This window comes from Glycomyces sambucus (assembly GCF_900102815.1).
Taxonomy (GTDB): Bacteria; Actinomycetota; Actinomycetes; order Mycobacteriales; family Micromonosporaceae; genus Glycomyces; species Glycomyces sambucus.
Window position 1 is genome coordinate 455375 of record NZ_FNGF01000002.1, and the last position, 57105, is coordinate 512479.

Below are 57105 nucleotides of genomic sequence, written 5' to 3' on the forward strand. Positions count from 1 at the left end.
TGTCGCGGCACGAGCGGGTCAGGGCCGCGGGCGTGCCGGAGGCGCTGGCCGCGCGGATCGCGGACCTCCCCGGGGTCGAGCGTGTACGCGCGACCGGGCCGGGCGCGGTCCTGGTCGAGACCGACCGCGGCGGGGCGGCGCTGCCGGTGCTGCGGACCCTCGTGGAAGCGGGCGTCACCGACGTCTCGACCGCACCGCCGACGCTCGAAGAGGTCTACCTGCACCTCATCGGCGAGCGCGGGATGGCGGTGCGGCCGTGAGCGCCGCGCTCCCCGCGTTCCTGGCGGCGGCCCGCACCCAGCTCGGGGAGTTCCGCCGCGAGCCCGGGACGCTGCTCATGCTCGTCACCGCGCCGTTCTTCGCGGTGATCCTCCTGTCGGTCACCGAGCACGGCGGCCGCGCGGACCTGGCGGCCTACGCGCTGCTCGCGCCCGCGGTGATGACCTCGGTCGGCATGGCGGTCATGGAGGCCGGCGAGTCGATCTTCCGCGACCGCGCCTCCGGGGTCCTGGAGGCGATCATGACGACGCCGGCGCCGCTGGCGGCGGTCCTGTCGGGCCGCGTCGCGGCGATCACCGCCGTGAGCCTCCTTGGAATCGGCGAGTGCTGGCTGGTGGGCGCCCTCGGGTTCGGGGTCGTCGTCGCGGTCGCGCATCCGCTGGTGTTCGCGCTGACGCTCGCGGCGGCCGCGGCGGGGATCGCGGCGACCGGGGTGCTCCTGGCGGCGGTGTTCGTCGTCGGCAGGAACGTGCGGAGCTTCCAGAACTCGCTCACGTTCCCGCTGTACCTGCTCGGCGGGGCGATGGTCCCAGTGGCGTTCCTGCCGTGGGGCTTCGAGGCGCTGTCGCGGCTGTTCTTCCTGTCGTGGGCCACCGACCTGCTCCGCGACAGCCTCTCCCCCGGCCCGGTCGCGGCGTTCTGGCCGCGCCTGGGCGCGGTGCTGGGACTGTCGGCCGTGCTGTTCGCGGCCGGGTTCTGGCTGGCGCACCGCCTCGTGCGGCGCGTCCGGCGCACCGGAACGGCGGGGTTCGCGTGATCGCGGTGCTGCGGCAGACGATGTGGTCGGGCTGGACCGACCTGCGCCTCGTGTACACGCCGACGACCTGGGCGTTCGGGTGGATGGTCCGCGTGCTGTGCCAGGTCGTCTTCTACTCGACCCTCGGGACCCTCCTGGGCGACCCGGACCGGACCCGGTTCCTGCTGGTCGGCGCGGCGGTCTTCATCGCCGCCAACGAGACCATGATGGCCTCGGCGTCGACCACGTGGGAGCGCATGAGCGGCACCCTCTCGCTCCTCGCGGCGGCCCCGGCCGGCATGGTCGCGGTGCTGGCGGCCCGCTCGTGGTTCTGGATCGCCACCGGCACGCTCTCGTCCTCGATCGCGCTGCTGGCCCTCGCGCCGTTCTTCGGGCTGCGGCTCGGGTTCGGGGAGTCGGCGGCGGCCGTGGCCCTGGTGTTCGTGACCGCGTTGACGAACTACGCGGTGGGGCTGTGCTGCGGGAGCCTGGCGCTGCGCTTCCACGGGCTGCGCAACGTGTTCGCGAACATCGCGCTGCTGACGATGACCGCGTTCGGCGGCGTCATGGTCCCGGTGGCGTTCTGGCCCGCGGGCCTCCAGTGGTTCGCGGCGGCCTTCCCGGCGGTGCACGGCCTGGCCGCGGTGCGCCTGGCGATCGGCGGCGGCTCCGCGCCCGCGGTGCTCGCCGAGGCCGGGTTCGCGTTCGCGACCGCCGCGGGATGGCTCGCGGTGGCGGCGGCCTCGCTGTGGTGGTTCCAGGCGAACGCGCGCCGGACGGGCTCGATCGACTTCGGCGACTAGCGCGACCAGGCTAATGCTTGGGCGGGGCTGTTACCGTTGGAACATGCCCGCGACGCTGCTGCCCGACGAGCCCGCCCCGGTCCGGCTGATGAACACGGTCTGGGCGGGGCGGTCGGTGCTGACCGACGACTTCGACACGGTCGAGGGGTTCCGGGAGTGGGTCGCGGCGTTCGACCCCGCGGCCGCCGACGCGAGCGAGGGCGAACGGGACCGGTTCCGGGCCCTGCGCGACGCCCTGCGGCGGCTGGCGGCGTTCACCACCGGCGACACGCGGCCCGCCGCCGCGTCGGCGGTCGAGGAGGTCGAGGCGGCGGTGGCGGAGGTCAACCGGGCGGCGGCGCTGGCGCCGTCGTGGCCGGTGCTGGAACTGCGCGGGGACGGGCTCACCGGGACGTCGGCGGGTGCGGGCGATCCGGCGCGGCGGCTGCTCGCCTCGCTGGCCGCGCAGGGGGTCGAGCTGCTCGCCGGGGCGGGCCGGGGCACGCTGCGGGCCTGCTACGGGCCGAGCTGCGTCCTCTACTTCACCAAGGACCACCCGCGCCGGGAGTGGTGCTCGGCCGGCTGCGGCAACCGCGCCCGCGCCGCCCGCCACTACGCGAGGCACCGGGACGCACAGGACTGATCGGGAACCGAAGCGCCGCATGCCGAGAGGTATGCGGCGCTTCGGCGTGCGCGGCCGGGGCGCGAGGGACCGAGACGGCCGCCACTCTAATGGTTGCATCGCTTGCAAGCGTTAGATCGATGTGCGAGGCTTCAATCTCACGGAACAACCGTGAGATCGCTTGCTTGATCCTGGAGGCCCCATGGCGCTCAAGACCGGACACATCGGACTCAACGTCACCGAACTGACCCGCTCGATCGCGTTCTACCGCACCGTCTTCGAACTGGAACTGCTCGGCGAGCGGGCCGAGGGCGAGCACCGGTACGCGTTCCTCGGGCACGACGGCGACCTGGTGCTGACCCTGTGGCAGCAGAGCGAGGGCGGCTTCGACGCGTCCCGCGCAGGGCTGCACCACCTCTCGTTCGAGGCGCCCGACATCGACGCCGTGCACCGGGCCGAGGCCGTGCTCAAGGACGCCGGCGCCGAACTCGTCTACGACGGCGTGGTCCCCCACGGCGAGGGCGCGTCCTCCGGCGGGCTGTTCTTCACCGACCCCGACGGCACCCGCCTGGAGATCTACGCGCCCGCGGGCGCCGACACCGCGCCCGCACCGACCGCGGGCAAGCCGACCTGCGGGTTCTTCTAGACCGGGAGCGGATCATGCGACACGCAGGCGAACTCGCGGTGCAGCGCCGGACCGGACTCGACGCCGAGGGCTGGGGGTCGGCGGGCGCCAAGGCGGCGATCCCGGCGGTCGCCGCCGACTTCCTCGCCCGCCAGCGCATGGTCGTCATCGGCGCCGCGGACGACGACGGCGCGGTCTGGGCCGGGGCGCTCGCGGGCCCGGAGGGCTTCGTCAGGGCCGAGGGCGACAGGGAGGTCCGCATCGACGCGGTGCCCGAGACCGGTCCGCTCGCGGGCCTGTTCGAAGGAGGCGGCGGCCGCGATCTCGGGATGCTCGCGATCGAGCCGGCCACGCGGCGGCGGATGCGCGTCAACGGCACCGCCCGCCGCACCGGGAGCGGGCTCGCGGTCCGGACCGAGCAGGTCTACGCCAACTGCCCCAAGTACATCCAGACGCGGACGGTGGACGCGGGCGAGGCGCCGGGCGGGCCGGTCTCCTCGCGCGCCTCGGACCGGTTGAGCGCCGAGCAGGTCGCGTGGGTCGCGGCGGCGGACACGTTCTTCGTCGCGACCCGCGCCGACGGGCTCGGGGCCGACGCCTCGCACCGGGGCGGCAACCCGGGGTTCATCGCGGTCGCCGACGACCGCACGCTCGTGTGGCCCGACTACGCGGGCAACTCGATGTACATGACGCTCGGGAACCTCGAACTCGATCCGCACTGCGGCCTGCTGTTCCTCGACTGGGAGCGGGGCAGGGCGCTGCACCTGACCGGGACCGCGCGCACCGACTGGGACCCCGGCCGCGCCGCCGCCGTCCCGGGCGCGCAGCGCCTGGTCGCCTTCGCGCTCGAACGGGCCGTCGAGGTCGACGGCGCGCTGCCGCTGCGGTGGACGTTCGAGCGCTACTCCAAGTTCAACCCCGCCTGAAAGGGGGCCGCGATGCAGGTCCGTGTCGACCGTGCCGTGTGCCAGGTGCTGGCCCAGTGCGTGTTCACCGCGCCCGACGTGTTCGAGCTCGACGGCGACGACGCCCTCGTGTACCTCGCCGAGCCGCCCGAGGAGTTCCGCGACGACGTGGAGCAGGCCGCGCGCGCGTGCCCGCTCCAGGCGATCATCCTCGAATAGCGCCTTCGACGAACGCCGTCGGACGGCGGTTCAGGCGCGGGGCTTGGGGGCCGCGGTGCTCGCGCGCAGGACCAGGCGCGGGCGCTCGCTGGAGTAGCGGCGGTCGTCGGTGCCGTCGACGGCGTTGAGGAGGAGCTGGAAGCCGCGGCCGCCGAGGCCCGCGAAGTCCTGCTCCACCGTGGTGAGCGGCGGGCTCCACAGCTCCGCGAGCGGGTTGTCGTCGAAGCCCGCGACGGAGACGTCGTCGGGGATGCGCAGGCCCGCTTCGGTGATGCCGCGCATGACGCCCATGGCGATCTCGTCGTTGCCGCAGAACACCGCGGTGACGGCGGGGTCGGCGGCGAGGGCGCGGCCGATCGCGACGCCGCTGCGCGGGTCCCAGGTGGCGTCGACGGCGGCCGGGACGGGCGCGCCCGCGCGGCGCAGGGCCCGGCGCCAGCCGGTGGTGCGGCCGTCCACTTTGCGCGAGGGCGGCACGCGGACGTGGTGGACCGTGGTGTGGCCCAGGTCGAGCAGGTGCCGCGTGAGCTCGTCGGCCGCGGCGGCCTCGTCGAGGACCGCCTGCGGGGTCGCCGGGTCGCGCACGCCCGAGAGGGCGACCACGGGCAGGTGCGGCGGGATCTTCGCCAGGGCCGCCACTCCGGGCGGGTCGAACTTGAGGACCGCGACCCCGGCGAGCGGCTGGGTCAGGGTCGCCGCGATGGCGCGGTCCACTTCGTCCTCGTCCGCGGACTCGACCACGGTGATCATGACGGTGTAGCCCTCGGCGCGCGCGGCGATCTCGATGCCGCGGATGGTCTCCGCGTAGCCGTAGCGGGAGGTGTTCCCGGCGATGATCGCGATCGTCTGCGGCTTGCGGGAGACGAGTGCGCGGGCGGCGGCGCTGGGCCGGTACCCGAGGTCGGCGATCGCGGCCTCGACCAGTTCGCGCTTGGCCGGGCTCACCCGCGCCGCGCCGGTGAGGACGCGCGAAACGGTCGGGACGGAGACGCCCGCGCGGGCGGCCACATCGGAGATCGTCGGGTTGCCGGCCCTGTTCATGTCACCGCCCTGCTCGTGTCGCGTCGCATCTCATTTCACCGCTCCGCTGGTGATGCCCGAGATGATCCTGCGCTGGGCGACCACGAACGTGACGAGCAGCGGCAGGCTCATCAGGATGATATAGGCGAAGATCAGGTGCCAGTTCTGGAGATACAGTCCCGCGCTCGCGACCTGGTACAGGTTGAGCGGCAGGGTGTCGATGCGCCCGCCGATCACGAAGAGCGCGTAGAACACGTCGTTCCAGATGTACAGGCAGATGAGGATCGTCGCGGTGGCGAGCACCGGCCGCAGCAGCGGCAGGACGATCCGGATGAACACGCGCCCCGGCCCGGCGCCGTCCACTCGGGCGGCCTCCTCCAGCTCGTGCGGGATGGTGCGCACGAACCCGGTGACGAAGAAGATCACCGTCGACAGGTACATGCCCATGTAGACGCCGATCATCCCGAGCGCGGTCCCGGCCAGGCCGAGCTGGCGCAGCAGGAGCACGATCGTCACCACCGCGGGCGGCAGCACGATCCCGGAGATGCCGAGCGCGTAGATCGCGGCCGAGAGCCGCCCGCCGCGGCGCCCGAGGATCCACGCGGCCATCGAGCCGAGCACGAGCACCCCGACGACGGCCGGGACCATGACGAGGAGGCTCCCGAAGAACGCCGCGGGCATCCGCCCGTCCGCGAACACGGTCGCGAAGTTCTCCCGCAGGTGCCACTGCGAGGGCGCGGACAGGTCCGGGTCCAGGGCCTCGCCCTGGTCCTTCCCGGCGGTGGCGACGACGAGCCAGAACGGGACGCCGAGCACGGCCGCGGCGGTGAGGACCGCGGCGATCGGCTGGCCGATGCGGCGGCGCGGGCGCGGGGCCCGGCGCGGAGCGGCTGCTGCGGTCACAGGACTTCCTCTCGCTTGCGGAGGTAGCGGATGACGGGGAACGCGAGGACCGCGACCATGAGGAACAGCACCAGGCTCATGGTGGTCGCCTGGGCGAACAGGCCCTGCCCGAAGGTCCGGAAGATGTAGATGTTGAGCAGCTCGGTGGTGCCGCCGGGGCCGCCCTCGGTGGTGGCCTGGACGATGTCGAAGCCGTTCATGGAACCCAGGAGCGCGGTCGCGACGTTGAACGTCACCGCAGGGGCCAGGAGCGGGAACCGGATGGAGCGGAACATGGTCCAGCGGCCCGCGCCGTCCAGGCGGCCCGCCTCCACGACGTCCTCGCCGATGGTCTTGAGCCCGGCCAGGTAGATGAGCATCGACAGGCCCATCCACTTCCAGGCGTGGACGATCGCGACGACCACGATGGTCCAGGTCGTCGACCCCAGCCACGGGATCGACACCGCGGAGCCGGTGAACCAGCCGATGATCGCGTTCAGGGCCCCGTCGGGTTTGAGGAGCGCCTGGAAGATGTAGCCGACCGCCAGCGCGGACATGACGACCGGGACGAAGAACGCCACGCGCACGGCCCGGTTGACGGCGGTGTCGCGTTCGAGCAGCAGCGCCAGGCCGAGGCCGAACAGGTTCTGGAAGACCGCGACGAGCACGGCGTAGACGAGGGTGACCTTGAGGGAGTTGAGGAGCGTGCCGTTGGAGAACAGGGAGGTGAAGTTGTCGGCCCCCGCGAAGCTGATGGCGCTCTTGAAACTCGACCAGTCCGTGAACGCGTACACGAAGTTGGACAGGGTCGGGACGAAGAAGAACACGACCAGGACGGCCAGGGCCGGGACGAGGAACCACAGCGGGTGGTCGCGGCGGCGGGAGCGCGGGGTCCCCGCGGTGGCGGATGCCATGGGCCTGCCTTTCGGTTCAGGGGCGGGGGCACCGGGCCATGCCCGACCGGTGCCCCCTGTGGAGCGGTGTCTAGAAGCCTTCGGCGCCCTGGGCCTTGGCGAGTTCGGCGAACTGGGCCTGGGTCGCCTCGGCGACCTCGGCGGGCGTCTTGGTGCCCTGGATCATGTCGGCGAGGTAGAGGTACAGGTCGGGGTTGGCGATCGCGAGCGCCTGCATGGACCCGGCGCTGGTGCCGACGGCCTCGGAGGCCGACAGGAGCGCCTCGGGGACGTCGGCCGGGGTCTCGGTGCCGGTCTGGAGCGAGACGGTGGACTGGGCGTTCACGAAGTCGCCGTAGCCGTCGCCGAGCCAGTAGGACAGGAGCTGGCGGGCGGCGGACTCGCGCTGCTCGTCGCCGGTCCTGAACGCGACGAGGGCGTTGGACTGGTCGGGGATGAACGTCCCGGTGTTGCCGGAGGGGGAGATCGGGAAGAAGCCGATCTTCCGGTTCAGCTCCTCGGTGTCGGCGAGGGACTGGAGCTGGCCGAAGAAGGAGTTCACCTGCACGACCATGGCGGCGTCGCCGGCCAGGAGCGCGGCACCCTGGTCCTCGAAGGTCGCGGTCTTGATGTCGGCGTTGAAGAGTCCTTCGTCGATGAGGGCCGCGTACTGGTCGATGGCGCCCTGGATGGTCGGGTCGGTGAAGGCTTCCTCCCCCGCGTTCACGCGGTCCCAGAGGCCGTCCTCGGCGGCGTCGGCGAGCTGCACCTGGACCCACCACTGGGTGGCCCAGCGGTCGGCGCCCATCTCGTGGAAGGGGGTGGTGCCGGCGGCCTTGAGGTCGCGGGCGGTCTGGAGGAAGGAGGCCCAGTCGGCGGGGAGGTCGGTGATCCCGTTGGCGGCGAAGACCTCCTTGTTGTAGTAGACGCCCTGGACGGCGGGGGTGGTGACGAGCGCGGCGTACCGGGTGTCGTCGAGGACGCCGGTGATGTCGCGCAGTTCGGGGTCGTAGGCGTCGAGCCAGGGCGCGCCGTCCAGGGACTGGAGGTGCTGGGAGGCGTTGAGGGCGGTGAGCTGGGAGGCGGTGGGCTGCCAGAAGGCGAGGTCGGGGGTGTCGCCGGTGGCGACCTTGGTCTGGACGCCCTGCTCGTAGGGGTCGGGGATGGTGACCACGTCGACCTCGGCGCCGGTGAGCGCCTCGAACCCGGCGATGACGCTGTCGGGCACGGTGTTGGAGTTCTGGGCGGCCCAGATCGTGAGGGTGGTGCCGGTGAGGTCGGCGTCCTGGGCGGGCCAGTCGGCGGGGCCGGTGCCGGTGTCGCCGGCGCCGGGGTCGGAGCACCCGGCGAGGGTGACGGCGGCGGCGAGCGCCAGTGCGGTGCGGAATCCGTTCTTCATTGAAGCTGCTCCTTGGCGGTCTTCGAGGGTCGGTTGCGAGGTCGGTGTCGAGGTTCAGCGCGCGGTGAGGCGCAGGGTCCGGGCGGCGGTCTCGGCGCCTCCGGCCCGCACGGTGAGGGTCCCGGTGGCGGCGTTCCAGGCGGTGTCCCACGCGGGGAGGTCGGTCGGGAAGACGGTGGTGACGGCGACGTCGCGTCCGGCGAGGTGGGGGAAGGCGAGGTCGGTGGTGTCGGGTCCGCCGCGGCGCCAGACGGAGACGAGGTCACTTGCATCGGTGCGCAGGGCGAGGGCGGTCCAGGGGTCGGTCCAGCCGGGGAGGCCGGCGGGCCAGTGGGGGTGGCCGACGGCGATCTCGGTACGAAGGGTCTTGGCGGCGGTAACGGCGGCGGCGACCTGGTCGCGCTGGCGCTCGCTCATGCGGTTGAGGTGGCCGGAGACGTAGAAGCGGCCGAGGAGGCCGGTGACGAGGCAGAACGCGGCCTCTTCGGCGTCCATCTCGGGCTGGGGGTAGGCCCAGTTGGCGGCCTGCTCGGGCAGGAGGGAGATCGGCGCGGCGGCGGCGATGGGCGGGAACTTGGTGAAGTCCTGCTGGTCGGAGGTGGACTGCATGGCGAGGCGCGAGAGCATCGCGTAGTCCATGCGGAGGGCGCCGGAGGAGCAGTTCTCGATGACGAGGCCGGGGTGGCGGTCGAGGACGGCGTCGAGCCAGGCGAGGTGGGCGCGGTTGTGTTCGAGGAGGCCGTCGCCGACGCTCTGGGCGTCGTGGTCGGTGCCGGGCCCGGGGTTGATGTTGTAGTCGAACTTGAAGAAGCCGACGCCGAACTCGGCGACGAGGCGGTCCACGACGGCGTCGAGGTGGGCGACGGCGGCGGGGTGGCGCAGGTCGAGGTGGTAGCGCTGGTTCTCGACCAGGCGCTGGCCGTGGCGCTGGAGGAACGCGGCGTCGGGCAGGCGGTCGGCCATGGGGCTGTTGACGCCGATGACCTCGGGTTCGAGCCACAGGCCGGGGACCATGCCGGCGGCGCGGATGGCGTCGACGACCTCCCCGAGGCCGCCGGGGAAGCGGGTGGTGGAGGGGAGCCATTCGCCGACGGTGGGCCACCAGTCGCCGGAGTCGTCGTACCAGCCGGCGTCGATGCAGAAGGTCTCGGCGCCGATGCCGGCGGCGGCGGCGATGAGCGGCAGGAGCTTCGCGGTGGTGGGGTCGCCCAGGAGGGTGTTCATGTAGTCGTTGAAGACGACGGGCATGGCGGCGTTGTCGGGGTGGGGGCGGCGGGCGGCGCGGCGGTGGTCGGTGAGGGCGGCGAGGGCGTCCTCGAAGTCGTCGCCCGCGGCGACGGTGGCGGGGACGGTGGTGAAGGCGTCGCCGGGTTCGAGGCGGCGGGTCCAGGCGGCGTCGGCGTCGGTGGGTCCGGAGAGGCTGAGGTAGCCGCCTTCGACGTCCTCGCCGAGTTCCCAGCGCCAGGCGCCGTTGTGCTCGATCTGCCACACCAGGGCGAGGGCGGCGGCCTCGGACTCGATGCCGCCGACGGGGAGGTGGTGCTCGGTGGACCAGGTGCCGTCGGAGGTGGCGGCCCAGCAGCCGTGAGGGTCCTGGAAGGTGAGTTCGGAGGCGAGTTCGGGGAAGTCGCGGCCGCGGAGGGGTTCGACGGCCCAGCGGCCCTCGCCGAGCCAGTCGCTGACGCCGTGGAGGCGCCGCCAGGTGTCGAGGGCGCCGGGGGCGGGGGCGGTGAAGCCCATGGTGAGGGAGGCGGCGGAGCGCAGGACGACGGGGCCGGCGAGCGCGCGGACGGTGAGGTGGGCGCGGATCGCGGCGGGGGCGGCGTCCCGGATCTCCAGGACGGTGTCGGTCTCCAGTCCGGCGGCGGCCTGGGTGAGGACGAGGCGGCGGCCGCCGTCGAAGGCCTCCTCGCGGTGGGAGGCGTGGCGCAGGAGGGCGCCGAGGGCGGTGTGGGCGAGGCGGTCGGAGGAGGGGCTGCGGCCGTGGGCGGCGGTGACGACCTCCGCGACGGGCACGGCGTGGACGGGGAGGTCGCGGTCGCCGCGGACGATCCCGGTGACGCGCACGGGGGCGTCGTCGGCCCACTCGAATCGGAGTGCGAGTCGGTCACTGCCCCAAGCGAACTGTTCGGCCACGATGCCCCTTGTCCGGATCGTCTGGCAGAGTCGCCGGGTCCGGCGCTCTGATATCGATTTCAACCGGTACCCTAGCCCGATCTGATATCGATTTCAAATCTCGTCTTGAAATCGTTATCAACATTGGGTACGGTCAGGCTCCGATCCATGGATCGACCCCTGTCGATGACGACGAGAGGACCGAACGAGATGAGGAGACCGATGGCGACTGTCACCGCCGCGGCGGTCGCCGCGACGGCCGTGACCGGCCTGAGCGGCGCACCCGCCCGCGCCCAGGAGACCGAGGTGCTCGCCGTGGACTTCGCCGAGCGGACCGGCGACTTCCGCGGCGGCGCGACCGGCACGCTGTACGGCTTCGGCGACGAGGGCGCCCCCACCGCGGCCGTGGTCAACGGCGCGCGCATCACCAACTCGTCCCAGAAGGCCCCCTACGGCACCCAGCACCCCTCCGGCGACGCGGTCAAGGTCGAGGACGGCTTCTTCGCCAAGCACGGCGAGGACATGTACATCTACGTGCAGGACTACTACCCCGAGTGGCCCTACAACGGCGGCCGACGCCCCGGCGACGACCGCACCTACGACCAGGCGACCGGCACCTACACCGCCGAGCCCAACGGGGTCTGGGACTTCCTGGAGGTCGTCGAGTTCGTGGCCGAGGCCGTCGCCGTCGACTCCGACCGGCCCCAGGACTACGTCTTCATCCCCTACAACGAGCCCGACGGCGGCAACTGGTACCCCGACTGGCCGAACCAGAAGGAGCAGTTCCTCGCCGACTGGCAGGCGACCTACGAGAAGATCCAGGAGGTCTGGGAGCGCCACGGCCTCGGACACGCCCGCATCGGCGGCCCCGGCGACACCCGGTGGCAGCCCGAGCGCAGCGCCGACATCCTCAGGTTCGCCAAGGACCACGGCTCGCTGCCGGACGTCTTCATCTGGCACGAGCTGGGCATCGACAACCTGGCGACGTACCGGCAGCACTTCGCCGACTACCGCGCCCTCGAACAGGAACTGGGCCTCGACCCGATCCCGGTCAACATCACCGAGTACGGGATGCTCCGCGACATGGGCGTCCCCGGGCAGCTCGTGCAGTGGTTCGCGATGTTCGAGGACACCAAGGTCGACGCGCAGACCGCGTACTGGAACTACGCGGGCAACCTCTCCGACAACTCCGCCCGCCCCAACGGCGCGAACGCCGGCTGGTGGATGTTCAAGTGGTACGGCGACCTCGCCGGGTCCGAGACCGTGGCGGTCACCCCACCCGAGCTGAACGCGGTCGACACCCTCCAGGGCATCGGCGCGATCGACGAGGCGAACCGGCGCGCCACGGTCCTGTTCGGCGGCACCGGCTCCGACGTCACGCTCGACCTCAGCGGCCTCGACCGCTCGGTGTTCGGAGGCAAGGTGGACGTCGAGGTCCGCGAAGCGGCGCTCACCGGCGCCGAGGGCCTGGCCGACACCCCGCGCGTCGTCGCCGCCGCGAACGGCGTCGAGGTCGAGGACGGCAGGCTCAGTCTCGAGGTGCCCGTGTACGACCGGTACGCCGGGTACCAGGTCGTCATCACCCCCGACAGCTCGCGCGATGTGGAGGCCGACGCCCAGGCGCAGCCCTGGACCGCCGTGATCGAGGCCGAGGACATGGCCCTGACCGACGCCGTCGTGTACACCCAGGACCCGCAGGCGGGCGGCGGCTGGAAGTTCCTCGCCTCCGGCGGCGAGGACGTCGGGTCGTTCGACAAGGCGACCTCACGGGCCGAGTGGACCGTGGACGTCCCCGAGGACGGCGCCTACCGGCTCCAGGTCATCGGCGGCGCACCCGGCGTCCCGGGCCGCCACGCCCTGTTCGTCGACGACACCGCGGCGGGCACGATCCAGTACGCGGCCGACCTCGCGCTCAACGCGAACAGCCGCTGGCAGTACCGCGGCAGCGCCGAGGTCCTGGTGGACCTCACCGCGGGCGAACACCTCCTCTCCCTCCGCTCCAGTGAGGACGGCGCAACAGTACTCCCGAACTCCGACATCACCCTCGACAAGGCCGTGCTGACCTCCGTCGCGACCGAGTCCACCGTGTACCCGGCCGCGACCTTCCGCCTTGAGGAGGGCGCCGCGCTGGACTGGGCGAACGGGAGCGACCGCGGCTCGGCGGCGCTCCAGGGCGAGGGCCGCGCCGACCTGTACGCCAACGCGATGGAGACCGGGTACTACGAGATCGCCGTCGACTGGGCCACCGCGAAGGCGTCGTCGCTCGAACTCGCCGTCAACGGCGCGCCGGCCACCGGGTTCACGGCGGACCGCAAGGGCCGCTGGCACTCCAGCGCCACCGTGCACCTCGTGGAGGGGATCAACGAGATCGAGCTCCGCTCCCCCGAGGGCGCGACGGTGCGGGCGCTGACCACCGTCCGCGACCGCGGCGCCGACGACGCGGCCGTGTCGATCGAGGCCGAGGACGCCGTGCTCCTAGGCTCGGCCGCGGTCACGGCGCTCGCGGACGCGACCGGGTCGAACGCCTCCGGCATGGCCTACGTCGGCTGGGTCGGGAACGGCGCCGCGAACGCGGTCGAACTCCCCCGCGACGGCTTCGCCGCACCCGGCGACTACGACGTCACGGTGTACTACGCGAACGCCGAGCTCTCGGGCGAGCACGACTACAACCCGCAGGTCGTGGACCGCCTCCTCCAGGTGACCGAGGGCGGCACCGAGGTCGGGCACGCGTACTTCCGGTACACGTACTCGTGGGACAGCTTCTCCCAGCGGTCGCTGCACGTCACCCTCACCACCGGCGACCGGCCCCTGCGCCTCGGCAACCCCGACGCGTGGGCGCCGAACCTCGACCGGATCGTCGTCTCCCCCAGGGTGATCGGCGACCCGGTCACCGAGCGGCGCTAGCCGGGTGGAGCAAGGGGCCCCGCACGCGCGCGTGCGGGGCCCCGCCGTATGCCGCGCCTCACGGGCACTTGACCCTGACATAGGTGTCAAGGTTGGAGGCTTCTCGGCATGACCACCACCGCAGTCCCCGCCCCACGCGCGGCCGAGAAGCTTCCGATCTCACCGCTCCTGGCCCTGACCACCGCCGCCTTCATGGCGATCCTCACCGAGGCGCTGCCCGCCGGGGTCCTCCCCGAGATGGCCGCCGACCTGCGCGTGAGCGAGGCCGCGGCCGGCCAGACCCTCACCGTGTACGCCATCGCCACCGGCCTCTCGGCGATCCCGGTCATGGCGGCCACCGCCAGGTGGCCGCGCCGCCGCCTCCTCCTCGCGGCCGCCTCCATGTTCGCGATCGCGAACCTGGTCACCGCGGTCTCGGACTCGTACGCGCTCACCATGGTCCTGCGGACCCTCGCGGGCGTCGCCGCCGCCGTCGTGTGGGCCGAACTCGTGGCCTACGCCCGCCGCCTCGCCCCGCCGCACCTCCAGGGCCGCGCGATCGCGATGACCATGGCCGGCGTGCCGCTGGCGCTCTCGCTCGGCATCCCGCTCGGCACGTTCCTCGGCGACCTCCTCGGCTGGCGCCTCACCTTCGGGCTCGTGGCGGCGGTCTCGGCCGCGCTCATGGTCTGGATCAGGGCGAGCGTGCCCGAGTTCCCCGGGAGCCGCGCGGGCCGCCGGGAGCCGATCCTCGCCGCGCTGCGGCTGCCGGGCGTCGTCCCGGTCCTGTTCACCGTCGCCGCGTACGTGCTCGCCCACAACGTCCTCTACACCTACATCGCGACCTTCCTGCACGCCAACGGCATGGACGCCCTCCGCGAGGAGGTGCTGCTGGTCTTCGGCATCGCCTCCGCGGTGAGCATCGTCCTCACCGGCGCGCTCGTGGACCGGCGCCTGCGGCTGCTCACGATCGCGAGCGCGGGCCTGTTCCTGGTGGCCGCGGCGGTGCTGACGGCGCTCGCCGACGAGCCGGTGCCGCTGTTCCTCGCCGTCGTCCTGTGGGGCCTGGGCTGGGGCGGGGTGCCGACGCTGCTCCAGACCGCGGTGAACGACGCGGGCGGCGACCGCGGGCAGGCGCTGCTGGTGACCACCTGGAACTCCTCGATGGCCGCGGGCGGCGCCGCGGGCGGGGTCATGCTCGCGCTCATGGGCCCCGGCTCGTTCCCGTGGGGAGTCCTGGTGCTCATGGTCCCGGTGGCGGCGGTCGTCATCGGCGCGAAGGCGCACGGGTTCCCGGCCGAGCGGCCGGGCGTCGGGGACTGAACGGCGGCGCGGCTACTCCTCCGCAGTGAAACGGGCGCGCAGGGCCGCGATGTCGGCTTCGGTGAGGCCGTGGGCGGTGAGCAGCCCGGTGAAGCCGCCGTGCTCGGCGTCGAGCACGGCGAGGCAGGTCGCCATGGCCTCGACCGGCGCCCGGCCGAGGATCGGCGGGAGTCCGCTGGTGTCGAACGCGAACGCGTCGCCCACGGTCGCCACCATGGCGATCACCTCGCGCATCGCGGCGTCGGTCAGCCCGTAGTCGGCGGCGATGTCCTCGGGGTCGTACCCGAGCAGTTCCAGGACGGCGGCCACGGCGACGCCGGTGCGGTCCTTGCCAGCCGCGCAGTGGACGAGCGTCGGCCCGTCCTGAGCGATCAGCCGCACGATCGCCACGAGCCGGTCGGCGGTAGCCGCCGCCAGGGCGGCGTACCAGCGGCCGAGGTCGGCGCCGGTGGTGATGCGGCGCAGCGGTTCGGGGTCGATGACGTCGCCGCCGAGCGGCAGGTGGTGGACCCGCACGGTGTCGGGCAGGCCGGTCCACGGCACCCGGTCGGCTTCGGTCGCGGTGCGCAGGTCGACGATGTCGCGCACGCCCAGTCCGGCGACGATCGCGGCGACCCGGTCGGGCGCGAGGGCGCCGGGCTGGGCGGACCGGTAGAGCTGGCCGGCGCGCAGGCGCTCGGCGGGGTCGCGCAGGTTCACGAACATGGCGGCGTCCTCTCGGGACTCGTCGGGGGCGCGGACGGCGGATGCAGATGGCGTTGTCCCCCACGATGATGCAGCAGGCGCCCGCGCCCGCGCGGCTGGCCCCGCAGGGCCGCCGCCTAGGCGGCGGCCCTGCGGTCGAAGCCGGTGGCGGCGTTCACGATCAGGATCGCGAACGCGCAGGCGGCGGGCGTGAAGAGCGCGAGGTTGGGGCCGACGACCGGGAGCTGGGCGCTGCCGTAGGCGAGGGCCGCGAGGGCGAGCCATGCGACCGGGGCCTGCGGCCGCAGGACCATGGCCTTGAGCGCGGCGGTGAGGACCGCCAGCGCCGGGCCTTCCGCTCCCGCGAGGACGGCGCTGGCGACGGCGATGAGCGCGGCGAGGCCGAGGAGGGCGGCGGCGGTGATCGCGGTGAAGGCGGCGTCCCCGGTGCCGTAGAGGACGGCGTCGTAGGCGAGGAGGAGGCCGAGGGCCGCGGCGCCGGTCCAGACGCGCCGCAGGCGCCTCCAGCCGTCGAGCCAGGCGATCCAGAACGTGGCGAAGGGCCGGCCCGGGTAGCCGTCGGCGGCGAAGTCCCGCATGCACTTCAGGGCCGCGTAGAGGCCGGGCCCGGCCGGGACGGCGGCGAGGGCGCCGAGCCAGATCCCGAGGTGGGAGAGGCCGATAGCGTGGTCGACGGCGGCGAACGGGAGGGCGGTGGCGAGCAGCTGCACCGAGGTGGCGAACCACCAGAAGGCGCCCAGGAGCGTCCGGGACAGGCGCGAGTCGTAGGCAAGCCAGGCGGTCATCCCTTCACCGCCCCGATGGACATGCCCTTGATGAAGTAGCGCTGGAACGCGGCGAAGAGGACCACCGAGGGGACGATCGCGAGGATCGCGCCGGTGTAGATGAGCTCCCACTGGGAGGTGAGGAGCCCGACCATGCGGCTGAGCGCCACGTTGATCGTCCCGGCCGAGGAGGCGTCGAGGAAGACCAGCGGGATGAAGAAGTCGTTCCACAGCGACAGGGCCTGGATGATGACGAACGCGGAGGTCACCGGCAGGAGCATCGGGAAGACGATGGACCAGAAGGTGCGGAGCCTCCCGGCGCCGTCGACTTCGGCCGCCTCCTCCACTTCGCGGGGGACGCCCTTGATGAAGGAGCAGTACAGGAGGATGCCGAAGGAGGCCGCGCCGCCGAGGTGGACGAGGATGACGCTGGTGAGGGTGGAGTAGAGCCCGACCTGGTTCATCGAGGAGACGAGCGGGATCATGCGGACCTGGAAGGGGATCATGAGCCCGGCGATGAAGAGCAGGTAGATCCAGCGCGAGGAGCGCCCGCCGAGGCGTTCGATGCCCCACGCGGCCATGGGGACGATCGCCAGGAGCAGGACGAGGGTCCCGCCGGTGATGACGAGGGTGTTGAGCAGGGCCTCGCCGTAGTCGGTGGTCTGGAACAGCCGCACGTAGTTGTCGAGGCCGAGGCCGGTGGGCAGGCCCATCGGGTCCTTGGTGATCTCGGCGTAGCTGCGGAAGGAGTTGAGCAGCGCGTAGAGCACGGGGAAGGACACGGCGAGCACGAGGACGGCGAGGACGGCCATGACGGCGACCTCGCCGGCGGTGAGGCGGCGTCGCTCCTTGCGGAGTTCGGGCCGCGCCTGCGGTGACCGGGTCATGCCTGGACCTCCCTGCTGCGCATGTACCTGTTGGCGAGCACCGTGGTCGCCAGGACGACGATGAAGAGGACGATGGCGGCGGCGGAGCCGTATCCGGCGCGGTACTCGCCGAAGCCGACCTTGTAGATGAAGAACGCCATGGTCTCGGAGACGAACCCGGGCCCGCCTGCGGTGAGGACCATGACCTGGTCGAAGATCGTCCACCCGGCGATCATCATGAGCGTCATGTTGACGGTGACGGCCCCGGCGAGCATGGGCCAGGTGACGTAGCGGAAGACCTGCCCGCGCGAGGCGCCGTCGATCCTCGCGGCCTCGACGAGGTCCTGCGGGACCGACTGGAGGTTCGCGAGGTAGATGAGGGTGGTGTTGCCGCCCAGGGTGAAGCAGATGATGAACAGCAGGACGCCCACGACGATCTCGTTGTCGCCGAGCCAGTCCATGGCCGCGCCCTCGAAGCCGAGGTCGCGCAGGACGGTGTTGACGGCCCCGAAGTTGAAGTTGAGCATGTACTTCCAGATCGTGGCGGCGATGAAGCCGCTGACGAGCGCGGGGAGGTACACGATGGTGCGGAAGAACCCCTGGGCGTGGTGGAGCTTGTCGAGCATGAGCGCGACGCCGAGGGCGACGGCGTTCACGATGACGGCGGAGCCGAGGCCGAGGACGAGGGTGTTCCGGGTGGCGTTCCAGAACCGGTCGCTGGTGAGGATGTCGCGGTAGTTCGCGAGGCCGACGTACTCGTAGGCGGGGTTGATGCCGTCCCAGTCGGTGAGGCTGAGCTGGATCGACTGGATCGAGGGCGCGATGACCATGACGGTGTAGACGAGGAGCGCGGGCGCGATGAACAGGAGCATCACGGCGCGGTGGCGGGTCATGCGGCGCGCCGGGCGGCGGTCGGGCGCGGGCCGCGCCCGGCCGCCGGCGAGGGCGGCCGGGCGTTCGGCGGTGGAGGCGGTCACTCCTGCTCCGCCTGGTCGTCGAACTCCTCCTGGGACTTGGCGATGCACTCGTCGATGGTGGTCTGGCCGTCCTGCATCTCGATGCGGGCCTGGCGGAAGAAGGTGTGGAAGGTGCTGAACCCGGACCAGGTGGTCTCGTTGGCGAACCAGGTGAGGTTCGGGTCGGCGAGGAGCGCGAAGTAGTCGTCGGCGCCGGGGATGGAGGAGTTGCGCTCGATCTCGTCGGCGGCTTTGACGTTGGGGGCGATCATGCCGGTCGCCTCCATGAGGTCGCACGCCTCGACGGAGAAGTAGAACTCCAGGAACTCCACGGCGGCGTCGTACTGCCCGCCGTCCTCCTGGGCCTGCGCGGAGATCGCGAAGCCGGAGGCGGTGTCGCCGTTGACGGAGTTCTTGAGGACGTTGAGCCTCCCGTCGTCGGCGGGGACGTAGAAGATCCCGGCGTTGAAGTCGGGGTCGACCTTGTTGACGTCGTTGAGGCGCCCGATGCCGGCCGAAGAGGTGGCCATGACGGCCTGGCGGTTGACCAGGAGCGTGGTGGTCTGGGCGTCCTGGGTGGACTGCCAGCCTTCGAGGACGTAGGCGTCGGTGAGGTCCTTGAGGCGCTGGAGGGGTTCGCGGAGGTCGCCGAGGGAGGCGTCGCCGGCGCGGACGGCGTTCCAGAAGCCGCCGGCCGCGCTGTACTGGGCGAACACGGGGGCGGCGAGGGGCTTCCAGAGCTGGTCGGAGGGCCAGATCTCCCCTGCGGCGGTGGCGAGGGGCGCGTCGCCGTTGGCCTTGATCGCGTCGAGGAGCGCGACGAACTCGGCGTACGTGGCGGGCACGGCGAGGCCGTGCTCGTCGAAGTAGTCCTTGTCGTAGACCATGTTGAAGCCGAGCTCGCCGTTGAGGGCGGTGGTCGGGACGATGTAGACCTCGCCGTCCTCGACCGGGGCGTACACCTCGTCGTTGAGCAGGCTGGTGACGCTCTCGGGGATGGGGGCGAGCTTCCCGGCCTCCAGGTAGGTGAGGGTGTCGCGCATGTCGACCAGGGCGGGCCAGTTCCCGGTGGCGTCCATGGTCTTCATCGCGGTCGGGTAGTCGGTGCCGGCGGGCAGCGGCTCCAGTTCCACGGTGGCCGTGGCGCTCTTGGCGTTGAAGGCGTCGGCGACCCCCTTCGCCACCGCGTTCCAGGTCTCGTCGCCGGTGGCGTAGAGGAACCGGATCGCGGTCTTGCCGCCGGTCGTGCCGCCCGAGGTGCCGCACGCGGTGAGCGCGAACGGGACGGCGGCGGCGAGCGAGAGGCCCCCGGCGGACTGCATGAGCGAACGGCGTGAGAGTCCCCGTGCCGGCACGGCGGCGGCCGACGAACGCGCCCTTGCGTTTCGCATGTGATCTCCTTCAGCGGTGAGAGGCTGTCGGGCATCGCGTAGATACCGTTATCTGTGAGACTAGGGGCGAGGGCCCGCGAACACAAGTCGGCTTGGCCGAATCGTTACCGTTCCCGCTCGATCCGCGCGCCTGGTCTCGCATTTCAGCAGTTCACGCGCGTTCGGAGGTTCGGAGACGGTCGTTCGCGGGCGAGGCTCGACAAGTGAGGGTTCGGCTTCTATGGTAGAAACCGATAACTATCCCTCCCGTTCTTAGGAGCCCCCGGTGGCCGATCGTCTGCCCGCGCTGTTCGCCATGGACCCCGTCCACCTGCCCGGGCTGTTCCCCGCGCCGCTCATGCGGCGGCTGCGGGCGGTGCTCGACATCGACCCGTCCCGGGTGGCCGAGCGGTACGAGGGCTTCGGGCCGCTCGCCGACGCGGAGGTCATCGTCTCCGGATGGGGCGCACCGCGGCTCGACGCCGCGGCGCTGGAGCGCGCGCCGCGCCTGCACACGGTGCTGCACGCGGCCGGGTCGGTGAAGCCGCTCGTGGCCGAGCCCGGGTGGGCGCGCCTGGCGGTCTCCTCGGCCGCGGACGCGAACGCGCTGCCGGTGGCCGAGTACACGCTGGCGGCGATCCTCCTGGCGGGCAAGGGGGTCTTCGAACTCCAGGAGGCGTTCCGGGCCGACCGGTCCTTCACGCTGGGCCGCATCCACCCCCGGGTCGGGAACTTCGGGCGGACCGTGGGGATCGTGGGCGCCTCCCGGATCGGCCGGCGGGTGCTGGAGCTGCTGCGGCCCTTCGACTTCCGGGTGCTGCTCGCCGACCCGTTCGCCGACCCCGCCGAGGACCTGGGCGCCGAGCTGGTTGACCTCGACCGGCTCGTGGCCGAGGCCGACATCGTCAGCCTCCACGCCCCCGACCTGCCCGCCACCGCCGGGCTGCTCGACGCCGGGCGCCTCGCGTCCCTGAAGGACGGCGCGGTCGTCGTCAACACCGCGCGCGGACGCCTGGTCGACACCGACGCGCTCGTCGCCGAACTCGCGACCGGCCGCATCTCGGCGGTCCTCGACGTGACCCACCCCGAACCGCTGCCCGAGGACTCCCCGCTGTTCACCCTGCCGAACGTGTTCCTCACCCCGCACGTGGCCGGCTCGCAGGGGAACGAGCTCGCGCGCATGGGCCTGTACATCGTGGAGGAGGCCGAGCGGCTGGCCGCCGGCCGCCCGCTCGCACACCGCGTCGACGGCGACCTGCGCTGGCGCCAGGCGTAGCGCCGACCAGGAGATGCGCCGGTGCCCAGGCGAAGCGGACCGGGGAAGCGACCCACGCTGGCCGACGTGGCCGCGCGGGCGGGCGTCTCGGCCATGACCGCGTCGCGGGTCGCCGCCGGGAACTACCCGGTGGCCCCGCCGACCCGCGCGAAGGTCCTGCGCGCCATGCGGGACCTCGACTACGTCGCCAACGCGCACGCCCGGGCCCTCGGCGGCGCGGCCACCGGGACCGTCGCGCTCGTCCTGGACGACGCCACCGGGCCGTTCTTCGCGTCCATCGCCCGCGGCGTCGAGCGCCAGGCCGCCGCCGAAGGGCGCCTGTGCCTCCTGTGCACCACGCACGGCGACCCCGAGCGCGAGGCCGCGGTCGTGGCGCTGCTGCGCGAGCGGCGCGCCGAGGCGGTGATCCTCGTCGGCGGCGCCCAGGACTGCGCCACCTACACCGAGCGGATGACCGCGTTCGCGCACTCGCTGGAGCAGTCCGGGTCGCGCCTGGTCCTGTGCGGGCGCCCCTCCCCCGGGCCCGGCGTGCCGGCCACGGTCGTGGAGTACGACAACGAGGGCGGCGCGTACGCGATGACCGCGTACCTCCTCGACAACGGGCACCGCACGATCGCGTACGTCGGCCGCGAACCGGGGCTGTCGACCACCGACGAGCGCATCGCCGGGTTCCGCCGCGCCCACGCCGACCACGGTGCGGCCCTGGACGAGTCGCTGATCCGCCCCGGCGCCTTCTCGCGCGAGGGCGGCGCCGCCGCGACCGCGGCGCTGTGGGCCGAGCGCACCGACGCCACGGCGGTCTTCGCGGCCACCGACATCGTCGCCGCCGGGGTGCTCAGGGCCCTGCGCGAGCGCGGCGTGCGCGTGCCCGAGGACGTCTCGGTGGTCGGCTTCGACGACATCCCGCTCGCCTCGGACCTGACCCCGGCCCTGACGACGGTGCGCGTGCCGCACGAGCAGCTGGGCCGCGAGGCCGTCCGCCGGGCGCTCCACAGGGGACCGGAGGCGGACGACCGGGTGGTGCTCGGCACCCACATCGTGGTCCGGGACTCGGCCGCGCCGCACCTGCCCTGACCGCGTCGCGAAGCCCGTGGGACAGCGACACATAGGCGTCTCCTATACGCCGCAAAGGGTACGACTCTTGGACGTATCCCTCCGCCGGGTGCGACAGTGATCACAGTCAATCCCTCAAGGAGGAGGCATGGCTTCGACAGCCGAGCACGAGGGCGCCGCGGCGCCCTCCGACGTGCCACGCACCGATGTGGACAAGGCCCTGTTGGGAGGGTCCACCTACCGCAGTCTCTCCGAGCTCGGATCCGGCGCCGAGGAGCGGTTCGAGAAGGGCCGCCGCCTCGTCGGCTGGTTCCTCGCCCCGCTGGTCAGCCTCGTCTTCGGCTTCCTGCCGCTCGACATGCCCGGGGACCAGCAGACCCTCGCCGCGGTTCTCCTGGGCGTGGTGGTCCTGTGGATCTGCGAGCCCATCCCGATCCCGATCGGCGGGCTCGTCGGCGTCGCCGCGATCGTGGTCCTCGGGGTCGCGCCCGGCGACGACGTGCTGGCGCCCTTCGGGTCCACCACCATCTTCACGTTCATCGGCGCGTTCATCCTGGCGCAGGCGATGCTCAAGCACGGTGTGGCGCAGCGGGTCGCGTACTTCGTGCTGGGGCTGCCCGGGGTCGGGCGGTCGACGTTCCGGACCATCGTGGCCTTCGGCGTCATCACCTGCGCCCTGTCGGCGTTCATCTCGAACACCGCCACCGTCGCGATGCTCATGCCCACGGCCCTCGGCATCCTCGCCGTCATCGCCAAGCTCATGCAGGCCCAGGGGGTCGTGCGGCCCGACTTCGACCCGATGCGCCTGCGCGTGGGCACCGCGCTCATGCTCATGCTCGCCTACGGCGCCTCGGTCGGGGGCCTGCTCACGCCCGTGGGTTCCCCGCCGAATCTGATCGGCCGGGGCCTCATCGAGGAGGCCACCGGGGAGCGGATCTCCTTCGGGCAGTGGATGCTCGCCGCTTTGCCGATCTGCCTCATCATGTTCGTGGTCCTCGCGGTGGTGCTCATCCTGGTGAACCGCCCCGAGATCCGCCGGATCGACGGGGTCGAGGAGTTCATCCGCGAGCGCCGCGCCGAGCAGGGCCCGATGAGCCGCGCCGAGAAGAACACCGTGATCGCCTTCGGGATCACCGTGACCCTGTGGCTCGTCCCGGCCGTGGTCGGCCTCGTCTCCGGCACCGACTCCAGCGCGTACGCGACGGTGAGCGACCGGCTCGACGAGGGCGTGGCCGCCGTCATCGGCGCCGCGCTCCTGTTCATCCTCCCGGTGAACTGGTCCAAGCAGGAGGCGACGCTGACGTGGAAGGACGCGGCCAAGATCGACTGGGGCACGATCCTCCTGTTCGGCACCGGCATCATCTTCGGCGCCATGCTCTCGGCGACCGGCCTGGCCGAGACCATCGGCAACGGCGCCTCCGACGCGCTCGGCATCACCAGCGCGTTCGCGATCACCGCGTTCGCCGTGATCCTGGCGGTGCTCATCTCCGAGACGACCTCGAACACCGCGTCGGCGGCGGTGGTCGTGCCGATCATCATCCCGCTCGCGGCCGCGGCCGGCGTCGATCCCCTGGTGCCGGCGCTCGCGGCGACGTTCGCGGCCTCGCTCGGGTTCATGCTGCCGGTCTCGACTCCGCAGAACGCGATCGTCTACGGCACCGGCTGCGTGCCGATGACGAAGATGATCCGCTCGGGCATCACCTTCGACCTCATCGGCGCGGCCGTCATCATCGCGCTCATGCCGCTCATGGTGAGCCTCACCGGCATCGGAAGCTGACGCACACCGCACGAGGGCACCGGCGCCCCACCGGGCCGGTGCACTGAATTGCCGCAAACCGGGCGCCCGACCTAGAATGCCGTAAAGGCGTCCAAGGACGGGCGCCCTTCGCAGGCCGGAGCCGCATGGACGCACGCCAACTCGGATACTTCCTCGCCGTCGTCGACCACGGCGGGTTCGGCAAGGCCGCCGACCAGATCCACATCGCGCAGCCGTCGCTCTCGCAGTCGATCGCGAACCTCGAACGCGGGCTCGGCGTCGAGCTGTTCCACCGGGTCGGGCGCGGTGTGGTGCTCTCCGACGCCGGGCGCCGCCTGGTCGAGCCGGCCCGGCAGGTGCTGCGCGACCTGGAGACCGCGCGCGACGCGGCCCGCTCGGTGCGCGAGCTCGAACGCGGGCGCCTCGACATGGTGTCGATGCCCTCCCCCGGGATCGAGCCGCTGACGGCGATGATGTCGCGCTTCGCCGAGCGCCACCCCGGGATCGCGATGAACGTCGAGGGCGCGTTCACCGCGGACGAGGTCGTCGCCCACGTCAGGACCGGCGCCAGCGAGATCGGGCTCCTCGGCTCGGCCGAGGACCTGCGCACCGCCGAGCTGCGCGTTGTGCCCGTCGAGAGCCAGCCGCTCGTCCTCATCTCCCCGCCCGGCGCGGACCTCCCGCCCGGGGACACCGTCGGCCGCGAGGACTTCCGGGGCCTGCGGCTCATCGCCTCCCAGCGCGGGAGCATCATGCGCCGCTTCGTGGACGACCTCCTCGCCGACGTCGACGGCGTGCACCTGGCCGCCGAGATCGCGCACCGGACCTCGATCCTGCCGCTGGTGCTGTCGGGGTTCGGGCACGCGGTCATGCCCGCGGCGTGGACGCCGCTGGCCGAGCGCACGGGCGCGGCCGTGCGCCGGATCGAGCCGGCCTGGCACCTGCACGTGTCGCTGGTGAGCCGCCCGGACGGGCTGTCCCCGGCGGCGCGGGCGTTCGTGGCGATGGCCGAGGACTGGCCGGACTCATAGGGCTTCTCGATGGGCGCCATCGCGAACCGGTCTTGGACGCCTCCGGTCGGCCGGGTGTTGACTCGATGCGGACCTTCGACCGCAAGGAGCAGCCGTGAACGAGTTCCGCATCGCCGCCATCCCCGCCGACGGCATCGGGCGGGAGGTGGTGGCCGCGGGCCGGGCGGTGCTCGACGCGCTCCAGGCCGAGGGGCGCTTCGCCCTGGCGTGGGAGGAGTTCCCGTGGGGCTCGGACTACTACGCCGAGCACGGGGTGATGATGCCCGAGGACGGCCTGTCGGTCCTGGAGGGGTTCGACGCGATCTACTTCGGGGCGGTCGGGTGGCCGACGGTCCCCGACCACGTGAGCCTGTGGGGGCTGCGGCTGCGGATCTGCCAGGGCTTCGACCAGTGGGCGAACGTGCGGCCGGTGCACTTCCTGCCCGGGGTGGTCAGCCCGCTGCGCAAGGCCGACGACACCGAGCTCGACTGGGTGGTGGTGCGGGAGAACTCCGAGGGCGAGTACGCCGGGATCGGCGGCCGGAACCTCGCCTCCCGGGGCGAGGGCGGCGAGGTGGCGATCCAGTCGGCGCTGTTCACCGAGGTGGGGTGCGAGCGGATCATGCGGTTCGCGTTCGAGCTGGCGCGCACGCGCACCCGCAGGAAGGTCTCGTCGGTGACCAAGAGCAACGCGCAGCAGTACGGGATGGTCCTGTGGGACGACGTGTTTCGGCGCGTGGCGGCCGACTACCCCGACGTGGAGACCGAGAGCGTGCTCGTCGACGCGATGGCCGCGAAGTTCGTGCTGCGCCCGGAGGACCTGTCGGTGGTGGTGGCCTCGAACCTGAACGCGGACATCCTCTCCGACCTGGGCTCGGCGCTCGCCGGGAGCCTGGGCCTGGCCGCCAGCGCGAACCTGAACCCCGAGCGGCGGTTCCCGTCGATGTTCGAGCCGGTGCACGGGTCGGCGCCCGACATCGCGGGGCAGGACGCGGCGAACCCGGTGGGCGCCATCGGGAGTGCGGCGCTGATGCTCGCGCACCTGGGGCTGGCGGACGAGGCGGCGCGGATCGAGCAGGCCGTCGAGCGGGCGACGGCGCAGGGGGGCCGCACGCGGGACGTGGGCGGGTCGGCGACGACGGACGAGGTGACCGCGGCGGTCATCGCGAACCTCTGAGGGGACCCGGGCCGGCCGCCGACCGGGTCGGGTGACGCTCCGGCGCCTGTCGGTAGGCTTCGCGGCATGAACGTGACGATGGCCCTTGATCTCGGCGGCACGAAGGTGGAGGCCGCGCTCGTGCGCGAGGACGGCTCGGTGGTCGAGGGGACCAGGTCGCGGGCGGCGACCGGCGAGGCCGCCGCGGCGGACCGGGGTGCGGCCGAACACGCGGTCGCGCAGGTGGTGCGGCACTGCATGGCCGCGCCGGAGTGGGCCGGGGTGGCGGCGGCGGGGATCGGGTCGGCGGGGCCGGTGGACCTGGCCGCGGGCACGATCGCCCCGATCAACCTGCCGTCGTTGCAGGGCTTCGCGATCGCGGACTTCGTCGCGGGGGTCTCGGGGCTGGAGCGGGTGGTGCTGCGCCTGGACGGGACGTGCATCGCGCTGGCGGAGTCGTGGCTGGGCGCGGCGCGCGGGGTGCGGAACGCGCTGGTCATGGTGGTGTCGACGGGCGTGGGCGGCGGTGTGGTGAGCGACGGGCGGCTGGTGGCCGGGAGCGGCGGGAACGCCGGGCACATCGGGCAGGTCGTGGTCGCGGCGGACGAGGCATCGGCAGTGGAGGGCTCCGCGCACGACGCGACGGTGGAGGGGATCGCCTCGGGGCCGAACACGGTGAAGTGGGCACGGTCGCAGGGCTGGGAGGGGTTCTCGGGCGAGGACCTGGCGCGGGACTACGCGGCGGGGGTGCCGGTCGCGGTGGCGGCGGTGCGCCGGTCGGCGCGGGCGGTCGGGCTGGGCCTGGTGAACGCGGCGACCCTGCTGGACCTGGAGGTCGCGGTGATCGGCGGCGGGTTCTCGTTCGTGGCCGGGGACTACCCGGAGCTGGTCGCGGCGGCGGTGCGCGAGCACGCGGTGAACGCGTACGCGGGCGGGCTGAAGGTGGTGCGGGCGGCGCTCGGGGGCGAGGCGCCGCTGGTCGGCGCGGCGGCCCTGGTCCACCGCGCCGATCTCCTGTCGTAGGGGCCTAGGCGGCGAGTCCGGTCGTGTAGAGGGCCCAGGCGAGGGCGGCGAGCGCGAGGAGGTTCGCGGTGCCGCGCACGTGGTTCCACTTGATCCAGGGCTCCTCGACCTCGGTGCGCAGGGCCGCGGGGTCGGCGAGCGCGGCGGGGTCGCCGGCGGCTTCGAGCCTGTCGTTCAGGGGCACGTTCTTGGCCATGGTGCCGATGAAGCTGACGAGGTTGAGCACGAGCCCGGCGATGGTCCACGGGAGCGCGGAACGGTCGTCGAGGAAGCAGCCCAGGACCACCGCGGCGAGCGAGAACGCGACGGAGCCGAGGAAGCCGGTCATGAAGCGGCCGTTGATGATGACGCGGTTGATGTGCTGGAGTGCGGCGACCCAGGCGCGGTCGTCGAGGATCTTGAGGCCGGGCATCACCGAGTACGAGTACCCGGTGAACAGCCCGGCCATGAGCCCGGCGCTGAGGAGTGCGGCGAGCAGTGCGATGAGGTGGAGCAGGTCCATGGCGGGCCTTTCGGTAGTCGGTCGGGCCACCCCATTAGACAATGCCTTGAAAACCTCGGCGCCTCAGGACAACGGCATCACCCTCGCGATCCGGATCGAGCCGCCGCCTCCGGCCGCCGGGAAGGCGGCGCTGCCGTCCGGGTACGGCTTGAACGCCTGGTAGGCGTGGTCGGGCACGTTGATGTCGAAGCGGTCCCCGGCGGCGTCGCCGGAGTCGGCGCCGTAGACCTGCGCGCTCATGTTGTCCCCGGAGGCCCAGGCGAGGAGCATGTGGGCGTCGCCGTAGGAGACCAGGTGCGGATGGTCGGTGTCGGCTCCGGTGTCGACTGTGGAGTCGGAGGGTCCGTCGGTGAAGTGCTCCAGGCGGGCCCGCCCGCCCTGGCTCCACGCCGTCCAGTACCCGCCGTCGGCGGCGGTGACGAGGTCGCCGCCGAAGAGGGTGCCGTCGCAGGTCCCCTCGGCCACCGTCGTGTAGGCGGGCACGGCGATGCGGCACTGGTCGTCGGTGGCGCACACCGTGCCGAACTCGTCGCGGTCGGCGTTCCAGGCGATCCGGGTGGTCCAGGAGTGGCTGCACCCCACGGCGAACGCGTCGCCGTGGTCGGCGAGGTCCCCGGCGGCGTCGACCACCTGCATGCGGTCGCCCTGGTGGATGTCGACGCAGCCGCCGTCGGCGACGGTGATCGCGACGCCGAAGTACGCGGCGGTGTTGGTCCCGTCGCTGGCGAGGCGCCCGTGGTGCTGGTACCACCACACGAAGCGGGCGCCGTCGTCGTAGCCGTCCAGGCCGTCGCCGAGGTTGGTCACCTGGCGCTGCCACACCTGGGCGCCGGCGTTGTCGAAGCGGACCAGGTGCATGGTGCCGCACGGGCTGGAGGAGCCGCCGCACAGCGGGCCCTCGCCGCACGCGCCCTCGCGGGTGACGAGGACGGTGACGCCGTCCGCGTCGGCGATGACGTCCTGGAGGTCGATGCCCTCCAAGGCGATCGGGTCGCCTTCGGGCTTGTCGTCGCAGTCGAGGCGGGTGAGGTGGATCCTGTCGTCGGTGCCGTCCCAGGCGAGCCAGGAGCGGCCGTTCGGGGTGGCGGCGATGGCGGCCGGGAGCGGGTCGGTGTCGCCTTGGCCGCCGTTGCCGATGACGTCGGCGCCGACCTCGGTGACGACCACTTCCGGTGCGGGGCCGGCGGTCCGGTTGCACATGCCGTCGTCCTGCGGGAGGGCGCTGGCCTGGATCTCGGCGGTGGCGGCGTCGGAGGCGCCCTCGCCGCCGCCGGATTCGGGGGTCGACGCCTGATGGGTCGCGGGCCCGGCCGCGGCGTCGCCGGCGGGCTCGTCGGAGGTGAGCGCGAGGGCCGCGGCGATCGTGGTGGCCGCGGTGAGCCCGACCGCGGCGCCCGCCACCATGACGAGGCGCCGCCAGTGCTCCATTCCGGGCAGCCGGTGGCTGCGAATGCTTTCGCGGGGTGAAGGTCTACTCATTGCCGGTTTCGTCCTTCAAACGGCCGCCGCCCGCGGGTGCGAAGCGGCGGTAAAGGGTCGTACCGCCGACCCTACTGACCGCCCTGAGTCGACGGTGCACCTGCCCGGGCGAAGGCCCCGGGGGCGGCGCGTCGGTCGCCCGGAGGACCGGCTACGCCGTGGTAACCTGGCGCGGGCCGGGTTATAACGAGCGTCATAGGCCGTGCGCGGCCGGTAGGAGGAGCGCCGATGGAGGATCTCGAACTGCGCCGCAAGGCGGTCGCCGAGCTGGGCCGCGAGCTGCGGTCGCTCATGGAGACGGTCGCGCGCACCGAGACCCCGACCGAGGACCTCCAGGAGCTCGCGGGCGAGGTCCAGCGCCTCGAAGCGCGCTTCACCGGGCGCCGCCGCGAGCGCTCCGAGATCCCCGGCGTCGACGTGTTCCCGTTCGGGCTGCGGATGTACAGCCCCGCCACCGGGCACGGCAGCGCGTTCGCGCCGCCCCTGGAGATCGAGGAGACCGAGGACGGCCTGGTCGGGCGCTGCGCGCTCGGGGTCGCCCATGAGGGGCCGCCCGGGTACGCGCACGGCGGCATGAGCGCGATGCTCCTCGACGAGCTCATGGGCTGGGCCTGCGCCGCGAAGGGCCTGCCCGCCATGACGATCGCGCTCGACGTCCGGTACCAGCGGCCCGTCCCGGTCGAGATGCCGCTGCTGCTGCGCGCCCGCGTCACCGGCATCGAGGGCCGCAAGATCACCGTCTCCGGCTCCGTGGTCCCCGAGGACGACCCGCAGACGATCCTCGTCGCCGCCGAGGGCCGCTTCGTGGCCCCCGACCTCGACCGCGCCCGCTCGCTCTTCCCCGGCGCCAAGGGGTACCAGAACTAGCGGGCGCCGAGCCCTTCGGCCAGGAACGTGATCGACGCGTCGATCTCGGGCAGGCGCGGCGGGTGGTTCAGGTGGCCGTGGGTCATCCCGGGCGCCAGGTGGTAGTCCACCGGGACGCCGGCGTCGGCGAGCTGGCGCACCAGCAGTTCGGCCGAGGAGCGCAGGTCGTCGTACTCCGAGGCCATGACCCGGGTCGGCGGCAGCCCGTCGAGGCGCGCCGAGCCGGGCAGTGCGTCGGCCGGCACGTCGCCGATGCGGCCCACGTAGTTGCGGACCATGGTCTCCACGCCCAGGTGGTCGAACCGGGTCGGGACCTCGGCCATCTCCGGGTACAGGCTCCAGTCCAGCGGCGGGTTCGGGTAGTGCGTGAACGGGTAGGCCAGCAGCAGCGCGTCCGCCGGTCGCGGGCCGATGTCCCTGGCGCGCAACGCGGCCGAGAGGGCCAGCGCGCCGCCCGCGCTGGCGCCGCCGATGCCGAGGGGCGCGGCGGCGAACTCGCCGCGTCCGGCGAGCCAGGTCCAGGCGGCGTGCACGTCGTCGATCGGCACGGGGTAGAGGATCCGCTCGCCGTCGGCGAGGCGGTAGTCGACGGAGACCACGAACGCGCGGGCGCGGCGGGCGAGCTCGATCGCCACGATGTGGCCTTCGGGCATGTCGAGGTCGCCGAACTTGAAGCCGCCGCCGTGGGCCCACAGGATCGCGCCCGCGAGGTCGCCGTCGGGCCGGTAGGTGCGGATCGGGACGGGACCGTGCGGGCCGGGGACCGCGCCGTCCTCGATGGCGACGCCCGCGGCGTCCCAGCCCTCGTCCAAGCGCCGGTACTGGTCCATGAACCGCGCCACGCGGGCCTCCTGCTCGGCCTCGGTGCCCCCGCCGGCGCGCGCCTCGTCGGCGCCGCGGAACATCGCGGTGAAGTACTCGTGGACCGGCATGGGGCCTCCTGCGCTCGGGGACGGGACCAGTCTCCCGCGAATGGGTCTCGCTCACAGAGTCTCCCCCATCCGGGGCAATCGCTTCCATGCCGGTCCCCTCGGGCCGCCTACCAGGCGACGGGCCCGAGGCGGTCCTCGAAGACGCCGGTCGGGCCGTCCGGGCCGACGAGGGCGAAGCGGAGGAACACGTCGGTGCCCTCGGTGACGGTGAGCTGGCCGCGGTGCATGTTCATGTCGGTGGCGGCGAACTTGCCGGTGGCGACCTCGCCGGGCGTGACGGCGTTGAACTTGATCTCCGGGAACGCCTGGGCGTAGCGGACGGTCAGCATGTTCACGGCCGCCTTCGAGGTGCTGTAGGCGAGTTCGTGCATCTTGGAGACCGCCTGGTTGGGGTCGGTGACGACCGAGAAGGCGCCGCCGCCGCTGGAGACCATCACCACGCGCGGGTGGTCGGCGGCCTGGAGGAGCGGCAGGAACGCGTGGGTGACGCGGACGATGCCGAACACGTTGACGTCGAAGACCGGGGCGAGGTCGGCGACCGTGGCCTCGGCGGGGTGCACGGCGGTGCCCGGGGCGCCGGCGTTGTTGACGAGCACGTCGAGGTGCCCGGTGTGCTCGCGCACCAGGCGCTCGGCGGCGGCCACCGAGTCGTCGTCGGTGACGTCGAGCGGGACCGCGACGACGTCGATCCCGTCCGCGGCGAGCGCGGCGGCGGCCGCGCGGCCGCGGGCCTCGTCGCGCGAACCGAGGAAGACCTGCCAGCCCTCGGCGCCGAGGCGGCGGGCGGTCTCGAGGCCGAGGCCCTTGTTCGCGCCGGTCACGAGCGCGGTGTGCGTGGTCTGGGTTGCCATGGCTACCATCTGCTTCCTGTCGGGGTTGCTCTCACTGCTCTGACGGACGGCGTCGAAGGAACCAGACGGATGCGTGAAGAAAAGATCTCGGCCGAGGCGTTCGAGGCCCACCGGCCGCACCTGCGGGCGGTGGCCTACCGGATGCTCGGGTCGCTCGGCGAGGCCGAGGACGCGGTGCAGGAGGCGTGGCTCAAGGCCGCGCGCGCCGACGTCGGCGGCGTGGAGAACCTGGGCGGGTGGCTCACCACGGTGACCGGCCGGGTGTGCCTGGACCTGCTGCGTGCGCGCAAGTCGCGGCGCGAGGAGCTGGGAGCGGAGCTCGGTGGGGCGCAGCCGCAGGTGCGGCTCGCGCGCCGCGTCGACCCCGAGGAGGAGGCGGTCCTCGCCGACTCGGTGGGCCTGGCGATGCTCGTGGTCCTCGACGCGCTCGGTCCGGTCGAGCGGCTCGCGTTCGTCCTGCACGACCTGTTCGCCGTCCCGTTCGCCGAGATCGCGCCGATCGTCGAGCGCAGCCCCGAGACGACCCAGCGGATCGCGAGCCGGGCGCGGCAGCGCGTGCGCGGGAAGACCAGCGTCGACGGGAGCCTCGCCCGCCGGTACGAGGCCGTCGAGGCGTTCCTCCAGGCCGCCCGGGACGGCGAGTTCGCTTCGCTGCTCGAACTGCTCGATCCCGGCGTGGTGCTGCGCCTCGACGAGGCGGCGATCCGGCTCAGCGGCGGCGCCGACCTCACCGGCGCCCGCGCGGTGGCCGAGGCGTTCTCGGGCCAGGCGCGGCTCGCCCGCGCGGTGCTGCTCGACGGCGAGGTCGCGGTGGCGGTCGTGCCGCGCGGCACGCTGCTCATGGTCTTCACCGTCCGCTTCGCGGGCGACCGCATCGCCGAGCTGCGCGCGATCGGCGACCCGGCGGCGCTGGGTAGTCTCGAACTCCATGTGGCGTAAGCGAAAGGAGTCCGCATGCCCGTCAGGTTCGTCCTCGACTGCGACACCGGCTCGGACGACGCGGTCGCGATCCTCGCGGCCGCGGGCCACCCCGGGCTCGACCTCGTCGCCGTCACCACCGTGAACGGGAACCTCGCGGTCGGCCACGTCACCGACCACACGCTCCGCGCGCTCGACCTCGCCGGACTCGACGTCCCGGTGTACGAGGGCGCGGCCCGCCCGCTGGCGCGCCCTGACCTGCCGGTGCCGCGCGCGGTCCTGAACAAGGACAGCGAGTTCCACCAGCACGGCCTGGGCCTGCCCGAGGCGGTCTCGGCCAAGCGGGAGGGGCACGCGGTGCCGTTCCTGGTGGAGTGCTTCATGGACGACGCGAACGCCGACGTGGCGCTGGTGGCGGTCGGGCCGCTGACCAACGTGGCGCTCGCGCTCGCGCTGGAGCCGCGCCTGGCCGAGCGCATCCCGCGGCTCGTCGTCATGGGCGGCGCGCACGGGAACGGGAACGTGACCGCCGCGGCCGAGTTCAACTTCTGGGCCGATCCCGAAGCGGCCGAAGCGGTCCTGAGCGCAGGGCTCCGAGAGGTGGTGATCGTGCCGCTCGACGCGACCCATTCGGCGCCGCTGACGGCCGAGGACTGCGCGGCCTTCGAGGGGACCGCGATCGGCGCCGCGGCCGCGGGCCTGATCCGGCACCGGCTCGCCACCGACCAGGCCGCCCGCGCGAGTGCGGCGGCGCCCGTGCACGACCCGATGTGCGTCGCCCACCTGGTGCGGCCCGACCTGTTCACGACCGCGGTGGAGGCGTTCGCGAGCGTCGAGACCGCCGGGGCGCGCACGCTCGGGCAGCTCCTGGTCGACACCCGCCCGTGGCGGGCCGAACCGGCGAACGCGACCGTGGCGCTGCGCGCCTCACCCGCGGTGTACCGGGAGTTCCTGCGCGAGGCGTTCGCCTAGAGTCGCGCCATGACCGAACTCCCCCGCGACCTCCCCGACGGCTACTTCGTCCGCCTCGACCAGGACGGCGACCGCGCCCGCTTCCAGCCCACCGGCCACACCGGCGGCGCCTGGAACACCGCCGAGCAGCACATCAGCCCCATGAACGGCCTCGTCGTCCACGAGATCGAGCGCTTCTGCGCCCGGCGCGGACCCGACGGCCTCGCGGTGAGCCGCCTGAGCGCCGACATCCTCGGGGTGCTCACGCTCGACCCGTTCGAGGTCGCGGTGGAGGTGGTGCGCCCGGGCCGGACCATCGAGCTGGTCGAGGCCACCGTGGTCGCGGGCGGGCGCCCGGCGCTGCGGGCGCGGGTGTGACGCACGGTCGTGCAGGACACCGAGAAGGTGGCCGGCGGCGAGGCAGAGCCGCTGCCCGGGCCCGAGACCGCGGCGCCGTTCGCCCTCGACGGGGTCTGGCCCGGCGGGTACATCCGGTCGATCGAGGCCCGTCCGGTCATGGAGCCGCGGCCGGGCCGCAACACGGTGTGGGTGCGCGCGAAGGTCCCGGTCGCCGCGGGCGAGGACCCGAGCGACCTCGCGCGCCTCATCGGCCTGGTCGACTCCGCGAACGGGATCGCGGTGCGCCAGAGCCCCGAGGAGTGGCTGTTCCCGAACGTGGACCTCACGGTGCACCTGTTCCGCAGGCCCGTGGGCCGCTGGCTCGGGCTCGACACCACCGTGGTCTTCGGCCCGGACGGCCTCGGCCTCACCTCGAGCGCCCTCCACGACGAGGCCGGCCACGTCGGGCAGGCCCAGCAGGCGCTCACGGTCCGGCCGAGGCCGCACTAGTCAGCCGGCCGCGTCGGCGGTGTTCCAGCCGTCGCGGAACGCGTACCGGGCCGGCGCGGAGGCGTACCGCAGGAACGCGGTGCTCCCGGCCGTGCCCACGGCCGTGTTCGAGTGGTGGAACCGCGAGCCCTCGTAGATCATCTTCCCGTTCTGGAGCGAGGTCCCGGCGGCGTCCACGAGGTGGTAGCCGCCGAGGACGCAGTCCTGGTAGCGCACGATCGGGATGCGCCCGCCCTCGCCGCTGTAGCGGTGCGTGTTGTAGAACGCGCTCGCCTCCTGGATCGCGGCGATGTCCGAGCAGGAGGTGAACGTGACGGTGCCACGGTTCCAGCCGCAGTCGATGACCCGCTGGTCGGCGCTCTTCTTCGGCTCGAAGCGGACCCCGTTGACGTTGAGCCGCGCCGCGGTCGTGTCGCCGTCCGCGCTGTAGGGCAGCACGAAGTAGCGGGCCGCCGCGGTCCCGACCATCGACCACGAGCCGCCGTAGACGTTGATCGAGCCGCCCCGGTTGAACTTGAAGAAGTCCCCGCCCGCCAGCGCGAAGTTGCACGACTGGACGTAGTAGTTGAGGAACTGGTCCTGCTGCTTGCGCCCGGCCGGGTCGGTCACGCCGCAGGTGAGGAACGCGTCGGTGTACTTCGAGGCGGTGTCGGTGGAGCAGAGCACGAAGTGGTGCTCGCTGTTGTTGTTGGCCTCGGCGTCGCCGTCGACGCCGATGACGCGGTTCCAGGTGCCCTTCCACTCGATGTCGCGGTAGACGAAGTACTGGTTCTGGCCGTACCCGTACTCGGGGTGGGCCGGGGTGCCCGCGAGGGAGTCGACCGACCAGTAGTACGCGAAGTTGTTGGCGGGGTTGGTCGAGGAGAAGCTCATGCCCTCGAAGTAGGTGTAGCGCAGGCGCACCGCGGCGGTGATGAGGTTGTTCTTCGTGGGGTCGGCGTTCGCGGTGAAGGCCGTGTCGAACCTGATGTTGGTGACGCGCGGCCCGCAGCCGCGGTAGCGGAGGCCGAAGACCTGGTCGGCGCTGCCGGTGGTCGGGGACCACATGAGGGTGTCGGCCTTGGTGATCCGGTAGTCGCCGGGCGGGAAGAACACCTCCTTGCCGACGACGCCGCTCCGGCGTCCGGTGAGGGCGGCGGCGACCGCGGCGCGGACGGCGTCGGAGTCGTCGGTGACGCCGTCGCCGACGGCGCCGTACGCCTTGACGTCGACGCTGTACTCGGCCGGGTCGGTGTTCGCGGCCTCCTCGGCGTGCGCGGGGTTCGCGCCGAAGAGGGCGAGGGTCCCGGCCCCGCCCGCGGCGCCGAGGCCGAAGGCCCGCCGCGAGAAGGTGCGCCCGGCGTCCGCCGGTCCCGTGTTCGTCTCGGTCACGTGCGGTGCTCCCTTTGTATTTGTTGATGCAGTTCGATTGCCGCACAGGACGTTACGGCAGTCGCGGGTGGGCTGGCAAGGGCCGCGTGGCACGGTTCGGGGGCCGCCGCGGGGTGGATGCGGCCTCAGCGCCTGCGCGTAGGTCCGGGTACGACCCAGGTACGAGTCCGCGCCCGTGAAGACCCGCGTCCAGGCCCACGCGGTGAGAGGTCCGCGTCCGTAGCGTCGTTCCCATGAGGCCGCGATGCCGTCGCGGCTCGGAGGAGACGAGGGAACCGCGATGATCGAAGCGCGTGAACTGACCAAGCGCTACGGCGACAAGACCGTGGTCGACGGCTTGAGCTTCACGGTGAAGCCGGGCGAGGTGACCGGGTTCCTGGGCCCGAACGGGGCCGGGAAGTCCACGACCATGCGGATGGTCCTGGGCCTGGACGCGCCCACGGCCGGATCGGTGACGGTCAACGGCCGCAGCTACGCGGGGCACGGCGCCCCGCTCCACGAGATCGGCGCCCTGCTGGAGGCGAAGTCGGTGCACCCCGGGCGCTCCGCCGAGGCGCACTTGACGGCGCTCGCGCAGACCCACGGGATCGCCCGCGGGCGCGTGGACGAGGTCATCGAGCTGGCCGGGCTCCAGAGCGTGGCCGGCAAGCGGGTCGGGGCGTTCTCGCTCGGGATGGGCCAGCGGCTGGGCATCGCCGCCGCGCTCCTGGGCGACCCGGAGACCGTCATGCTCGACGAGCCGGTGAACGGGCTCGATCCCGAAGGGGTGCTGTGGATCCGCAACCTCCTGGCGAAGCTCGCCGCGGAGGGCCGGGCGGTGCTCCTGTCCTCGCACCTGATGAGCGAGACCGCGCAGATCGCCGACCACCTGGTCATCATCGGCCGCGGGCGGCTGCTGGCGGACACGACGGTGGAGGCGTTCGTGCGCGAGACGGGCACGGGCGCGGTGCGGGTGGCCTCGGACGAGGCCGGCCGGCTCCGGGCGCTCCTGGCGGGCCCCGATGTGACGGTGTCGGGCTCGAACGACACGGAGCTGCTGGTCTCGGGGCTGGGCGCCCGCGAGATCGGGCGGGTGGCGCTGGAGCACGGCGTGCCGCTGCACGAGCTGACGCCGCTGGGGGCCTCCTTGGAGGAGGCGTTCATGGACCTGACCACTGACGAGCTGGAGTACCGCAGTGCCCCGGCGGACGGAAGGAGTGCGCGATGAGCGCCATGACGATCGATCGCCCCGCGGGGGGCGCCGCGCCCGCGCGGACCGCGGTGAAGCCGGTCCGGTTCCACCGGGTGCTCCTGTCGGAGACGACGAAGTTCCGGACCATCAGGTCCACGTGGATCTGCCTGACCCTGGGCCTGGTGCTGCTGGGCCTGTTCGGGTCGATCGGCGCGTTCACCTACGACGGCGGCGGCGCCGGGGTCACCGACGGCCCGCCCGGGATCGCCGGGCGCCCGCTCGACGCGGTGAGCCTGGCGCTCATGGGACTGTCGTTCGCGTCGCTGGTAGTCGGGGTGTTCGGGGTCCTGTCGACCGCGGGCGAGTACTCGACGGGGACGATCCGCTCGACGCTGGCGGCGGTGCCGAAGCGGCTGCCGGTGCTGTGGGCGAAGGCGATCCTCGCGGGCGGCGCGGTGCTCGTGATCGCCGCGGCGGGTGCGTTCACGGCGTTCCTGATCGGGACGGTCGGGCTCGACGGCGAGGCGATCGCGGTGTCGCTGGGCGACGAGGGCGTGCTGCGGTCGCTGCTGGGCGCGGCGCTGTACCTGGCGCTGGTGGCGGTGTTCGGGGTGGCGCTGGGGGCGCTGCTGCGGTCGCCGGCGGGCGGGATCGCCGCGCTGGTGAGCATCCTGCTGATCCTGCCGGGCCTGGCGATGCTGCTGCCGGACTCCTGGTACGACACGCTGAACCCGTACTTCCCGTCGAACGCCGGCGGCGCGGCCTACGCGCTGACCGAGACCGCCGACCGGCTCTCGCCGGGCGAGGGGATCGCGGTGTTCGCGGGGTGGGTGGCGCTGACGCTCGCGGCGGCGGCGTTCCGCCTGAAGCGGACCGACGTCTGAGGACCGCGGTCCGAAGGCCGCGGCGGAAGACCGCCGGATGACGACCGCGAAAGCCGCCCCGGGGAGACACTCCCCCGGGGCGGCTTTTCGCGTGCCCTAGGGTCGGACCTGGATGAACGCGCGGGTGCCGGTGAGGCGCCAGTCGGGCGCCTCGGCGTCGAGGGCCGCGAGGCGGGCGGGGTCGACGCCCACGGCGAGGTCGGACTTGGCGGTGCGCAGGGCGGCCACCGGCCCCGGGAAGTACCCGGCGGCCTCGGCGAACGGGGTGGCCGGGTCCCATTCGCGGTCGCCCACGAGGCGGCGGTAGTTCAAGTCCCCCTTGAGGATCACCAGCTTCGCGGAGGCGAACTCCTCGGCGAGGTCGGCGGGGGCCGTGCGGTACTCGGTGGGGTGGACGTAGGCGCCGTGGGTGCGCAGGCGCAGCCAGCCGACGCGGATCGCGTCGCGCAGGCGCCGGGCGAGGTCGCGGACCTCCTCGTGCGGGTCGCGGTCGAGGGCGCGGAGGGTGTCGCTGACGTCGAGTCCGGTGGCGTCGGAGACGAAGTACGGGTGCGGCTTCAGGTGGAGTTCGACCGGTCCGGTGGCGGTCTCCAGGAGGTGGTCGACGAGGGCGAGGTCGGCGGTGATCTCGCGTCCGGCGTTGTCGGCGACGACGATGACCGGGGCCTCGCCGGGGGCCTCGGCCAGCGCCCACAGGGCGTCGGCGTCGTCGGCGAGGAGTTCGCCGACGCCGGTGTCGGCGCCGGGGTTGTTGGTGCGGAACCCGAGGTCGGCCTGGTTGCCCCAGAGGGAGGCGAGGAGGAGGGCGCGGCGGCGGTCGGCCGCGTCGGCGCCCTTGAGGGCGGCGTAGGCGTCGAGGTCGGCGCGCAGTTCGGGGCCGTCGAGCTGGGCGTGCTTCTGGGGCGCGAAGGGGTCGACGCCGCACCAGGGGCTGTCGTAGTGGTGGTACTCGACGGCGCGCAGGAGGCGGCGGTAGAAGTACGACTCGGCCCACAGGAACGGCAGGGAGTCCCAGGGGAGTCCGGCGCGGGCGGCGACCTCCAGGTGCCAGGTGTGGATCTCGGGGCCGCCGGGGGTGCGCGGCGGGACGGTGCCGGCGAGGGATTCGGCGAGGAGCGCTTCGAGGGCCTCCGCGATGCGGGGCGGGTAGGGGAAGTCGCCGACGAGGTTGGCGATGAGCACGGGGTGGCGCTCGTGGAAGACCGAGCGGCTGAAGGAGCCGGGCCGGTCGATGCCGATGGGCGGGGGCAGGTCGGGCACGGCGCCACTCCGTTTCACTCGTCCGTCTCATGCGCGGGTCGAGGCCATGATCGCACCCCCGGGTGCGGCGGTGCCGGTGCGGCGCCCCGTTCGCGACGTGTTGTCGCCCTTGGGGTGTGACGCAGCGCATCCTACCGATGACAACTGTATCGGTCAATCGGCCCGCCACCTGGGTCGGCGTTGCTCGAATCGTTATCCGAGGGGGTCTATCCAACCATTTATCTATGGGTTAGATTTACCCCCGTCTCAACCCCGTGCCGACGGTGTAGTCGGCGCAAGACAGAGAGAGGCCGAGACATGGAGAACACGATCCGCCGGCGCACGCTCGTCCAGGCCGCGGCCACCGCGGGCGTCGCGGCGCCCCTCCTCGCCGCGTGCGGCTCCGGCGACGACGGGAACGGCCCGCTCAAGATGGTCGTCTGGGGCGGCGACCTCGACAAGGAGACCTACCAGGCGCGCATCGACCTGTTCGAGGCCGAGAACCCCGACATCACGATCGAGCTCCAGCTGATCCCCTCGGACCAGTACGAGCAGAAGGTCCAGACGATGATCGCCGGCGGCGACGGCCCCGACATCATGCAGGTCGCCGAGGGCGTGAACACCTACTCCTCCAAGAGCCAGATCCTGCCGCTGGACGACTACGCGAAGGACGCCGGCCTCGACCTGGAGCAGCGGTTCGGCCCCGTCGGCTCCCTGTACACCTTCGAGGACAAGGTCTACGCGATCCCCGACCGCTCGGGCGCGATGATCGTCTACTACAACAAGGACCTCTTCGACGCCGCCGGCGTCGCGTACCCGACGGCCGAGTGGACCCAGGAGGACGCCCAGGCCGCCATGGAGAAGCTGACGGTGGCCGGCACCCAGTGGGGCTACGGCGGCGCGGGCTGGTGGCCGCAGTGGTGGTCCTTCGCGTACCAGAACGGCGGGCAGATCATCGACGACGGCGGGCAGCCGACGATCAACTCCCCCGAGGTCGTCACCGCCCTCCAGTGGGCCAACGACCTCGCGCACGAGTACCACTACGTGCCGACCGCCGCCGAATACGCGGACATGGGCCCCGACATGGGCGGCGACCCCGCCTTCGCCGCGGGCACGGTCGCGATGAACACCACCGGGTTCTGGGCCATCGGCGGCCTCCTCGAAGCCGGGATCAACTGGGACATCGCCCCGCTGTGGCGCGGCGCCCAGCAGGCCGTCTCCGCCTTCGGCTCCGGCCTGGCGATCTCGCGCGACGCCAAGGACCCGAAGAAGGCGTTCAAGGCCATCGAGTTCCTCACCGGCGCCGACGCGCAGGAGGTCATCATCGACAAGGCCCAGGACGTCCCCGCCAACCTCGAAGTGCAGCAGTCGGACGCGTTCCTGGCGCCGTCGTGGGCCACCAAGCCCATCAACATGGCCGCGTTCGGCGAGTCGGCGGACTTCATCTTCCGCGCGCCGTTCATCCCGCAGTGGAACGAGCTCCAGGCGGCTCTCAACGACAACCTCGGCACCTTCTGGAACGAGGGCGGCGACGCCCAGACCGAACTGGACAAGATCCAGACCCAGCTCGAATCGATCATCACCGATTAGGGCCTGAGATGTCGCAGACCGTCGACGAAGCCCCCGGGGCGGAGCGCGCCGCGCTCCGCGCCGGCGGGCGCCGCAAGCCGTCATCGCGCCGCAGGAAGGAGGCCTTCTACTTCTGGCTCTTCATCTCGCCGTGGCTGATCGGCTTCGTCGGGTTCCTGCTGGGCCCGATGATCGCCTCCGTCTACATCTCGTTCACCGAGTGGGACTCGTTCACCCCGCCCCAGTGGGTGGGCCTGGACAACTACGCGAAGGCGCTCACCGAGGACCCGGTCTTCTGGAAGGCGCTCGGCAACACCTTCTACTACGCGCTGATCTCCGTCCCCCTGGGCCTGGTCATCGGCGTGTGGCTGGCGAACCTGCTGAACAAGCGGGTGCGCGGGCGCAAGCTGTTCCGCACCTTCATCTACCTGCCCACGCTGGTCCCGCTCGTGGCGACCGCGATGGTCTTCAAGATGGTCCTCGCGCCCTCGGGGCCGCTCAACGACCTGCTCGGCTGGTTCGGCGTCGACGGCCCGGCCTGGCTCCTCGACCCGACCTGGGTCAAGCCCGCGCTCATCGTGCTCTCCGCGTGGGGCGCCGGCGGGGCCACCGTGCTCCTGCTGTCGGCCATGAACGGCATCCCGCGCGAGCTGTACGAGGCCGCCGAGATCGACGGCGCCGGCTCCTGGCGCCAGTTCTGGTCGGTCACGTTCCCGCAGATCACCCCGGTGATCTTCTTCAACCTCATCATGGGCCTCATCGGATCGTTCCAGATCTTCTCGCAGGTCTACATCCTCACCGCCGGCGGACCTGACAACGCCAGCCAGATGATCGTGCCGCTGCTGTTCCGCGAGGCGTTCTCCTTCTACCACTTCGGATACGCGTCGGCCGTCGCCTGGCTGCTGTTCCTGGTGATCCTGGCGCTCACGCTCGTCGCGTTCCGCTGGTCCCGCAGCTGGGTCTTCTACGAGCAGGAGGTCCGATGACCGCAGCCGCCGCCAAGCCCCGCACCGGACCGGGCCGGACCCGCCTCCTGTCGGCGTTCAAGGCGTCCCCCGCCACCTACGCGGTACTGCTGGTCGTCTCGGCGATCTTCTTCGTGCCGTTCGTCCTCATGGTGTCCATCTCGCTCTCCAGCGACCTGACCAGCTCCCAGAACGCGTTCACGGTGATCCCGTCCGAGTTCGAGTGGCGCAACTTCACCGAGGTGTTCACCGCGACCGGCCTCCCGGTCGGGCGCTTCGTCCTCAACTCGGTCCTCATCGCCACGCTCTCGGCGGTCGGCCAGGTGCTCTCGTCCTCGCTCGTCGGCTACGCGTTCGCGCGGCTGCGGGCCCCGGGCAAGGGCGTCATGTTCATCATCGTGCTCGCCACCATGATGATCCCCGCGCAGATCACGATGATCCCGCAGTTCCTGCTGTTCAAGGAGCTCGGCTGGGTGAACACGTACCTGCCGCTCATCATCCCGAACTTCTTCACCAACGCGTTCAACGTGTTCCTGGTGCGGCAGTTCGTCTCCCGCATCTCCGGCGAGCTCGACGAGGCCGCGCAGATGGACGGCCTCGGCTACTTCGGGGTGTACCGGCGCATCATCCTCCCGATGATGTGGCCGATCCTCACGGCCATCGCGATCTTCACGCTCACCCACGCGTGGGGCGACTTCATGGGCCCGCTCATCTACCTCAACTCCGAGGAGTCGATGCCGCTGGCGCTCGGCCTCCAGTACATGACGGGGACGAGCAACGAGATGCAGCTGCCGCCGTGGAACCTGGTCATGGTCGGGTCGATCATCCTGACGCTGCCCATGATCGCGATCTACTACCTCGGCCAGAAGTACCTCTACGAGATGAACCTCCAAGGCGGAAGTGCAGGAGTGAAGTAAGTGACTGATACATCCCTGTCGGCCGTCGCGCTCCGCCCCACCGGGCTGGTGCTCGACGGCCGCGAGGAGGCCCTGTTCTGCGCGTCGCTGTTCTACTTCCGGCTCCCGCGGGAGACCTGGGAGGCGCGGCTCGCGCAGGTGCGCGCCACCGGCTACCGCGCGATCGACGTCTACCTGCCGTGGAACTTCCACGAGACCGCCCCCGGCGTGTGGGACTTCGCCGGGCGCCACGACGTCGGGGCGTTCCTCGACCTCGCGCACGAGGCCGGCCTCGCGGTGGTCGCGCGGCCCGGCCCGTACATCTGCTCCGAGTGGGACGGCGGCGCGCTCCCCGCGTGGCTGGGCCTCGACCCGGACCTGCGTGTGCGCCAGGCCGAACCGCGGTTCCTCGCACAGGTCCGCGCCTGGTTCGACCGCGCGATGCCGCTCCTCGCCGAGCGCCAGTGGGGCCGCGGCGGCGCCGTCGTCGCGGTCCAGCTGGAGAACGAGCTCGACTTCTTCGACACCGCCGACCGGCACGCCTACATCAGCGCGTTGCGGGACATGGCGACCGGCCACGGCGTCACCGTGCCGCTCATCGCGTGCGCCGGCCAGGGCGACCTGGTCGGCGCAGGCGGCGGGGTCGAGGGCGTCGCCCCGGCGTTCAACTTCTACCCCGACGACCGCTCGCCGTTCGTCGAGGCCGAGGTGCGCCGGTACGCCGACCTGGTGGCCGCGCGCGGCCTGCCGCTGCTGGTCACCGAGACCAACCGCAGGCACGCCACCCTGCGGCGCCTCATGGTCAGCGGCGCCGTGCTCATCGCGCCCTACCTCCAGGCGTCGGGCTACGACTTCGGGTACACGCCCTCGGTCGGCAACTGGGGCGACCCCGGCGGGTTCATGACCCACGACTACGACTTCGGCGGCTACCTCTCCCCCGTGGGCGAGGCGCGGCCCGAGACCGCCGAGGCCCGCGTCCTCACCGCGTTCACCCGCACGCTCGGGCCGCGACTCGCGAAGGCCCGGACCACCGAAGCCGAAGGCGTGCAGTCGGTCTCGGTGGCGACGAGTTCGTCGCCGTCGCAGCTCGTCCTCGACGGCGGCGGTACGGTCACCGGGGTCCCGAACCTCACCGAGGAGCCCGGGACGGCCGAGATCGGCGGCCGCACCGTCGCCCTCGCACCGCGCTCGACCGCGCTCATCGTGCGGGACCTGCCGCTCGCGGGCTTCGGCCTCACCGGCACGCTCGCGTTCGCCTCCGCCGACCTCGTCGGCGCCGGCACCGACGGGCTGCGGTTCGCCTCCGGTGTCGCGAGCACGGTGGAGGTCGGCGGCGAGACCGCCGAGTTCCCGGCACCCGAGATCGGGAAGCCGCTGCGGCGCACCGTGGGTGGCGTGGACATCACGGTGCTCCATCCCGAGGACGTGGCCGACCCGGACGGCGCGCGGGCCGAGATCACCGGTCCCGCACCGGAGGCCGAGGCACTGACCGCCGTGTTCCGGCGGGCCCTGCCCACCCGGTCCGGCGCCACCGAGGCGCACGAACTGCCCCCGTCCTCCGAGGCCGCAGGCGTCTTCCGCGGCCGCACCCACTACGCCGCAACGCTGGACGGCGTGGCGGAACTGCTCATCGAGGGCGCGGCCGACATCGTCGACCTCGCGCTCGACGGCGAGGCACGACCCTCGCACGTCGGCTACGGCGGCACGTTCACCGTGCCGACCGCCGGGAAGACCGCGTTCACCGCCACCGTGGAGACCTGGGGCCACGCCAACTTCGACGATTCCCGCCTGCCGGGCCTCGCGCTCGGGTCGCTCCGCGGCCTCGGGCGGGTGTGGGCCGTGACCGGGCGCGAGGACGTCCACGCACTGTGGACCGTCGACGGCGGCGAACAGTGGGCCGGCGACCCCGCGCCCGTGCGCAGCCTCGGCGGCTGGAGCAGCACCCGCATCGGGCGGCCCGCGACCTACCGGCGTCCGCTCCCGGTCGACGGCGTCTCCCACTACGCGTTCCACCTCGGCGAACTGGCCCTCCCGGTCGAGGTCGACGTGGACGGCGAGGCCCGCATCGTCAGCCCGATCGACCCGTGGGTACACCTGGAGCCCGGGCGGGGACGGAACGTCGCGGTCACCGCGCCGCACTGGCCCGGATCCGGCTCCGGCCCCGTGGAACTGCTCCGGCTCGAAGCCGTGCGGGACTGGCGGGTCGAGGCCCAGCCCGACACCGCGATCCTCGCGCTGGCCGGGCAGGACGCCGAAGGACTCGCCGTCGAGCTACCCCTGCGGCTCGCGCCCGGCGAGGAGACCTGGCTCGACGTGCCGGTGCCCTCCGGCGGGCGGTCGCTCCGGTTCGAGGGCGAGCAGGTCCGCGTGAGCGCCTTCGCGGGCGGGGAGCTCCTCGGCCGCGTCTGGCTCGACGACCCGCACCGGCCCCGCTTCACCGGCGGCGATCCGGGTCGACTGTGGATCCCCGGCGCGTGGAACTCCGGTACCGTCAGGTTGCTGGTCCGCGGCACGGCGGGAGGCGCGCAGCCGCACCTCGCGCGCGTGACCGCAACCGCCGCACCGGAGTAGACCGCACAGCCCCCAGGAGTTCCCATGGCCCCCACCAGGCGCACCTCGCGAGACATACGCAGCGAGTCGCGGCTCGACGTGCTGCACGCGCTGCTCACCGCGGGCGAGACCACCCGCAACGAGCTCGCGCGCACCACCGGCCTGAGCACCGCCACGGTGGCCACGGTGGTCAGCGACCTGCTCTCGCGCGGGATCGTCACCGAGGCCCGCGTCGCCAGCGGACGCGTCGGGCGGCCCACGACCCTGCTGCGGCTCAACCAGGACCGGGGCCGCATCGTCGGCGTCGACGTCGCGGAGACCTACATCAGGGCGGTCGTCTTCGACGCCGCGCTCGACGAGGTCGCCGCGGCCGAGGTGCCCGCCGACGAGCGGCACGTCGGGACCGAGGAGGTCGTCGACGGCGTGGCCCGCGCCGTCGACGCCGCCCTCGCGCGGGCCGGGACGCACCGCCACGACGTGCTCGGCGTGGGCGTCTCGCTGCCCGGCTCGATGCAGCGGTGGGGCGCGAACTCCCCCGTCATGCCCAACGCGGCCCGGCACCACGTCGACCGCCACCACGTGGACCGCCTCCGCGAGCGCCTGGACCTGCCGATCGTGATCGACAACCCGCTCAAGGCGATCGCCACCGCCGAGCTGTGGTTCGGCCAGGGCCGCAGGCACGCGAGCACCATCACCGTCAACCTCGGCACCGGCGTGGGCGCCGGGATCATCCTCAACGGCGCGATCCTGCGCGGCGCCACGAACTTCGCGGGCGAGTGGGGCCACAGCCTCCTCGCCCTCGACGGGCGGGCCTGCCGGTGCGGGCGCCGCGGCTGCGTCGAGGCGTACGTCGGCGCGTCGGGCCTCCAGCGGACCCTCGCCGCGGTCGACCCCGCCCACCCGCTCGCGTCGGTCCCGTTGCAGCGCGACTTCATCGGGGCCCTGGCCGCGGCGCTGGAGCCGCCCGGCCCGGACCCGGCCGTCACCGAGACGATCCAGCGCACCGCCCGCTACCTCGGGGCGGCGCTCGCCGACCTCGTCGCGATCGTCAACCCCGAGACGATCACGCTCACCGGCTGGACGGTGTGGGCGCTCGGCGACCACCTCGTGCCCGCGGTGCGCCGCAGCGTGGTCGAGGAGGCGCCCGGCGACTCGGCCGCCGACCTGGAGGTGGAGGTGTCCACGGTGCGCGGCAACTCGGTCGCCACCGGGATCGCCACCATCGCGCTCGAACGCTTCCTCAGCGACGTCGGCCTCGTCACCACCAGGGTTCCCACGGCGCTCTGAAGGTGTGCCGCGCCGAACCGCGGGTAACCGTGGTGCGGAAGACGGCGCGCCGACCGGCGCGTTCCGCGACCGAAGGAGGATGTGCCTTGAGCACCATCACCGAATCAGTCGACGTCGGAGTCCCGGTCTCCACGGCGTACAACCAGTGGACCCAGTTCGAGACCTTCCCGCAGTTCATGGAGGGCGTCGACGAGATCCAGCAGATCGGCGAGACGCTGACGCACTGGCGCACGAGCATCGGCGGGATCTCCCGCGAGTTCGACGCCGCCATCACCGAGCAGCACCCGGACGAGCGCGTGGCCTGGACCTCGATCTCGGGCCCGACGCACGCCGGGGTGGTCACGTTCCACCGCCTGGACGACCTCACCACCCGGGTCACGGCGCAGATGGACATCGACCCCGACGGCTTCGTCGAGACGGCGGCCGACAAGCTCGGCGTCCTCGACCGCCGCGTCAAGGGCGACATGCAGCGGTTCAAGGACTTCATCGAGAGCCGCGGCGACGAGACCGGCGGCTGGCGGGGCGACGTGGAGCCGCCCGGCCTCCCCGTCTGACCTATGCCGCTTCGAGGGCCTCGGCGAGTTCGCCGAGGCTCTCGGCGTGCAGGTCGAAGGTGTCGGTCTCCTTCGGAGGGTCGCCGACCGGGCGGCGCACGTAGGCGGTCCGCATCCCGATCGCCTGCGCCCCGCGCAGGTCCCACGCGTGCGCGGCGACCATGAGCAGCCGCTCGGGCGGGACGCCGACGGCCTCGACGGCGAGCCGGTAGACCTCGGGCGCGGGCTTGTAGGTCCGCGCGTCCGCGGCCGAGAGCGCCTGGTGCCAGCGCAGTCCGGCGCCGGCGGTGAGGTGGAGCAGCGCCGCCCGGTTGGCGTTGGAGAGCGCGAGGACGGGGTGGCGGCGGGCGATGCGCTCCAGTCCGGCCGCGGAGTCCTCCCAGGCGGGGTGGCGGCGGCCGGCGCCGGCGAGGCGGTCGAGGACGGCGGGGTCGGTGATCCCGGCGTGCGCGGCGACCGCTTCGGCGGCTTCGCGGTCGAGGGCGTCGGCGGTGGCGAAGGGGCGGTCGCCGGTGACGACGCGGTCCTGCTCGCGTTCGATGTGCCGCTGCCACAGGGCGAGCAGCGCGCCCGTGTCGGCGCCGGGCGCGGCTTCGCGCAGGGCCGCGGTGAGGCCGCGGGGTTCGTCGACCATGGTGCCGAGGACGTCGAAGACGACGGCGTCGATCTGCAGGGTCATGTCTGCTCCTGTCTCAGGGTGCGTCGGTCTCAGTGCGGGTCGATGGTGCCACGCGCCGCTCGGCGTCGCGGCGCGGGACGAGGGCGAGGACGACGGCGCCGAGGAGGGCCGCGATGACGGGCATGAGGAACCAGTTCCCGAAGCGGTCGTAGATGGTGCCGACGGGGCCGGTCGGGACCTCGGCGACCACGAAGCGCTCGTCCTCGGCGAGGACGGTGCCGCTGGCGTCGCTGACGGTCATGAGGCCCATCTGGCCGGCGCGCACGAGGGAGAAGCCCTGCTCGACGCCGCGGGTGACGGCGACGCGGGAGTGCCACCAGCCGTCCACCCCGAAGTCGAGGGCCGGGGCGAGGACGAGGCCGAAGTCCTCGTCGCCGTACTCGGCCATGGTGGCGGCGTGGTCGAGGTCCTTGCAGACGGTCATGGACCAGCCGCCGCCGACGCCGGGGATGGAGGCGGGGCCGGTGTCGGAGGCGGTCATCCAGTCCTCCAGGCCGGGGACGAGGTGCTGCTTGAAGTAGGTGGCGGGCTGGTGGCCGTTGGAGGGGATCCAGACGGCGGCGTTGTAGGTGTCGCCGCCCACGTCGAGGGCGAGGCCGAGCACGAGGTCGATGCGGGCGCGCACGGCGAGGTCGGACCAGCGGTCGAGGTAGGGGCCGGTCTCCTCGGCGGTGACGTGGAAGATCTTCTCGGAGAGGACGAGCACGTCGAGGTCGTTGCGGGCGCCGATGTTCTCGATGTGCCTGGTGTAGTCGGCGAAGAGTTCTTCGCCCTCCTCGGTGTCGATGCGGAGGGAGTCGGCGTGGGCGGGCAGGGCGAGGGCCCCGGCGCGGATGGTCGGGCCCTGGTCGGCGGGGCGGGCGACGCCCCAGACGAGGGCGGCGGCGAGGCAGGCCGCGGCGACGCCGGCGATGCCGAGGCCGCGGCGCGGTTCGGACCCGGGGGCGAGGATGGTGGCGGCCGCGGTGGGGAGGGCGGTGAGCAGGTACGTGATGCCCCAGACGCCGGTGACGGAGGCGAGCTGGAGGATCGCGGTCTGCCCGGCCTGGGTGTAGGCGAGGCTCCACCATTCGCCGCCCGCGTCGGCGTTGATCAGGGAGCCGGCGTATTCGACGGCGACCACGCCCGCGGGGAAGGCGAAGAACGCGGTCCAGTGGCGGCCGCGGCGGATGAGGAGGCGGTACAGGAGCGTGGCGGCGGTGTAGAGGCCGGTGAGGACGGCGGCGGAGGCGATGACGAACGCCGGGGGCGTCTCCAGGGAGTCGGCGAGGTAGGCCCAGATGCGGGCGGTGCCGCCGAGCCAGGCCGCCTCGGCGGTGAGGAGCGCGGCCCAGAAGCCGAGGCGCGGGACGGCGGTGAGCATGGGGATCGGGGCGAGCCACATGAGCCACCACACGGGGTCGAGCCAGAAGCCGAGACCGAGCAGGGCGGCGGTCCCGAAGGCGCCGAACAGGATCCAAGGGAGGGGTCGAGGCGCGGATGCCATTGGGGAGCCTTTCCGGGGTGTCGGGGCGGCGTTCGCCGGACCCGCCGGGGCGGGTCCGGGCGTTCAAGGGGTTCCGCGGGCGCACCTTACGCAATCGTGTTCAGGCCGTGTTCACCCGGGGCCCCGAAGGGGACCTGTCCTGCGGGGACGGGTGCCAGGGGCGGCCCGGTGCGTCCGGACCGGCGCTAGGGGGCGACGACGGGGCGGACGGAGCCGCGCAGGACGAGGTGGGCGCCGAGGACGGTGTGCGGGGGCGGGCCGCCGTTGCGGGCGTGCTCCAGCGCGAGGCGCACCGAGGTGCGGCCCAGCTCCTCGTGGGGCTGGTAGACCGTGGTGAGGTCGATGTCGGCGGCGGGCGGGAGGTCGTCGAAGCCGATGAGGGAGACGTCGCCGGGGATCGAGAGGCCGCGTTCGAGGAGGGCCTGGCGGGCGCCGGCGGCGATCTGGTCGTTGGCGGCGAAGGCCGCGGTGAAGTCGGGCGGCCCGGCGGCGAGGCGGGTCTGCATCATCCGGTAGCCCTCGAAGCGCTCGAAGGTCCCGTCGGCCTCCAGGCCGGGGTCGTGCGCGACCCCGTGGGCGGCGAGGGCGGCCCGGTAGCCGGCGATGCGGGCGTCGGGCGTGGTGTAGCCGGGGCGGCGGCCGAGGAAGAGGATCCGCTTGTGGCCGTTGGAGAGCAGGTGGCTGGTGGCGGCGAAGGCGCCGCCGGTGTTGTCGTACTCGACGACGACGGCGGGCGCGTCGGACCCCAGGGGCGGGCGCCCGCACAGGACCAGGCGGGAGCCGATGGAGGCGAGCGCGTGGGCGTAGCGGCTCATGCGGGCCCGGTACTCGTCGTCGGCGTTGACGTTGCCGACGAGGATGACGGCTTCGGGGTGCTGCTCGCGCATGAACTGGACCATGGCGAGTTCGCGTTCGGCGTCGCCGCCGGTGGTGCCGATCTGGCACAGGCGCCCGTCCTCGGCGGCCTGGGTCTGGACGCCCTGGGCCACATGGGCGTAGTGCGGAGAGATCACCGAGTTGACGATGATGGCGATGCTCTTGCGGGTGGTGCCCTGGAGGGCGCGGGCGTGGTGGTTGGCGACGTAGTCGAGTTCCTCGACGGCCTTCATGACCTTGGCGCGGGTGGCGGGGGCGGCGGGGTAGGTGCCCGAGAGGATGCGCGAGACCGTCGCGACCGACACCCCGGCGCGTTCGGCGACCTCGCGGATGGTGGTGCTGCGCTTGCCGTCGCCGGTGCTGCCGCCTTTGCGCGCCAAGTGGGTCCGCCCTCGCTTCAGTGTGCTGCAGAGTGTTTCAGAGTTTCCGGAAACGGTTTCTGTAACAATGATCGCTCGCGCGGCGGGCGCGTGTCAAGGCCGTGCGGAAGCACGCCCGGGCGGAGGCGACCCCTCAGACGCCCCCGCCCGGGCGCGGTCGTCACTGCTCGCTGGCGAACAGGGTCTCGGCCTCGGTGAAGAACAGGTCGGCGGCGTCCTCGGGGGTCATGGTCGCGTACTGGACCTGCTGGTAGATCTCGGTGAACTTCGCCTCGACGGCGCCGGCGGCGGCGGGCGGGACGACCGGGGCGCCCGCGAGGTGCCCCTCCACGGTCGCCTCGTAGTCGATGACGGCCTGCGACGCCTCGTCGAGCTCGACGTTGTCGAGGGCGGTCCTGGTGGCGGGGATGCCGCGGTTGGTGCCGAGGATCTTCGCGGCCTCGGGGTCGCCGAGGAGGAATTCGATGAGCTTGGCGGCGGCCTCGGGCTGCTCGGTGTCGGCGCCCACGACGTACTGCATCGCGGGGCGCAGGTGGAGCGCGAGATTGGCGGGGTCGGCGCTGGGCGGGGCGATGATGCCGAGGGAGCCGCCGCCCTCGGTGACGGTGGACCAGTAGCCGTTGACGGCGGTGTCCCAGCGCATCTCGGTGGCGATGGTGCCCGCGGCGACGCCGGGGGCGTTCTCGGCGGCGGCCTCCTCCGGGGAGGGGACGGACCCGTCTGCCTGGAGCGGCGCGGCGATGGTCCACCACTGGACGAGCTGCTCCTTGGTGAAGTTCAGGCTCGCGGCGTCGTCGGAGTAGAAGCTGTCGCCCTGCTGGCGCAGCCACAGCTCGGCGAGGAGGTAGGACCCGGTCCAGTCGCTGCCGCCCCAGCGGCCGTCGCCGAGGGCGGCGGTGAGGGTGCGGATCAGCTCGGCGTAGTCGTCCCACGAGTACCCGGCCTCGGGGACGGCGATGCCGTGCTCCTCGAACCAGTCGGGCCGGTAGATGAGGCCGAAGACGTTGGTGCCCACGGGGACGGCGATGAGCTGCCCGTCGAGCTTGGCGGTGTCGAGCACGCCCTCGCGGAAGTCGGAGGTGTCCACGACGCCGTCGAGGGGCAGGAGCATGCCGGTGCCGCCGAACTGGCGCAGCCGCGGGTAGTCCATCTGGAAGACGTCGGGGAGGTCGCGCGAGGCCATGCGGCCGGTCAGACTCTCCCAGTAGGCGGGGTAGTCGGCGAAGTTGGCGGTGACCTTGATGCCCTCGTTCTGCTCCATGAAGAGGTCGACGGCCTGCTTGGTGATGTCGGCCCGCGCCTCGTCGCCCCACCATTCGAAGCTGATCTCGATCGGGTCGTCGGCGGTCCCGGCGGGCCCGTCGCCGTCGCCGCAGGCGGCGGTGGCGGCCAGGGCCGCGGTGGCGGTGGCGCCGGTGAGCAGGGTGCGGCGGCGGATCGGGCGGCTCACGTCGTTGTGGTGCATGGCTGAACTCCTCTGCGAGGGGATGGGGTCGTGACGAAGGGTTAAATCGTTTTAACTTGGGATGCGGTCACCTTAGATCGCGCTTTCCAACGCTGTCAAGCGGGTCGGTCACTCCCTTCCCGCGTAGAACCGGGCCCGGTAGACGTGGCGGCCGGGTCCGATCTCACCGGTGAGGACCGGCAGGACCGTCGCGGGCCAGTACATGTGGGTGCCGGGCATGGGCCAGACGAGTCCGGCCTCCCGGTTCCCGCCGTCGTCCAGGGCCTCGCTGCGGACCCCGCGCGAGACGACGGCGGCGCGGTCGTTGGCGACGGCCGCCTCGTTCCCGTCGCGGGGCACGCACCAGCCGCCCTCCCCCGTGCGCAGCGGCCGGGCGGTCTCGATGACGTGGGTGCGGGTGTGCCAGCCGTCCTCGAACGCCTGGAGCTCGGAGGTGACGGTGACGTCCTCCCAAGGGCGCCAGACGGTCGTGAGGACCCCGCTCCAGTCGATGTCGCAGGAGGCGCCCTCCTCGCGGCCGCGCCAGTGGACGCCGTCCTCGGAGAGCACGAGCGTGCCGTCCGGTGCGGCGGCCTCCAGGCCCGGCCCGTCGACGGAGTGCGAGAACCCGGCGAGCGAGGAGTACGCGAGGCGCGCGTAGGTGTCCTTGCCGCCGCGCATCTTCGCGCGCCAGGACTGGCCGTTGAGGCGGGTGACGTTGCCGCCCGCGTCCCGCACGTGGACGGCCTTCGCGGCCGGGTCGGCCGCGGTCCCGGGCGCGGCGGGAGCGGGCTCGGCGGTCCAGAAGGGGTGGTCGGCGCTGGCGAGCAGCCCGGTGAAGACCTTCGCGGCCCACCAGGGGGACCCGGCGGTCAGGTACTGCTCGGCGACGGCGTCGTTGGGGTAGCCGTAGCCGACCGTGAGGCGGTGGTCGGGGGTGAGGATCGGCTTGTCCCACCACCATCCGAGGAGGCGGCGGCTGAACCCGGCGGCCTCGGCCCACGGCACGGCCTCCACGTCGGCGGCGGCCAGCGCGCCCCACAGGGAGCCCTGCGCGAAGCGGTAGCCCATGCTGCGCCCGTAGGGGACGGCCGCGCCGTCGGCGCCGAACCAGGACCGGAAGGTGCGGGCGAAGTCGGCGGCGGGTGCCACGAAGCGGTCGTCGCCGCACAGGCGGTAGTGCAGGAGCGCGTAGGTGTGGAAGGCGAAGGGGTTGTAGTAGTCCACGCGGCCTTGGGGCCCGTCCTTGAAGACGCCGCCGCCGAGGTGGAACTCGCCGATCCGGTCGAGGTGGGCGGCGGCGACCGAGGGGTCGCGGTGGGCGCCGACCGCGTCGAGGCCGTGGCCGACGAACACCGGGAAGTAGTGCCAGTTGTTGTCGACCACTCCGGTCTTGTACGCCTGGGAGAGCCAGGCGATGGCGTCGTCCTTCGCCTTGGGCGCGAGGCGGTCCCAGAGCTTGTCGGGGACGGTGGCGAGGGCCCAGCCGACGGCGGCGGCCTCGACGCAGCGCTGGTCGGCGTGGCCGAAGTCGCCGGCGTACCAGTCGTCGGCGGGGTCGAGGGCGCGGGCGAGGGTGGCGGCGAGGGCGTCCCAGAGGTCGTCGGGGACGGCCTCGGCGGCCGCGGCCAGGCCCCACAGCGGGCGGGTGAGCAGTTCGAACCAGTTCTCGGTGTGGGAGTGGTTCGACATGGTCACCGGCATCGCGTCCGGTCCTTGGGCGGCGAGGGCGGTCGCGGGGCGCCCGAGGGCGATCGCGGCGTCCTGCCAGCCGGTGCGGGTCTGGTCGAGCGGGCCGAAGGCCCGCAGTGGAGTGGTCACAGCGGTTCGATCCATGGGGTCGGGCGGGGCCGCCGGGGCGGCCCCGCGGTGCGTCAGTAGGTGATCGGCGGCGCGGGCGGGGTGGCCATGCCCGAGCCGAGGAAGTAGTCGGTGTGGTGGGACTGCATGTAGCCCTTGGTGGTCATGCAGTTGCGGTAGAGCGGGTTGTGCGCGAGCGTGTAGAGGCGGGTGCTGGTGGGCTTGTCGGTGGTGAAGACGATGAGCTGGTCGTAGGCGGCGTTGGTGTAGACGGCCTCTTCGCGCCAGTCGCCGAGGAGGTCGCCGACGAGGGTGGGTCCGCCTTGGGCGGCCTTGGCGGCGCCGTAGGCGGTGACGGTCTCGATGCGCGGGAGGCTGCTCGTGGTGCTGGGGTTGAGCGGGTCCCATTCTTCGAGTTTGCCGTCGTTGAGCAGTTCCGTGAGGAGGTCGCCGTCCCACCACAGGCCGAGCTGGGGCCAGGGGCGCAGTGAGGTGTTCGGTTCGGTGAGGCGGTTCTGGGCGGCGTTGTAGAGGCCGTCGAAGGACCAGACCTCCATGCCGGGGTACCGGGGGTCGACGTCGCCGGCCATGCCGCGGCCGACGTCGGCGGTGCCGGAGAGGACGTGCTGCCAGATCATCTGGCCGCTGGCGGCGTCGTAGTAGTACTCGCGCAGGCCGGAGCCGTTGGACTGCTGGACGCCGTAGCCCTCCAGGCCGGGGTTGGACGGGTCGATGTCGGCGATGTGGAACCGGTCGCCGTGGACGATCCCCTGGCCGGCGAGGGAGTAGCGGAGGGTGCCGTCGCCGTTGAGGACGAACCCGATGTGGGCGACCTCGTCGGTGCCGTCGCCGTCGACGTCGGCGATGCGGATGTTGTGGCCGTCGGGGGCGTCGGTGCTCCCCCGCAGCCATTTCCACTGCTGGGTGAGGTTCTGGCCGCTCCAGGTCCAGGCGGAGATCATCATGTTGAAGTCGCCGTTGGACTTGCGGTTCTTCATGGAGGCGACGAGGTAGGGGCGGGTGCCGTCGAGGTAGCCGACGCCGAACTGCATGGCGAGGGGTCCGTCGGCGAGGTAGTCCTGGGGGACGGCGGCGTAGTTGCGCAGGGCCCCGGTGCGGCCGTCGAGGACGCCGACCCACTGCCGGTCGTCGTCGGCGTGGGTCCAGACCTGGCCGTCGCCGAAGGTGACGCCGTCGGCGAACTTGAGGGCGACCTCGGCGTAGCCGTCGGCGTTGAAGTCCTGGACGGTGACGCCGTCCCAGTGGCCCACGTCGATGGTGGCGGAGCCGGGTTCGATGTTGTCCTGGTTGGTGCTGTTGGGGCCGAGGTTCACCGACCACAGGAACCGGCCGGTGCTCGTGTACGCCTCGATGGACTGGGGCGAGGTCTGGCGGTCGACGACGTAGTCGAACTCGCCGTCGCCGTCGAGGTCGCCGGTCCAGGTGAACTTGACGGGGCCGCCGGAGCGCAGGGGGATGCGGACGGCGGGTTCGTCGGCGTGGTCGGCGGTGAGGGTGAACGCGGTGCTGGGGGCCTGCTCGGTCCCGTTGAGGACGGGGGCGACCCGGTAGGCGTTGGCCTGGGAGAGGTTGGCGCCGGTGTCGGTGTAGTTGGTGCCGCCGGTGAGGGCCGAGCCGTTGAGCTTGGTCCACGCGCCGCCGTTGGCGGAGCGGTAGACGTTGAAGGCGGTGCCGCTCGGGTCGAGGCCGAGGAGGCGCCAGCTGACGAGCACGCTGGATCCGTTGCGGACGGCGACGACGCCGCGGCCGAGGTCCTCCATGGGGCGCACGGCCTGCTGGGCCTCGACGGGCTCCTCGGCGTGGGTGACGGGTGCGCCCATGGCGTAGGCCGCGGCGGCGGCCGAGAGGGCCACCGCCGCTCCGGTGACTGAGAGACGCTTAAACGTTTTCATGATCGCTCCAAGTATGCCGGTGGAATGGGCTCGCCGCCAGGCCCCGTCGCCGACGTGGATCTCGGCTCCATGGGGCTCACCCTCGATCGCTTGACGATACATCGACGCGTGACTATATTGAACCCCCTGAGTTAAAACGATTTACATCAGTACCCCTCCCACTCCCCCTGGAGGCACCATGCCGAGCCCTTCACCCGCTCCCGAACCGCAGGCCCGCACCGGGTTCAGCCGCCGGGGCGTCCTCGCCACGACCGCGGGGGTCGCCGCCGCGGCCGCGCTCTTCGAGGCCGCGCCAGCCCGCGCCCAGACCGGCCCGTCGACCGACGCCGGGCCCGACTCGGTCGAGCTCAAGTGGCTCGAAGGCGCGCCCGCGGTCTCCCCCGGCTCCACCTGGGGCGTCCCCTGGGGACCGGGCCGCTTCGGTGCGGAGCAGACCTTCAAGCTCACCGGGGCCGACGGCGCCGCCGTCCCGGTCCAGACCTGGCCCCTCGCCTACTGGCCCGACGGCTCCCTGAAGTGGACGGCCCACGCGGTCGGCCCGGCCGCCACCCACGAGTCGTTCACCCTGGAGGCCGGCACCCCCGCGGGGCCCGCGTTCGCCCTGTCGGTCACCGAGTCCCGGAACCACATCGACGTCTCGACCGGCGTCGTCAAGGTGCGGATCGGCAAGTCCGGCACCGACCTGGTCAAGCACGTCAAGCGCGGCGACCGCACCATCGCCTCGGACGGGCGCCTGGTCAACATCACCCAGACCGAGGCCCCCGACCCCGAGACCGGCTCGGTCACCCGCGACCGCTACGAGAGCGAGATCGACGAGGTCGCCGTCGAGCAGGACGGCCCGGTGCGCGCGGTCGTGCGCATCGACGGCACCCACCGCCGGACCCGCGGGCGGGGCCGCTCCTGGCTGCCGTTCACGGTGCGCCTGTACTTCTACGCGGGCGGCGAGTCGTTCCGCATGGTGCACACCTTCGTCTACGACTCCGACGGCGACGACGCCTTCATCGCCGGGCTCGGCGTGCGCTTCAAGGTGCCGCTCACCGACGCGATGTACGACCGGCACGTGCGGTTCGTCGGCGAGGGCCACGGCCAGCTCACCGAGGCCGTCAAGGGCGTCACCGGGATGCGCCGCGACCCCGGCGAGGCGGTTCGGAACGCCCAGATCGCCGGGACCGCGCTCCCCGACCCGTCCACCTGGGACCAGCGCGTGACCTCGCGGCTCCAGTGGATCCCCGACTGGGGCGACTACTCGCTCACCCAGCTCACCTCCGAGGGGTACGCGGTCAAGAAGCGCACCAAGGAGGGCCACGGCTGGGTGCCCGTCGACCAGGGGCGCCGCGCCTCCGGCCTCGGGTACGTCGGCGGCGTCTCGGGCGGGTTCGCGTTCGGCATGAAGGACTTCTGGCAGCGCCACCCCTCGGGGCTCGACATCAGGGGCGCGCACACCGACGAGGCGACGGTGACCGTCTGGATGTGGTCGCCCGAGGCGCAGCCGATGGACAACCGGTTCTACCACGACGGCCTCGGCCAGGACACGTACGCGAAGCAGCTCGACGCCCTGGAGATCACCTACGAGGACTGGGAGGCCGGCTTCGACACGCCCTACGGGGTCGCCCGCACCTCCGAGCTCCTGTTCTGGGCCGTCGAGGCCACGCCCACGGCCGAGCGGCTGGGCGCCATGGCCGACGCGGTGCGCGCCAACCCGCAGGTGGTGGCCCCGCCCGAGCACCTGAGCGCCGCCGGGGCCTTCGGCGGGCTCGTCGGCCCGGTCGACCGCGGGCATCCGTTCCGCGAGGCCACCGAGGACCTGCTCGACGCGAACTTCGCGTACTACCGCAACGCGCAGGACCAGCGGCACTGGTACGGGTTCTGGGACTACGGCGACGTCATGCACTCCCAGGACGGCGACCGCAGGGTGTGGCGCTACGACGTGGGCGGCTACGCGTGGGACAACTCCGAGTTCTCCACCGACCAGTGGCTGTGGCAGTACTACCTGCACACCGGCTCGGCCGAGTCGTTCCGCTTCGCGGAGGCCATGACCCGCAAGACGACCGAGGTGAACACGTACCACATCGGG

49 protein-coding genes and 1 pseudogene (2 of these 50 only partly in view) are annotated in these 57105 nt (G+C 72.6%); 28 read left to right on the forward strand and 22 right to left on the reverse strand.

What is annotated here, in order from left to right; all coding sequences use genetic code 11:
* The 7 genes from BLS99_RS07275 to BLS99_RS07305 all read left to right on the forward strand — a co-directional run.
* Positions 1-260 carry the 3' portion of an ABC transporter ATP-binding protein gene (locus tag BLS99_RS07275; protein ID WP_091046090.1) on the forward strand. Its footprint begins 715 nt before the window's first position, so 260 of the gene's 975 nt are visible here — the last part of the coding sequence; its start codon lies off the left edge, out of view; the stop codon is at positions 258-260.
* On the forward strand, positions 257-1036 hold the full coding sequence (locus BLS99_RS07280) for an ABC transporter permease (protein WP_091046094.1): 780 nt from the start codon (positions 257-259) through the stop codon (positions 1034-1036). Before BLS99_RS07275 ends, BLS99_RS07280 begins: the two co-directional genes overlap by 4 nt.
* The gene (locus tag BLS99_RS07285) at positions 1033-1818 is read left to right on the forward strand and encodes an ABC transporter permease (protein WP_091046098.1); all 786 of its coding nucleotides are present in this window, start codon (positions 1033-1035) and stop codon (positions 1816-1818) included. The genes BLS99_RS07280 and BLS99_RS07285 overlap by 4 nt, the downstream gene beginning before the upstream one ends.
* Before the next feature lie 43 nt (positions 1819-1861).
* The gene (locus BLS99_RS07290; protein WP_091046102.1) at positions 1862-2440 is read left to right on the forward strand and encodes a CGNR zinc finger domain-containing protein; all 579 of its coding nucleotides are present in this window, start codon (positions 1862-1864) and stop codon (positions 2438-2440) included.
* A gap of 181 nt (positions 2441-2621) precedes the next feature.
* On the forward strand, positions 2622-3065 hold the full coding sequence (locus tag BLS99_RS07295; protein WP_091046106.1) for a VOC family protein: 444 nt from the start codon (positions 2622-2624) through the stop codon (positions 3063-3065).
* Between the two features lie 14 nt (positions 3066-3079).
* Positions 3080-3970 (forward strand): pyridoxamine 5'-phosphate oxidase family protein, encoded by an 891-nt coding sequence (locus BLS99_RS07300; protein ID WP_091046110.1) that lies wholly within the window; start codon positions 3080-3082, stop codon positions 3968-3970.
* A 12-nt stretch (positions 3971-3982) separates the two neighbouring features.
* Entirely contained in the window at positions 3983-4168 is a 186-nt protein-coding gene (locus BLS99_RS07305) for a ferredoxin (protein ID WP_091046114.1), read from the forward strand.
* A 30-nt stretch (positions 4169-4198) separates the two neighbouring features.
* On the opposite strand, the gene BLS99_RS07310 is transcribed toward BLS99_RS07305, so the two are convergent.
* From BLS99_RS07310 to BLS99_RS27350, 5 genes are all read right to left on the reverse strand, one after another.
* A complete protein-coding gene (locus tag BLS99_RS07310; RefSeq protein WP_091046118.1) occupies positions 4199-5209 on the reverse strand; it encodes a LacI family DNA-binding transcriptional regulator in 1011 nt (336 codons plus the stop codon).
* Positions 5210-5239: 30 nt separating this feature from the next.
* Positions 5240-6091, reverse strand: coding sequence for a carbohydrate ABC transporter permease (locus BLS99_RS07315; RefSeq protein WP_091046121.1), 852 nt, complete (start codon positions 6089-6091; stop codon positions 5240-5242).
* A complete protein-coding gene (locus BLS99_RS07320; protein WP_091046124.1) occupies positions 6088-6984 on the reverse strand; it encodes a carbohydrate ABC transporter permease in 897 nt (298 codons plus the stop codon). The genes BLS99_RS07315 and BLS99_RS07320 overlap by 4 nt, the downstream gene beginning before the upstream one ends.
* A 70-nt stretch (positions 6985-7054) precedes the next feature.
* Complete coding sequence (locus BLS99_RS07325; RefSeq protein ID WP_091046128.1) at positions 7055-8362, reverse strand: ABC transporter substrate-binding protein; 1308 nt, start codon at positions 8360-8362, stop codon at positions 7055-7057.
* Between the two features lie 54 nt (positions 8363-8416).
* Entirely contained in the window at positions 8417-10498 is a 2082-nt protein-coding gene (locus BLS99_RS27350; protein WP_091046132.1) for a glycoside hydrolase family 36 protein, read from the reverse strand.
* Between the two features lie 201 nt (positions 10499-10699).
* Between BLS99_RS27350 and BLS99_RS07335 the strand changes: the two genes are divergently transcribed.
* Both BLS99_RS07335 and BLS99_RS07340 read left to right on the forward strand, forming a co-directional pair.
* On the forward strand, positions 10700-13381 hold the full coding sequence (locus tag BLS99_RS07335) for a carbohydrate-binding protein (RefSeq protein ID WP_218126332.1): 2682 nt from the start codon (positions 10700-10702) through the stop codon (positions 13379-13381).
* A 108-nt stretch (positions 13382-13489) separates the two neighbouring features.
* Positions 13490-14683, forward strand: a complete 1194-nt coding sequence (locus BLS99_RS07340; RefSeq protein WP_091046141.1) for an MFS transporter — start codon at positions 13490-13492, stop codon at positions 14681-14683.
* Between the two features lie 12 nt (positions 14684-14695).
* Here BLS99_RS07340 and BLS99_RS07345 read toward each other — a convergent pair whose 3' ends face one another.
* The 5 genes from BLS99_RS07345 to BLS99_RS07365 form a co-directional block, all read right to left on the reverse strand.
* Positions 14696-15388 carry a tyrosine-protein phosphatase gene (locus BLS99_RS07345; RefSeq protein WP_091046143.1) on the reverse strand — a complete coding sequence of 231 codons (693 nt, stop codon included), beginning with the start codon at positions 15386-15388 and terminating at the stop codon, positions 14696-14698.
* Between the two features lie 116 nt (positions 15389-15504).
* Positions 15505-16173 (reverse strand): hypothetical protein, encoded by a 669-nt coding sequence (locus BLS99_RS26090; protein ID WP_091046146.1) that lies wholly within the window; start codon positions 16171-16173, stop codon positions 15505-15507.
* Positions 16170-17039, reverse strand: coding sequence for a carbohydrate ABC transporter permease (locus BLS99_RS07355; protein WP_218126333.1), 870 nt, complete (start codon positions 17037-17039; stop codon positions 16170-16172). The genes BLS99_RS26090 and BLS99_RS07355 overlap by 4 nt, the downstream gene beginning before the upstream one ends.
* The gene (locus BLS99_RS07360; protein ID WP_218126334.1) at positions 17036-17995 is read right to left on the reverse strand and encodes a carbohydrate ABC transporter permease; all 960 of its coding nucleotides are present in this window, start codon (positions 17993-17995) and stop codon (positions 17036-17038) included. Before BLS99_RS07360 ends, BLS99_RS07355 begins: the two co-directional genes overlap by 4 nt.
* Positions 17992-19296: an ABC transporter substrate-binding protein gene (locus tag BLS99_RS07365; protein ID WP_091046149.1), complete on the reverse strand. Its 1305-nt coding sequence runs from the start codon at positions 19294-19296 to the stop codon at positions 17992-17994. Before BLS99_RS07365 ends, BLS99_RS07360 begins: the two co-directional genes overlap by 4 nt.
* A 364-nt stretch (positions 19297-19660) precedes the next feature.
* Between BLS99_RS07365 and BLS99_RS07370 the strand changes: the two genes are divergently transcribed.
* The 6 genes from BLS99_RS07370 to BLS99_RS07395 all read left to right on the forward strand — a co-directional run bounded on the left by BLS99_RS07370 (position 19661) and on the right by BLS99_RS07395 (position 26618).
* Positions 19661-20620, forward strand: coding sequence for an NAD(P)-dependent oxidoreductase (locus BLS99_RS07370; RefSeq protein WP_176953290.1), 960 nt, complete (start codon positions 19661-19663; stop codon positions 20618-20620).
* A 21-nt stretch (positions 20621-20641) separates the two neighbouring features.
* Positions 20642-21694, forward strand: coding sequence for a LacI family DNA-binding transcriptional regulator (locus tag BLS99_RS07375; protein ID WP_091046153.1), 1053 nt, complete (start codon positions 20642-20644; stop codon positions 21692-21694).
* Positions 21695-21821: 127 nt separating this feature from the next.
* Positions 21822-23450: an SLC13 family permease gene (locus BLS99_RS07380; RefSeq protein ID WP_091046160.1), complete on the forward strand. Its 1629-nt coding sequence runs from the start codon at positions 21822-21824 to the stop codon at positions 23448-23450.
* Between the two features lie 125 nt (positions 23451-23575).
* The gene (locus tag BLS99_RS07385; RefSeq protein ID WP_091046164.1) at positions 23576-24460 is read left to right on the forward strand and encodes a LysR family transcriptional regulator; all 885 of its coding nucleotides are present in this window, start codon (positions 23576-23578) and stop codon (positions 24458-24460) included.
* 94 nt (positions 24461-24554) lie between these two features.
* Positions 24555-25616: a tartrate dehydrogenase gene (locus tag BLS99_RS07390; protein ID WP_091046167.1), complete on the forward strand. Its 1062-nt coding sequence runs from the start codon at positions 24555-24557 to the stop codon at positions 25614-25616.
* A 66-nt stretch (positions 25617-25682) separates the two neighbouring features.
* Positions 25683-26618, forward strand: coding sequence for an ROK family protein (locus tag BLS99_RS07395; protein WP_091046169.1), 936 nt, complete (start codon positions 25683-25685; stop codon positions 26616-26618).
* A 4-nt stretch (positions 26619-26622) separates the two neighbouring features.
* On the opposite strand, the gene BLS99_RS07400 is transcribed toward BLS99_RS07395, so the two are convergent.
* Both BLS99_RS07400 and BLS99_RS07405 read right to left on the reverse strand, forming a co-directional pair.
* Positions 26623-27120: an anthrone oxygenase family protein gene (locus BLS99_RS07400; RefSeq protein ID WP_091046172.1), complete on the reverse strand. Its 498-nt coding sequence runs from the start codon at positions 27118-27120 to the stop codon at positions 26623-26625.
* 63 nt (positions 27121-27183) lie between these two features.
* The gene (locus BLS99_RS07405; RefSeq protein ID WP_218126336.1) at positions 27184-28548 is read right to left on the reverse strand and encodes a hypothetical protein; all 1365 of its coding nucleotides are present in this window, start codon (positions 28546-28548) and stop codon (positions 27184-27186) included.
* 279 nt (positions 28549-28827) lie between these two features.
* Here BLS99_RS07405 and BLS99_RS07410 point away from each other — a divergent pair, with 279 nt between their 5' ends.
* Positions 28828-29466, forward strand: coding sequence for a PaaI family thioesterase (locus BLS99_RS07410; RefSeq protein WP_091046175.1), 639 nt, complete (start codon positions 28828-28830; stop codon positions 29464-29466).
* Here BLS99_RS07410 and BLS99_RS07415 read toward each other — a convergent pair.
* Both BLS99_RS07415 and BLS99_RS26540 read right to left on the reverse strand, forming a co-directional pair.
* Positions 29463-30398, reverse strand: coding sequence for an alpha/beta hydrolase (locus tag BLS99_RS07415; RefSeq protein WP_218126337.1), 936 nt, complete (start codon positions 30396-30398; stop codon positions 29463-29465). The two genes, BLS99_RS07410 and BLS99_RS07415, sit on opposite strands and share 4 nt — an antisense overlap.
* A 107-nt stretch (positions 30399-30505) precedes the next feature.
* Positions 30506-31249, reverse strand: coding sequence for an SDR family NAD(P)-dependent oxidoreductase (locus tag BLS99_RS26540; protein ID WP_091046178.1), 744 nt, complete (start codon positions 31247-31249; stop codon positions 30506-30508).
* A gap of 69 nt (positions 31250-31318) precedes the next feature.
* Between BLS99_RS26540 and BLS99_RS26545 the strand changes: the two genes are divergently transcribed.
* From BLS99_RS26545 to BLS99_RS26555, 3 genes and pseudogenes are all read left to right on the forward strand, one after another.
* The gene (locus BLS99_RS26545; protein ID WP_091046182.1) at positions 31319-32188 is read left to right on the forward strand and encodes a sigma-70 family RNA polymerase sigma factor; all 870 of its coding nucleotides are present in this window, start codon (positions 31319-31321) and stop codon (positions 32186-32188) included.
* A gap of 15 nt (positions 32189-32203) precedes the next feature.
* Complete coding sequence (locus BLS99_RS07430) at positions 32204-33139, forward strand: nucleoside hydrolase (protein ID WP_091046185.1); 936 nt, start codon at positions 32204-32206, stop codon at positions 33137-33139.
* Positions 33140-33148: 9 nt separating this feature from the next.
* Positions 33149-33967 (forward strand): annotated as a pseudogene (locus BLS99_RS26555) (thioesterase family protein).
* On the opposite strand, the gene BLS99_RS07440 reads toward BLS99_RS26555, so the two are convergent.
* A complete protein-coding gene (locus tag BLS99_RS07440; protein ID WP_176953244.1) occupies positions 33968-35338 on the reverse strand; it encodes a glycosyl hydrolase family 28-related protein in 1371 nt (456 codons plus the stop codon).
* Positions 35339-35618: 280 nt separating this feature from the next.
* Between BLS99_RS07440 and BLS99_RS07445 the strand changes: the two genes are divergently transcribed.
* Together BLS99_RS07445 and BLS99_RS07450 are read left to right on the forward strand one after the other, a co-directional pair.
* A complete protein-coding gene (locus BLS99_RS07445) occupies positions 35619-36545 on the forward strand; it encodes an ABC transporter ATP-binding protein (protein WP_091046191.1) in 927 nt (308 codons plus the stop codon).
* Positions 36542-37393 carry an ABC transporter permease gene (locus BLS99_RS07450; RefSeq protein WP_218126340.1) on the forward strand — a complete coding sequence of 284 codons (852 nt, stop codon included), beginning with the start codon at positions 36542-36544 and terminating at the stop codon, positions 37391-37393. The genes BLS99_RS07445 and BLS99_RS07450 overlap by 4 nt, the downstream gene beginning before the upstream one ends.
* 96 nt (positions 37394-37489) lie before the next feature.
* Here the strand turns inward: BLS99_RS07450 and BLS99_RS07455 are convergent, their stop codons facing one another.
* A complete protein-coding gene (locus BLS99_RS07455; protein WP_176953245.1) occupies positions 37490-38653 on the reverse strand; it encodes a damage-control phosphatase ARMT1 family protein in 1164 nt (387 codons plus the stop codon).
* Positions 38654-38950: 297 nt separating this feature from the next.
* Here BLS99_RS07455 and BLS99_RS07460 point away from each other — a divergent pair, with 297 nt between their 5' ends.
* The 6 genes from BLS99_RS07460 (at position 38951) to BLS99_RS07485 (ending at position 46453) form a co-directional block, all read left to right on the forward strand.
* Complete coding sequence (locus BLS99_RS07460) at positions 38951-40222, forward strand: ABC transporter substrate-binding protein (protein WP_218126341.1); 1272 nt, start codon at positions 38951-38953, stop codon at positions 40220-40222.
* A gap of 8 nt (positions 40223-40230) precedes the next feature.
* On the forward strand, positions 40231-41187 hold the full coding sequence (locus BLS99_RS07465) for a carbohydrate ABC transporter permease (RefSeq protein ID WP_091046195.1): 957 nt from the start codon (positions 40231-40233) through the stop codon (positions 41185-41187).
* A complete protein-coding gene (locus BLS99_RS07470) occupies positions 41184-42083 on the forward strand; it encodes a carbohydrate ABC transporter permease (protein WP_091046198.1) in 900 nt (299 codons plus the stop codon). The genes BLS99_RS07465 and BLS99_RS07470 overlap by 4 nt, the downstream gene beginning before the upstream one ends.
* Entirely contained in the window at positions 42084-44633 is a 2550-nt protein-coding gene (locus BLS99_RS07475) for a beta-galactosidase (RefSeq protein WP_091046202.1), read from the forward strand.
* A 24-nt stretch (positions 44634-44657) separates the two neighbouring features.
* On the forward strand, positions 44658-45899 hold the full coding sequence (locus tag BLS99_RS07480) for an ROK family transcriptional regulator (protein WP_091046205.1): 1242 nt from the start codon (positions 44658-44660) through the stop codon (positions 45897-45899).
* A gap of 86 nt (positions 45900-45985) precedes the next feature.
* Entirely contained in the window at positions 45986-46453 is a 468-nt protein-coding gene (locus BLS99_RS07485; protein ID WP_091046209.1) for an SRPBCC family protein, read from the forward strand.
* 1 nt (position 46454) lies between these two features.
* Here BLS99_RS07485 and BLS99_RS07490 read toward each other — a convergent pair whose 3' ends face one another.
* From BLS99_RS07490 to BLS99_RS07515, 6 genes are all read right to left on the reverse strand, one after another.
* Positions 46455-47132: a haloacid dehalogenase type II gene (locus BLS99_RS07490; protein ID WP_091046212.1), complete on the reverse strand. Its 678-nt coding sequence runs from the start codon at positions 47130-47132 to the stop codon at positions 46455-46457.
* Positions 47133-47145: 13 nt separating this feature from the next.
* Positions 47146-48618 carry a hypothetical protein gene (locus BLS99_RS07495; RefSeq protein WP_091046215.1) on the reverse strand — a complete coding sequence of 491 codons (1473 nt, stop codon included), beginning with the start codon at positions 48616-48618 and terminating at the stop codon, positions 47146-47148.
* A gap of 185 nt (positions 48619-48803) precedes the next feature.
* Positions 48804-49874 (reverse strand): LacI family DNA-binding transcriptional regulator, encoded by a 1071-nt coding sequence (locus BLS99_RS07500; protein WP_091046219.1) that lies wholly within the window; start codon positions 49872-49874, stop codon positions 48804-48806.
* A gap of 160 nt (positions 49875-50034) precedes the next feature.
* Positions 50035-51339 (reverse strand): ABC transporter substrate-binding protein, encoded by a 1305-nt coding sequence (locus BLS99_RS07505; RefSeq protein ID WP_091046223.1) that lies wholly within the window; start codon positions 51337-51339, stop codon positions 50035-50037.
* 108 nt (positions 51340-51447) lie between these two features.
* Positions 51448-53139, reverse strand: a complete 1692-nt coding sequence (locus BLS99_RS07510) for a DUF2264 domain-containing protein (protein WP_176953246.1) — start codon at positions 53137-53139, stop codon at positions 51448-51450.
* Between the two features lie 53 nt (positions 53140-53192).
* A complete protein-coding gene (locus BLS99_RS07515; RefSeq protein ID WP_143034714.1) occupies positions 53193-55031 on the reverse strand; it encodes a rhamnogalacturonan lyase family protein in 1839 nt (612 codons plus the stop codon).
* Positions 55032-55209: 178 nt separating this feature from the next.
* Between BLS99_RS07515 and BLS99_RS07520 the strand changes: the two genes are divergently transcribed.
* Positions 55210-57105, forward strand: partial view of an exo-rhamnogalacturonan lyase family protein gene (locus BLS99_RS07520; RefSeq protein ID WP_091046229.1) — the 5' portion only. 879 nt of this gene lie beyond the right edge of the window; the window shows 1896 of its 2775 coding nt (coding positions 1-1896); it begins with the start codon at positions 55210-55212; the stop codon falls past the right edge of the window.

Excerpts from the sequence above, each read along its gene's own strand:
- BLS99_RS07290 (WP_091046102.1), top strand. The coding sequence starts at position 1,862 with ATGCCCGCGACGCTGCTGCCCGACGAGCCCGCCCCGGTCCGGCTGATG.
- BLS99_RS07310 (WP_091046118.1), bottom strand. The coding sequence starts at position 5,209 with ATGAACAGGGCCGGCAACCCGACGATCTCCGATGTGGCCGCCCGCGCG.
- BLS99_RS07415 (WP_218126337.1), bottom strand. The coding sequence starts at position 30,398 with ATGCCGGTCCACGAGTACTTCACCGCGATGTTCCGCGGCGCCGACGAG.
- BLS99_RS07385 (WP_091046164.1), top strand. The coding sequence starts at position 23,576 with ATGGACGCACGCCAACTCGGATACTTCCTCGCCGTCGTCGACCACGGC.
- BLS99_RS07480 (WP_091046205.1), top strand. The coding sequence starts at position 44,658 with ATGGCCCCCACCAGGCGCACCTCGCGAGACATACGCAGCGAGTCGCGG.
- BLS99_RS07370 (WP_176953290.1), top strand. The coding sequence starts at position 19,661 with ATGGACCCCGTCCACCTGCCCGGGCTGTTCCCCGCGCCGCTCATGCGG.
- BLS99_RS07495 (WP_091046215.1), bottom strand. The coding sequence starts at position 48,618 with ATGGCATCCGCGCCTCGACCCCTCCCTTGGATCCTGTTCGGCGCCTTC.
- BLS99_RS07320 (WP_091046124.1), bottom strand. The coding sequence starts at position 6,984 with ATGGCATCCGCCACCGCGGGGACCCCGCGCTCCCGCCGCCGCGACCAC.
- BLS99_RS07380 (WP_091046160.1), top strand. The coding sequence starts at position 21,822 with ATGGCTTCGACAGCCGAGCACGAGGGCGCCGCGGCGCCCTCCGACGTG.
- BLS99_RS07505 (WP_091046223.1), bottom strand. The coding sequence starts at position 51,339 with ATGCACCACAACGACGTGAGCCGCCCGATCCGCCGCCGCACCCTGCTC.
- BLS99_RS07410 (WP_091046175.1), top strand. The coding sequence starts at position 28,828 with ATGGAGGATCTCGAACTGCGCCGCAAGGCGGTCGCCGAGCTGGGCCGC.
- BLS99_RS07345 (WP_091046143.1), bottom strand. The coding sequence starts at position 15,388 with ATGTTCGTGAACCTGCGCGACCCCGCCGAGCGCCTGCGCGCCGGCCAG.
- BLS99_RS07465 (WP_091046195.1), top strand. The coding sequence starts at position 40,231 with ATGTCGCAGACCGTCGACGAAGCCCCCGGGGCGGAGCGCGCCGCGCTC.
- BLS99_RS26540 (WP_091046178.1), bottom strand. The coding sequence starts at position 31,249 with ATGGCAACCCAGACCACGCACACCGCGCTCGTGACCGGCGCGAACAAG.
- BLS99_RS07295 (WP_091046106.1), top strand. The coding sequence starts at position 2,622 with ATGGCGCTCAAGACCGGACACATCGGACTCAACGTCACCGAACTGACC.
- BLS99_RS07470 (WP_091046198.1), top strand. The coding sequence starts at position 41,184 with ATGACCGCAGCCGCCGCCAAGCCCCGCACCGGACCGGGCCGGACCCGC.
- BLS99_RS07300 (WP_091046110.1), top strand. The coding sequence starts at position 3,080 with ATGCGACACGCAGGCGAACTCGCGGTGCAGCGCCGGACCGGACTCGAC.
- BLS99_RS07335 (WP_218126332.1), top strand. The coding sequence starts at position 10,700 with ATGGCGACTGTCACCGCCGCGGCGGTCGCCGCGACGGCCGTGACCGGC.
- BLS99_RS07445 (WP_091046191.1), top strand. The coding sequence starts at position 35,619 with ATGATCGAAGCGCGTGAACTGACCAAGCGCTACGGCGACAAGACCGTG.
- BLS99_RS07355 (WP_218126333.1), bottom strand. The coding sequence starts at position 17,039 with ATGACCCGGTCACCGCAGGCGCGGCCCGAACTCCGCAAGGAGCGACGC.
- BLS99_RS07365 (WP_091046149.1), bottom strand. The coding sequence starts at position 19,296 with ATGCAGTCCGCCGGGGGCCTCTCGCTCGCCGCCGCCGTCCCGTTCGCG.
- BLS99_RS07515 (WP_143034714.1), bottom strand. The coding sequence starts at position 55,031 with ATGAAAACGTTTAAGCGTCTCTCAGTCACCGGAGCGGCGGTGGCCCTC.
- BLS99_RS07325 (WP_091046128.1), bottom strand. The coding sequence starts at position 8,362 with ATGAAGAACGGATTCCGCACCGCACTGGCGCTCGCCGCCGCCGTCACC.
- BLS99_RS07395 (WP_091046169.1), top strand. The coding sequence starts at position 25,683 with ATGAACGTGACGATGGCCCTTGATCTCGGCGGCACGAAGGTGGAGGCC.
- BLS99_RS07490 (WP_091046212.1), bottom strand. The coding sequence starts at position 47,132 with ATGACCCTGCAGATCGACGCCGTCGTCTTCGACGTCCTCGGCACCATG.
- BLS99_RS26090 (WP_091046146.1), bottom strand. The coding sequence starts at position 16,173 with ATGACCGCCTGGCTTGCCTACGACTCGCGCCTGTCCCGGACGCTCCTG.
- BLS99_RS07450 (WP_218126340.1), top strand. The coding sequence starts at position 36,542 with ATGAGCGCCATGACGATCGATCGCCCCGCGGGGGGCGCCGCGCCCGCG.
- BLS99_RS07305 (WP_091046114.1), top strand. The coding sequence starts at position 3,983 with ATGCAGGTCCGTGTCGACCGTGCCGTGTGCCAGGTGCTGGCCCAGTGC.
- BLS99_RS26545 (WP_091046182.1), top strand. The coding sequence starts at position 31,319 with ATGCGTGAAGAAAAGATCTCGGCCGAGGCGTTCGAGGCCCACCGGCCG.
- BLS99_RS07340 (WP_091046141.1), top strand. The coding sequence starts at position 13,490 with ATGACCACCACCGCAGTCCCCGCCCCACGCGCGGCCGAGAAGCTTCCG.
- BLS99_RS07430 (WP_091046185.1), top strand. The coding sequence starts at position 32,204 with ATGCCCGTCAGGTTCGTCCTCGACTGCGACACCGGCTCGGACGACGCG.
- BLS99_RS07460 (WP_218126341.1), top strand. The coding sequence starts at position 38,951 with ATGGAGAACACGATCCGCCGGCGCACGCTCGTCCAGGCCGCGGCCACC.
- BLS99_RS07405 (WP_218126336.1), bottom strand. The coding sequence starts at position 28,548 with ATGGAGCACTGGCGGCGCCTCGTCATGGTGGCGGGCGCCGCGGTCGGG.
- BLS99_RS07400 (WP_091046172.1), bottom strand. The coding sequence starts at position 27,120 with ATGGACCTGCTCCACCTCATCGCACTGCTCGCCGCACTCCTCAGCGCC.